The sequence below is a fragment of the Mycoplasma razini genome (assembly GCF_048076865.1).
In the GTDB taxonomy this organism is placed as follows: Bacteria; Bacillota_I; Bacilli_A; order Mycoplasmatales; family Metamycoplasmataceae; genus Mycoplasmopsis.
The window spans coordinates 692,060-749,730 of sequence record NZ_CP182212.1 but is presented as its reverse complement, the minus strand read 5'-3'; the positions used below and the strand labels follow the sequence as shown (position 1 = coordinate 749,730).

Here is a 57,671-nt window from a genome sequence, read left to right as displayed (position 1 = left end):
TGGTCCAGTCCAAGTTGTTTGAGAAAAATTCTGTCGTTATTGAGATATTGAAATTAGACAAGTCCCAATGGAAGAAGATCGCTTCTACATGGATGCAGACAGCATGCTTAAATATATAGATGAAAATACTATTGGTGTTGTTTCAACTTTTGGTTTAACATTCACAGGAGCTTATGAACCTATTTTTAAACTTTCAAAAGCTCTAGATAAACTTGAAAAAGATACAGGATTAAATGTAGATATGCATATTGATGCAGCTAGTGGTGGATTTTTAGCCCCATTTGTTGCTCCTGAAATAGAATGAGACTTTAGAGTTCCACGTGTTAAATCAATTTCATCTTCAGGACATAAATTTGGACTAGCACCTTTAGGAGCTGGATGAGTTGTTTGAAGAGACAAGAAATTCTTACCTGAAAAATTAGTTTTCCATGTTAACTATTTAGGTGGAGATATGCCAGTATTCCAAATTAACTTCTCAAGACCTGCAGGACAAATAATTTCTCAATACTACTTATTCCTTAGATTAGGAAAAGAAGGATATAGAAAAATTCACCAAAATTGCTACGACACAGCACAATATATCGCAAGTGAAATTGAAAAAATGGGATATTTTGATTTAATTAATGACGGGGATCCAAAACACGGAATACCTGCAACTACATGAAGATTTAAAAAAGACGTTGACCTTGGATTTAATCTTTATGATTTAGCAGAAAAACTTAGAGTTAGAGGATGACAAGTTCCTGCATATTCTATGCCAGCTAATGCACAAAATGTAGTAGTGCAAAGAGCACTAGTTCGTCAAGGATTTGGAAGAGATATGGCTTCAATTTTAATTGAAGATATCAAAAAAGCTATTGAAGAACTTAAAACTCATAAACCTTCAGTTTCATTAGATGAAAAATCTGGTGGATTTAAACATACTTAGAATTAAGATAAATCTCAGCCTTCGGGCTGGGTTTTTTATTCGAAAAAATAAAAAAATAAATACTGCAACTTTTTTAAAAAGTGTGTAAAATATATTTAGCGTGGTCGCGTAGCTCAGCTGGATAGAGCACGAGCCTTCTAAGCTTGTGGTCGGAGGTTCGAATCCTCTCGTGATCGCCATTTTTTTATACCCTTTTTTGGGTAAATTTTCAAAAATTATTACTTTCGCTTTGCTTTTTAGGGCTTACTCTCAATAACATTTTTTATAAAAATGTTATAATATCAAAACAAAATATAGATTATGTAAAAGGGGGTAGAGATGTGAAAAATGTTTAAGATTTTGCCTAGCAAAATAAAAGCACAATTTGGTATTGGGATTTTAATCGTTATTATCAATGTTGCGTTAACAATGATGTTACCTATTTTGCTTTCTCAATTCTTGCCATTAGTGATTCAACCACATAATGATCCAACTAAAGACATTCAGTTAGAGATTTTTAATTATGTTGTGTATTCATCAAAAGACTGACAACAAGTATTTAATACCTTGTTAATAACATTTATTATTGTTTTAGTCTTGGCAGCAAGTACATCATTTGGATATGTACTGATCATAATTTGAGCCGGTGAAAAAGCTTCTAACTTTTATAGAAACACACTATTTAAAAAATATCAAAAATTAAGTCTAAAAGACATAGCACAATTAACTAATGAAAGTTTAATCACTAGAATTAATGATGATGTTGCTGTCTTTTGAGATTTCTTAATTGGTGCTTCAATTTCATTAATTAAGGCACCACTATATATTATTGTCGGGCTAGTATTTGCTTTTATGACAGATGTTAACTTGACATGATCAATTATTGCTGTTATTCCTCTTTTAATCTTTGTGATTGCTTTTATGTTTATTAAAACCAATCCATTGATTAAAAAGAGTAGAAAGAATTTAGATTGAATTACTAAAGAAGTTGACGAATCAATCAATGGTGCAAGATTTATTAAGGCAAACAACTTACAAATGAATCAATATAATAAATTTAGTAAGGCTAATTCAGCTTGATTAAAAACTGAAAGAGCAAGCTTTAAATATTTTGCAATAGGAATGCCTGCATTCTTTGTTATTATCAATACTATTGTTGTTATTATTTATGCTATTGGGAAAGTACAATTAGATGCATTAGCAGCTAGTGATAGTTTAAGAAGTGAAAACGGAGCACAATTAATTGCTAAACTTAATGTGTTTATTGAGTACGAAGTCTTAATTGCACAAGGTATTATTCTCTTCTCACAATTTTTAGGTTCATTTTTCAAAGCTAAAATTTCAGCCGGTAGAATTGTGCAAGTTTTAGATAAAGAATATGATGATTTACATGTTTCTAATGGTCTTATTATTAGTGAACAAAATAATGTAGCAGATTATTCAATTGAATTTAAAAATGTTAACTTTAAATATTTTGAAACTTCTGAAGATTATGCTTTATCAGACATTAACTTTAAGGTAGCAGGTGGACAAACGCTTGGAATTATTGGACCTACAGGTTCAGGAAAAAGTACCATAGCTAACTTAATTGTTAATAATATGAAATACAATGAAGGTAATATCTTAATTAATGGTAAAGAAGTTAGAGATATTAATACAACTAATTTACACCAAAATGTAGGAATAGTATACCAAGAAGCTTTATTATATTCAGGAACTATTCTTTCTAACTTAACTTTCGGAAAAGAAAACGCCACACAAGCAGAAATTGAAAAAGCCTTAAAAGCTTCATGTGCTAATAACTTTATCATGACATTTGAAGACAGACTACAACATCCAGTTGTGCAACGTGGGAAAAACCTTTCAGGTGGACAAAAACAACGTTTATCAATTGCGCGTAGTTTAATTATCGATCCTAAAATCTTAATTTTAGATGACTCAACATCTGCCCTTGATAACATTACAACTAAAGCTTTAATCAAAAACATTAAAGAAGATTACGATTGTACAACTGTTATTATTTCTCAAAAAATTAATTCAATTAAACATGCTGATAAAATTTTGGTCATGGACAGAGGTAAAATTATTGCTCAAGGAACTCATAAAGAGTTATTAGCAAGCTGTCAATGATACAAAGATATCAATACTAACCAATTAGAACAATAGAAAGGAGAGTAACTTATGGATAATATGTATGACGGACGTCAAATAAGCAAAGAACTTAGCAAAAATAAAAAGCTAAAATCTGATGTTAGAGCATTTCAAACCTTTAAAACTCTGCTTTCTTATATAACTAAAGATAAAAAGCGCCTAGCAATTGCTTTAATATTCAGTTTTATTAATTCTGTATGTTACATTGTAGGTAGCTTTATGATAGGGATAATTATTCAATTATTCTTTGCTCCATATCTTGGAGAAAAAGCTATTGGAAATATTCAAGACTTTAATACCTTATATTTTGGTCTAGCATTAGCAGGTCTGGGACTATCATTTATCTTATATGGTACCTTCCGTTACCTTGAACAAAGAGTCTATATTAAATTATGTTTTGAAGCAGGAGCTAGATTACGTGGTGAATTAATGACTAAATTATTCCGTTCACCAATTAGCTTTTATGATAAAAATAAGACTGGTAACTTAATTTCAACTTTAGTAGTTGATATTAATAACGTGGCTAACTCATTATTCCAAATGATGGTGCAAGCTGCCACAAGTACATTTAACATCTTAATTTCAATAGTTGTTATGTCACTAGCTTCTGAACTATTAACATTAATTGTTATCCCAGTTTCATTAATCTTATTTGCTTTTGTTTTCTTATTAATTAAAAAATCTCAACCTTACTTTATTAGTGTGCAAAATGCTTTCGGACGCTTAAATGCCTTTGTTGAAGAAATGCTTGTAAATACTAAAGTAACTAACTCTTTTGATCATCAAGCTTACATTTATAGTGAACTTGAAATCATTACAAAAAACATCCGTAATTCAGCTTACAAGGGTGATATTATTGCTAAATCATTTGATACTTGATATGGATTAATTTCAAACTTAATTATCTTAGCTATTTCTGCTATTGCAGCTGTCTTTTACTTAAAAGGTGTCAATGTTTGAAGTGCATTTGGATTTATGGTTAATGCTGATGGATCACCTACTGCTGGTTTAATTGTGCTATATGTATCATTAAACTGAAACTTTATGGGTCCTTTCCAAAGTATTTTATCAAGTACCTTTAATGCACAAGTCGGAGTAGCATCTACATCACGTATTTTTAACTTGTTACAAGTAAAAGTTCCAAGCAGAGAACACGAAACTATTAAAGTAGACAAAATTATAGGACAAATTGATTTTGAAGATGTTTACTTTAAATACAATCCAGATGCTTTAGAATACCAATTAAAAGCTGCTAGCTTTTCAATCAAACCAGGCCAAACAGTTGCGATTGTTGGTCCAACCGGAGCTGGTAAAACTACTATTATTAGTTTACTATCAAAATATTACGACTATGCACGAGGATCAATTAAAATTGATGGTAATGAATTACGTAATATTGATACAGTTAGTCTAAGAGAAAACATGACTATTGTTTTACAAGACTCATTCTTATTTAATGAATCAATTCTAGATAACTTAAAAATGACTAATCCAAATGCAACAATGGAAGAAATAGAACAAGCTGCAAAATTAACTCATGCACACCACTTTATTATGAACATGGCAAATGGATATGATACATTAATTGAAAATAATGGAGCTAACCTTTCTCAAGGTCAAAAACAACTTATTTCTCTTACAAGAGCTATTTTAAGCAATAAAAGTTTATTAATTCTTGATGAAGCTACTTCTAATATTGATTCAAGTACTGAGCAAATAGTACAACAAGCAATGTTAAAATTAATGGAAGATAAAACAACTTTTGTTATTGCACATAGACTTAGCACAATTAAAAATGCCGACGTCATTATTGTTGTGGATAATGGATTGATCATTGAAAAAGGAACTCACGAAAGTTTACTTGAAAAACAAGGATTCTATTACAATTTATATACTTCACAATTTGATAAATAATATAAGCAAGTTAACTCTTGCTTTTTTTATTTTATTTTTTAACTATTATTAAATAATTAACAGCCTGGATTTTAAATATAAAAAAATCAAAAAAAATTTTCCCAAAAATACAATTTGTAATATAATAATAAAGCACAAGGCACCATAGCCAAATGGCCAAGGCATGAGTCTGCAAAACTTTGATTACGGGTTCGAATCCCGTTGGTGCCTCCATTAATGCGCCCGTAGCTCAACTGGACAGAGTGTTAGGTTACGGCCCTAAAGGTTGCGGGTTCGACTCCTGCCGGGCGCGCCAATGACTTGCTTTGTGTAAAAAAATAAAAAATTTATTTCCAAAGATTGTTATTCGTGCTATAATATTAACGCAAATAACAAATTGCGAGTGTAGTTTAATGGCAGAACTTCAGCCTTCCAAGCTGACTATGAGGGTTCGATTCCCTTCACTCGCTCCATATCACTTTTGTGACCATAAACTCCACTTTGGAGTTTTTTCTTTATTTAAAAAGATAAAAGTAAAACTTTGATAAACTTTAATTATTAATAATTAAAAATAAAGGAAGGAACATGGAAAAACATAATACAACAGTTTTAGCATTCTTTATTGTGTTTGTTGTGATCGCAGTATTATTAATACTGATCCTTTCAATTATTCTAATTAGAAATATTTATTTCAAGAAGAGTTCCTCATATATCGCAGATTTGCGGATTAATTTACAACGTAATAACACTGAAAATAAAAACACTATCCAAAAATGTGCTATCTTATCTGCTAATGATAAGAAGTTTGAGCCAATATGTGATAATTTAAAAGTTATTAATCAAGATATTTGCCAACATAAAGATACTATCTTACAACATCTTGCAAATTTAAGTGGTCTAATTGATGATAAGAAATTTTTCAAAGTAGCAAAAGAACGGAAAGTTCTCAGACGTTTAATAGCTAAATATAAAGAAAAATGCGATCAATTTCATAAAATTTCTAGCGAATTTTATATTGATTGAAAATTAATTGATGATGTCTTTACAAATTACTTAGAAATAGTTGAACACTACAAAGATGTTTTGAATAAAAATAAAGTAATTACTCAAAATTTAAACCCTATTTTAACTGAAAAAGTTCAAAAAATGGCTAAGCGTTTAAATGAATTAGATAACTCAAAATACAAAGGTCAATTCTCTCAAGCTGATACTAAAATTGATGATTTAAAAGAACGCTTAAATGATCTTAACAACTTAATTATTGGAGCTAGAAAAATTGAATATTATTTATTTAATGCATTGCCTAATGAGCTAACAAATGCAATCAAAAAAGAAACTAATACTAAAATTATTGAAGAATATAAAAGCTTGTATAAACATTTAGAGAAGCTTAAGAACAGTTGATTTGAATTTGATTCAATTAAGTTAGCTAATAATATTGAAAAAATTTATGATGCATATTGAAAAGTTTATAATGGAACACTTTTAAATCTTAATATCAAAGCATTTTTAAATTTAGTTCAAAAAGATTTGTCAGAATTATTCAATACCCGTAAATTAATTTTTCAAAAAGTGAGCAAGGAAACAAATAAATTAAATAAAGCCTATTCACATTTGGATTCAAAAGTTATTGCAATTAAAAATGCAACTAGCCTAACTGATATCTTAAAAGCAATCAAAAGTTTTTTAGAAACAGTTAAAACTTTTGATGATGCTTATTTAAATTATAATTTAGAAAATTATCATGTTTCAGCCATGAAATTACAAAGAAATCAAGACCTTGCCAAAGCTGTTGAAACCTATTTTCAAGTCATTGAAAATGATCATTTAATTAATGATTCTGAAACGCTTGAGATTAAAAAAATCTTGAAAGAACAATTTGAAAGTAATATTAAAAAATATAAAAGTTGAACAAAACATGAATTAATTTGAAATGATTTTATTCATCAACTAGCAAGTTTAGTTCGCAAAATAGCAATTAATGAAAAGTATCATGAAATGTATGATGCAATCTGCCGTGAAGTTGCAAGCAACCATCGTTTTTTAATTGATGGAGAAAAAATTAATGCTTATAAAGAATTAATTAATCAAACTCGAATTCAAATCGAGCAAAATAATAACTATCAAGAATCTTATCAAACAATTAAAAGATTCTTAATTAAGGAGAAATATGTACGCTAAAATTTTGATTAGATATGGGGAATTAGTCCTAAAGAAGAAAAATCGTAAAACATTTATTAACACACTTGCTAATAATATTAAACATATTGTTGGTGAAGCACCTCAAGTCGAATTTGATAGAATGTATCTATCATATTCTGAACACAATATGGAAAAATTAAACTATGTCTTTGGTATTAGTTCATTTTCTCCTGTAGCAGTGGTGGATAATGATATTGAAGTATTTAAGACTACTGCTTTAAAATTAGTTAAACCAGATACTAAAACTTTTAAAATTGCAGCAAGAAGAAACTATAAACAATTCCAATATTCTTCAGACCAAATTAACCACATTTTAGGTGGAGAAATCTTAAAAAACACTAATTTAAAAGTTGATGTGCACAATCCTGACCAAACTTTTTATGTTGAAGTTAGAAATGGTAGAACTTATATGTTTTCAGAATATTATGATGGATTAGGTGGCTTACCTGTTGGTGTATCTGGAAAAGTATTGCACTTGATTTCTGGAGGATTTGATTCACCAATTGCAGCTTTTAAAATGATGAAACGTGGGATTAAAGTAGACTTTTTAACTTTTATAACACCACCACAAACTGATGAAAGAACAATTGAAAAAATTGCTAATTTAGTTAAAGTCTTAAACCAATATCAAGTAACTTCTAATTTATTAATAGCAAATTATGCTAACTTAATGAATTACATTTCATTTGTTTCACGTGAATCATACAAAATCACTTTAATGCGTAGAAGTTTTTATAGAATTGCTGATCAAATTTGTGATAAATATGGGCAAATGGCAATTTCTAATGGTGACAATTTAGGACAAGTAGCATCACAAACTTTAGAATCATTAAGTACCATTGGTGCAGCTTGTCAAAGACAAATTTTACGTCCATTATTAACATATGACAAAAATGAAATTATTGATATAGCAAAGAAAATTGGTACATATAATATTTCAATTATTCAAGCTAATGAAACATGTGAATTATTTGCGCCAAAAGAACCAGTTACAAAACCAAGTGTTGAAGAAGCAAGCAAATTAGAAACTGAGCTAAGTAGAATCTTTGAATTTGAAGATGATTTAGTTCGAAATAAAATTGAAATTATGAAAATCAAACTAGACAATTAATTTTCTAAAATCTAATTTATATCACACCTTAAGTATGTGTGATATATTTTTATGCCTATGAATAAGGAATGAAAAAAATTGAGTTTTGCACTGATATAGTTGTGCAAAATGTGATATTGTTATAAAATTTATTTATAAATTTAATAACAATACATTAAGGAGGAATATTTATGACAAAAAGAGTAGTTATTGGAATGTCAGGAGGAGTTGATTCATCAGTTGCTGCCTACATTTTAAAACAACAAGGTTATGATGTAGTTGGACTATTTATGCGTAACTGAGACAGTATTGTTAATAATGATATTTTAGGTAATGCTGATATTTCGCAAGATGTCTGCCCACAAGAAAAAGATTATCAAGATGCCCAAGAAGTAGCTAAAGCATTAGATATTCCTCTGTTCCGTGCAGACTTTGTTAAAGAATACTGAGATAATGTATTTGAAAACTTTATTGAAGAATACAAAAAAGGTCGTACACCTAATCCGGACATTTTATGTAACAAGTACATTAAATTTAATGCCTTTGCTAAATATGCATTTAATGAATTAAAAGCTGATTATATTGCAATGGGTCATTATGCTAATGTACAAAATGGACATTTATATCGTGCTGCTGACCAAGATAAAGATCAAACATATTTCTTAGCACAACTAACACATGAACAACTTGAAAAAGTAATTATGCCACTTGCTAAATTGACTAAACCTGAAATTAGGGAAATTGCTAAACGTCTTAATTTAGTTACTGCAACTAAAAAGGATTCCACAGGAATTTGCTTTATTGGTGAAAGAAATTTTGGACAGTTTTTACAAAACTATATTCCTGCACAAGAAGGTGATATTATTGATATCACTACTGGCAAAAAACTTGGAAGACATATGGGATGCTTCTATTACACAATTGGTCAAAGAAAAGGACTTAATCTAGGCGGAATGAGTGAGCCTTATTATGTTTGTGGGCATGATGTAAGACAAAATATTTTATATGTTGCTCCTAACTCTAGACCTGAATATTTAATTTCAAACAGCTTACTAGCAACTAACTTGACATTAAATAACACAGATTTTAATCCTGAAAACTTATCTGCTAAATTTAGATATAGACAAAAAGACATCAAAGTTTCAGTAGAGTTTTTAAGTGATCACAAAATAAAAGTGTTCTATCCTGAAACTGCTTCAGCAGTAACTCCTGGGCAACAAGTTGTATTATATGATGGTGACAAATGTATTGGTGGAGCCATTATTGATGAAATATATATGGATAATATAAAGAAAGATTACATTTAAAAAAGAGGTTTTTATGAATTCAAAAGAAATTAGAGAAAAGTGATTATCATTTTTTGAATCAAAAGGTCACTTTATTGTACCTTCAAAAAGTTTGGTGCCACATAATGACCCTTCACTTTTATGAATTAACAGTGGGGTTGCTACTTTAAAAGATTATTTTGCTGGTAAAAAAGTAGCTCCTGCAAAGAGACTAACAAACTCTCAAAAAGCTATTAGAACAAACGATATTGAAAATGTAGGAATTACAGCACGTCACCATACATTCTTTGAAATGCTTGGTAACTTTTCAATTGGGGATTATTTTAAGAAAGAAGCAATTGCCTTTGCAAGTGAATTTTTACTTGATGTGCTTAAGTTAGATAAAGAAAAACTTTACTTCACATATTACTATGAAGATTTAGAAACTAAAAACGAATGAATGTCACATGGATTTGCTGAAGATCACATGATACCTGGAAGCAAAGACACTAACTTTTGAGAAGTTGGATCAGGACCTTGTGGACCTAACACAGAAATTTTCTATGATCGTGGAGAAAAATACGATGCTCGGGGAATTGAATTATTAAAAGAAGATTTAGAAAATGATCGTTACATTGAAATTTGAAACATTGTATTTTCAACATATAACTCTAATGGTGAAGGCGAATATACAGAATTAAAACAAAAAAATATTGATACCGGAGCAGGATTAGAAAGAATTGTTTCAATTATGCAAGACGCTCCAACTAACTTTGATACAGACTTATTCCTACCTATTATTCATGAAATTGAAAAGTTTACTGAATTTAGTTATGACATTAACAATTACTTTACAAAAGAACCTGAACAAATGTTTATCAATTCATGTTTTAAAGTTATTGCTGATCATATGCGTACAGTAACAAATGCTATTGCTGATGGAGCAAAACCATCTAATGTTGGTAGAGGGTATATTTTAAGAAGACTAATTCGTAGAAGTGTTTATAAAGCAATGCAATTAAAAATTTATGAACCATTTTTATATAAATTAGTTGATGTTGTTAAAGCTAGTTTACCTTTTGAATATGAAGTAGAACCTATTAAACAAATTATTAAAGATGAGGAATTAACATTCTCACGTACCATTGAAAATGGTAAAAACTTATTAAATAATTACCTAAATGACGATATTGTTATTTTCCCTGGTGATGTTGCTTTCAAATTATTTGAAACTTATGGATTCCCAGTTGAATTAACAGCTGAAATTCTTGAACAAAAAAATATTAAGATTGATTATGATGGCTATGAAAAAGCTAAAAAAGAACATGCTGATGCTTCAAGAAATGCCAAATTATCTGGTATGGATAAAGTTATTAACTCTTTAACTATATTAAAATCTAAAGTAGATAACTTTGTTGGTTACAGTACAACACATAATGTAAGTGAAATTTTATACTTATTAGACACAGAAAAAGAAGTAACAAGTGCAAACGGAATTGCTTATGTTGTACTTAAAGAAACACCATTTTATGCAACAAGTGGTGGTCAAAAACATGATCGTGGATACATGCAACAAGGAAATGAAAAAATCTTAATTCTAGATGTATTCAAAGATAAATTTGGTAACCATATTCATAAAGTTGAGGGAAAAATTTCTAAAGGCTTACCTGTTGAATGCTTTGTTGATGAAACTATTCGTTTAGGTCTTGAAAGAAACCACTCAGGAACTCACTTAATGTTCTGTGCTTTAAGAAATGTTCTTGGAAATCAAATTAAACAACTTGGTTCAGACAATAACGAAGAACGTTTAACATTTGATTTACCAGCTGACAGTAGACCAACTGATGAGCAAATTAAAGCTGTTGAACGCCTTGTACGTAGTTATATTGCTCAAGATGCAAAACGTGATTACTTGCAAATGACAACTGAACAAGCCAAAGAATTAGGTGCAATTATGACCCTTGAGGAATCTGAATACATGAATCCACAAAATGTACGTATTGTAAAATTTGATGGTATTACAGCAGACCTTTGTGGTGGAACACACCTTTCAAATACAGCTAAACTTGAAAACTTTAAGATCACTAATGTTGATAAAAAAGCAGCAGGAGTATACAGAATTAGAGCTATTTCTTCTAATGCTTTAGTTAATGAATACTTAGAAGAAGAAGTTAATAAAGGTATTGCTGAAGTTGAAAAGATGCTTGAAAAGAATGTTAAGTTAAACAAAGATTACACATATGAATTAAACATTCCAGAAGATAAAGAAGCTGCAATTGATTATTTACAAGCTACATTAGAAACTTTAAAAGAAGATAATAAGAAAATTCAAAAAGAACTTGCAAACAGTTTTGAATTTGATTATGACAATATTGAACTTTTAGATATTAATGGACATAAAGTATACTTAAATCAAGATGTGGATAAAGCAAATATTAAAACAGTTGCTTCCACCTTAAGAGAAAAATATCAAGATATTTTAATCATTCTTACATCAAGTGAAAATAATCCAATGCTAGTAGTTGCTTCAAAGAAATACAACTCAAATTCAATTGCTCAACAATTATTCAAAAAACTTAATGGTCGTGGTGGAGGTAATGCAATTTTATCAATGGGTAAAGTTGCTAACACTGATGATTTATTAAGCTACATGCAAGAAGAATTAGTATGAGAAAATTAGGACTAGATTTAGGAACTAAAAGTTGTGGCTTTGCAATAACAGATGAAAGTGAAATTATTGCAAGTGGCCTTGAAAACTTCATGTTTGCTGAAAATGACTTTGAGGCAGCATTAAACAGGGTTGAATTTTATCTAAACCAATATAAAAACAAAATTGATGGCATTGTATTAGGCTATCCATTAAAAATCAGTGGTGATAAAAGCGAACGCACCTACATGGTTGAAGAATTTAAAGAAAAACTAATACAACGTTTTAAGTTACCTGTTTTATTTGTTAATGAACAATATTCAACAAAGCGTGCAAATGAAGCGATGATGGCTGCTGGATTAACACAACAAAAGCGTAAAGCGAAAAAAGATCAATTAGCTGCATTAATTATTTTGCAAGACTATTTAGATTATTATCAAAATAAGTGAGGTAAATAATGACATCAGAAGCAAGAATGGCTTTAGCTATCTCGGCAGTTATACTTGCAGTACTTGGATTAGCTGTCTATATTACAATGCAAGTATTAGCTCGTAAAATGAGAAATAAAATGTTAAAGAAAACTCAAGAAGAAGCTATGATTCAAATTCAAGCTTTGAGAAATAATATTGGTGAATTACCATATGAATTAAAAGACTACTTAAAATCAAGCTCAAATGATTTAGATATTGAAGGAATTATTAATACCATTTATCGTAATGAATATAAGAATATTGTTATCATAAATCAAAAAGATTTATTTCCAGTTGCTGCAATTGCTGGAAAAGTAAAAGCAAACACCTATGTTTATGATAAAGAAGTTCAATATGACAATTTAGAAGACCTTAGATTAAAATTCCCAGATCATTTTCCTAATCCAATTAATTTATATAATGGTGAAGAAATTGATTGCTTAGTAATTATGAATGCTAAAGGTGACATTAATGATATTTTTGATAAATTTAATAAAAAACTACATAAAGGAATGATATTAGTTTCATTCGCTAATCCTAAAAGTGAAGTTAAACGTATGATAAGCTATCTTAAAATGACTGATATGCCTTATGAAGTCTCATACATAAGTTCAAAATATCTATTTATTGTTAAAAAATAATAAGGTAAAATATAGTAAATTAGAAAGAGGATTGTTATGCAAAACACAGAACAACAAGGTAAAGTATATTTATCACAAGAAACATTAGATAAATATAAAAAAGAATATGAACATTTAATTAATGTTGAAAGACCAGCTGTCCAAGCAGCCTTAAAAGAAGCTAGAGCGCAAGGTGACTTATCAGAAAACGCTGAATATGATGCAGCTAGAGATAAACAAGGTGCTATTGAAGGACGTATTTCAGAATTAGAACAAATTCTTGATAATGCCATTTTAATTGAAGGTAATGAAAAATCTCAAAGTCAAGAAGTTGTAACAATTGGTTCAACAGTAGAATTCACAGTTGTAGCAACAGGAGAAAGAAAAAAAGTTACAATCATGGGTGTGCACGATGCAGATCCATTTGATGGAAAAATTTCAAACAAAAGTCCTCTTGCAGTAGCAATGCTAGGTCAAGAAGTTGGTGCTATTGTTGAAGTTGATACAGCAACAAAATATAATGTTAAAATTGAAAATGTAGAATTTAGCGTATAGCTAAATTTTTTTATTTTGCTCCTTTCAAAATAGTGTATTTAGCTTAAAAAATAAAAAATCTAATAAAGAATTTAAAAGTAGGAAAAATTTAACTTTTTTATAAAATTTCATAACTTTTATAACTTCTGTATAGGAGTAAAAATATATTTTTAAATATTACACTTTTATCATATAATACTTCCTATGAAACATAACAAAAGCAATATATGAGATATCAAAACAATTGTTTACTTAGCTCTTTATTTAGCTATAACTATTGTTTTTACATTCGTCCCATACACAGGATACATTACAATTGGAATAGTTTCAATTACCACTATTCCAATTATTATTTTGATTGCATCCATTCATTTAGGATATCTAGGAATTTTGTGAACATCATTTAATTTTGGCTTGTGATCTTTTATTGGATCAATTATTTTACAATTTCCAATCTTTAATTTGGTTTACATATCCTTTTTTCCTAGGTTACTTTTGGGAATAATACTATGTGGACTATATTACTTATTATTCAAGTTGTGAAACTTTAATATTGTTTCATTAGCTATTTATGCATTTTGTATATTTATGCTTAATACAATGCTAGTTTCAATTGCACTTTTAATCACAATTCAGTTTAAAGATTTAAATATTGGGGATGCTAGAGTTTGATTTGGACTAATTTGAATTAATATGCTTGTAGAATGAGGAGTTTTAGAAGTAGTTTCAATTGCTTTATATCCATTTTTAAAGTGAATTAAAAATAAAACTTGTCAAGAATTATGAAAGGAGTCAAAATACTAAATAAGTATTTTGATTTTTTTAAATCACAGCTTAGAATTTACTTTATAATAAAACAAATATTAATAACTGTGACTGCAAGGAGAAGCGTATGATTATTGGAATTTCTGGAATGATTAGTAGTGGAAAAAGCACATTAACTTCTAAACTATTAGAACACTATAAAAACTCTATCTTATTAGAAGAATACTCAGAAAATGATGAAGTTTTTACTACTATGCTAAACTGATTTTACGAAAAAAGACCTAATTTAGATTTATCATTTCAAGCCTATGTAGTAGAAAATCATTTAGCTAATGTTGATAAAGCTATTGCTAAATTTAATCAACTAAATATGGATCCAAAAAAAGACTTATTATTTTTGGATCGTTTTAGTGCTGAACACTATGTTTTTGCTTTAGTTAACCTTAAAAATTTATCACCTAAAGCAATGAAGGCTTATGATGCTTTATTTAAGGTTTTAGTCAGCCAAAATGAGTTACCAGAATTTGCTATTTTTCTAGATGTTTCATATGAAAATTTTGAAAAAAGACTTTTTGCTCGTGGTAGAAAAGTTGAAATTGATAACTATGAAGCAAATAAGGCTTATTTTAAGGAACTTTATCAAGTGTATAAAGAAGCTTTTATTAAAATTGCTGAGACATATAATATAAAATACGCCATTATTAATACTAATGTTTTAAGTGAAGAAGAGGTCTTTGCTCAAGCAGTTAAATTAATTGAGGAGTATAAAGAAAAATATGATGCCATTATTTAATAAAAACAAACAACCTAAAATACATCCAATGGTTAAAAAAGTACTTTTTACCCAAGCTTTTATTGAAAAGCATATTTTGGAATGTGCAAATTGAGTTAATGAGACTTATAAAGATTCTAATGATTTAATTATTGTTGGGTTACTTAAAGGTTCAATTCCTTTTTTAGCTCAATTAATCAAAAATGTAGAAGTTGATCATAAACTAGATTTTATGATTGTAAGTACATATGCGGGCTCACATGCAAGCAGCGGAAGTGTAAAAATCATTATGGATTTAGCTAATGATATTGAAGGAAAAGATGTCTTGATTGTTGAAGACATTATTGATAGTGGAATTACACTACAAAAAGTCTGTTCAATGTTAAAAGAAAGACACCCAAATAGCTTAAAAGTGCTAACTTTAATGGACAAACCTTATAATCGCAAGGTAGATTTTCAAGCTGACCATTATGGATTTTTAGCACCAGATGAATTCTTAGTTGGTTTTGGACTTGATTACGATGAAAAATTGCGTAACTTACCTTACATTGGTGTATTTGATGAAAGTTTTATTAAATAAAATATAGCTAATATAAATTCGAATCATTATTAAAATAATTATGTTAAAGCATCAATCTGCTTAAATAGATTGATGCTTTTTCTTCATTAGTTTATGCTAAAAGTTAAAAAATAATATTAAGAAACGTTTTTATCTTCTTAATAGTTAATAATTCCGTTTATTTAAATAAAAAGTCAGTATAATTTAAACATTATGAGTAATTTAAATAAATTTTTCGATCTTAAGACTACAGAAATGCGAATTGCAGAAAAATCACTTAAAAAGATCAATCAATTAGAAACTATTGTTGAGAAATTTACTGACCAAGAATTGAAGGAAAAAACTCAATTCTTCAAGGATTTATTGGCTCAAGGATACACCTTAGATGACATCAGAAATGATGCGTTTGCAGTTGCTCGTGAAGCAACTAAAAGAGTTTTAGGTAAACGTCCATATGATGTGCAAATTCTTGGTGGATTGCTTTTAGATTTAGGATCAGTTGCTGAAATGAAAACAGGAGAAGGGAAAACTATTACTTCTATTGCACCAGTCTATTTAAATGCCTTACTTGGAAAAGGTGCAATTGTTTCAACAGTTAACGAATACTTATCTGAACGGGACGCCATTGAAATGGGAGAAGTTTTTAACTTTTTAGGCTTAACGGTTGGAATTAATAAAGCACAAATGAATCCAGTTGATAAACGTCAAGCTTATGCAGCTGATATTACTTATTCAGTCCACTCTGAATTAGGGTTTGACTATTTAAGAGACAACATGGTTAAAGATGGAAGCGAAAAAGTGCAACGTGGATTACAATTCTGCTTAATTGACGAGGTTGATTCTATCTTAATTGATGAGGCAAAAACTCCTTTAATTATTTCAGGTGGGGAAGCTGAAGATACTTCGTCATATTTTGCAGCAGATCAATTTGTACGGACATTAAATAAAAACGACTATTTAATTGATGAAGAATCTAAAGCTGTAACTTTAACACATGCAGGTATCGAAAAAGCTAATAAGTTTTATCATACCCCTAATTTTTACAATATTGAAAATTCAGAAACTGTACACCTTGTGCAAAATGCTTTAAGAGCACATAAAATCATGAGAATTGATGTTGAATACATTGTCCGTGAAGGAAAAATTGAGTTAGTTGATGCTTTCACTGGACGTATTATGGATGGACGTAGTTATTCAGAAGGACTTCAACAAGCTATTCAAGCTAAAGAAATGGTTGAGATCGAACCTGAAACAAAAACACTCGCAACCATTACTTATCAAAACTTTTTCAGAATGTTTAAAAAACTTTGTGGAATGACTGGTACAGGTAAAACAGAGGAACAAGAATTTATTGACATTTATAATATGCGGGTAAATGTAGTTCCAACTAATAAACCAATTGCCAGAATTGATGAGCCAGATGCTATCTTTGCAACAGCTCAAGATAAATGAAATGCTGTTGTTGAAAAAATTATTGAACTATACAAAAAGGGTCAACCTGTTTTAGTTGGTACCGCACAAATTGAAGATTCAGAAATTGTGCACAAAATGCTTATCAATCGTGGTATTCCTCATACTGTGCTTAATGCAAAGCAAAATGCTTCAGAAGCTGAAATTATTTCTCATGCTGGTGAGGTTGCTTCGGTTACAATTGCAACTAATATGGCTGGTCGGGGAACAGATATTAAACCTTCAGCAGAGGCCTTAGCACGTGGTGGTTTATATGTACTTGGAACTGATAAAGCTGAGTCAAGAAGAATTGATAACCAATTAAGAGGGCGTTCTGGACGTCAAGGTGATGTTGGTACAAGTAAGTTTTATGTTTCAATAGATGATCAATTAATGCAAAGATTTGCTAATTACGAAAGTTTTAAAGAAGCTTATGCAGATTCAAAAGGAAAAGAAGTAACTAATAAACAATTACGTTTTGCTTTTAATCATGCTCAAAAGAAAATTGAAGGATTTAACTATGACTCTCGTAAATCAGTTCTTAACTATGATGATGTTATCAGACAACAACGTGATTTAATTTATGCTCAAAGAGATTTAATTCTATATAGTAGAGATATTGTCTTCATTGTACAAAGAATGATTGCTTCTGCAGCTCGCAGCATTGTACGTAGAGGTGAATATAGATTACATAATAATACATATAACTATGCTGCCTTAGTAAGTTTCTTGAATGAAAACATTGGAAGTTTAATTAAATTCCATTTTGACTTAGGCGAAATTTCTAAAGTGCATGAAAGTGATTTACCTGAATACATAGCAAATATTGTTTTAACAGTTTATAAACAATGAGAAGAAAATGCTTTTGAAAATGCAAGTCAAGACGAAATTTTAACATTACTCAAAGAAACTATTTTACAAACTTTAGACGAAAAATGACAATCACACATTAATAAGATGGACAAATTACGTTCAAATGTTAATTTAGTTCAATATTCACAAAAGAATCCATACCAAATTTATACTGAAGAAGGAACTAAAGCTTTTGATGCTATGATTGACGACATTGCTTATGGTGTTTTATTAAGAATCTTTTCAAATAGAATTGGAATGAAATCATTGATCACTAAAGAAATGAGATCTGATAGTGTCTTCCAACAAATCTTGGCAACTATGCCAATGGATCCATATCGTTCAATTGAAGAACAAGAACGTACATTGATTGATATTTATAACTCAATTAAGCGTAGACTTGAAGAAATTGAACATGAAAAAGAAGAGCAACTTGCAAAAATGGATCAAGCATTACAAGATGCAAATCAACCATTTGGACAAGATGATAATCAACCAAGTTTTTTAGAGGAAGCTTATCAAAATAACCATGTTGAAAATGACTTCAACAATTTAAATACTGAGTTAAATGACTCAAATTCAAAAAAGAATAATTTTGTAGTAAAAAACAAGGAAAAAACATATAATTTATATATGGAAAACTCAATAACGAGGGACAACCAACACAGAGTACTTCGTGCTCATGCGTTATATCCTGTGAGAAGATTCCCAAGTAGACCAAGAAAATTTATCATTCAATATGTTTCATTACCCACATATGAAGAAGTAGATTTAGAAGAAACGGAGAATAATATGAAAAGATGCCTTAGATGTTCTAGAAATTTTAGAAACTGTAAACACGTAAGACAATGACAATTAACAGCTGAAGAATTTGAAGAATTCAACAAAGTTCCAGTTGTGGAAGAAGTTGCAGAAGAAGTAATTATTGAAAAAATTAAACACAAAGAACCTGTAGTTATTGAAGAATTAGTCGTTGTTGCTAAAAAATGTCACTGTGATGAAAAATGTCAATGTCCTTCAGAAGCTGAATGCCAATGTTCAACAGAAGCTCAATGTCCAGCAGAAGAAAATTGTGAATGCCCTGCTGAAGTAGAAGAAAAATGCTCAACAGAAGCTGAATGTAAATGTGATGAAGAAAAAGAAGAAGTTGCACAAGATATGCAAGCAACAGAAGAAATGGTTCAAGTAGTTGAAGAAGTTGCTAAAGAAGATGATTGCAATTGTGAAACTATGGAAACAAGAGAAGAAAATGTTATGGAACCAATTGGTGGAGCATGCTGTGGTGGAAACTGTAAAGCTAATGCAAATGCAAACACAGTAAAACGTCATGTTGATGAAAAGAGATCAACATCAGCTATCTTAGCTTACCAAGAACAACTTAAAGAATTAGATTCAGAAAACATTGCAAAAAGAGTTAATGAAATTGAAGCTGCTAGAGCAGCTGCTCATGATGAAATTGCAGCACAATGTGCATGTGAAACTGCTGAAGAAGTAAAAGAAGAATGTGCATGTGATAATGTAGCTGGACAAAATGAAGAATGTAACTGCTACACATTACACGATGTTGCTTTAGAATATGTTGATTACTTTGTAGAATTAAAAAATAGATTATAAAAAAATTCAATTCACCTAACCATATGTTGGGTGAATTTTAATTATTTTATTTATTATTATGGTGTATAATTTATCTGAGCCGACATCGAGTGCTTAACTTTGATGCCAATCGCCTTCTTTAGAAGGTTTTTTTAATATTTTTATAAATTAAAAATTAAATTATAATATAGCAACTAATAATATAAGGAGACTAAATGATTGAAGTTCAAAATTTAAGTAAAATTTTTAGTGATAAAAAATTATTCGAAAATGTTAACTTGAAGTTTACTGAAGGTAATACTTATGGAATAATTGGGGCTAATGGAGCTGGTAAATCAACCTTTCTAAAGATCATTGCTGGACAAGTTGAGCCTTCTGGTGGAAATATAGTAATTGAAAAAAATAAACGTATTTCAGTTCTTTCTCAAGATCACAATGCATATGATGATATGAATGTAACTGAAGTAGTTATCATGGGAAATACTGATTTATATCAAATTAAAGAAGAAAAAGATGCCATTTATATGAATCCAGATGCAACTGATAAAGATTATGAAAGAGCAGCTGATCTAGAAGAAAAATTTGGTATGTTAGGTGGTTGAACAGCTGAAAATGATGCGCAAGAATTACTTGCTAATTTACATATTCCAAAAGATAAATGAGAAGTACCAATGCGTGAATTAACAGCTAACCAAAAAATTAAAGTTTTATTAGCTAAAGCATTATTTGGAAATCCTGATATCTTAATCATGGACGAACCAACTAACCACCTTGACTTAAGAAGTATTAGATGACTTGAAAACTTTTTAATTGACTATCCAAATGTTGTTATTGTCGTATCCCACGATAGTGATTTCTTAGATGCTATCTGTACTCACATTGTTGATATTGACTATAATGAAGCTAAAATCTATACAGGAAATTACAGTTTCTGAAAAGAATCTTCAGAATTAGCACGTGAAATGATGAAACAATCTAACTTGAAGAAAGAAGCACAAATTGAAAAGTTAAAGGAATTTATTGCTCGTTTTAGTGCTAATGCTTCTAAATCGCGTCAAGCTACTTCACGTAAAAAAGCTTTAGAAAAAATATCATTAGACGAAATTAAACCTTCTAATCGTAAATATCCATATGTTCGTTGAGAAATGAATCGTGATCATGGTAAACAAATTTTAAATGTAGAAGATTTAACTTATGTTAATGATAAAGGAGAAACAGTCTTTGAAAAAGTATCCTTCTCTTTAAAACCAGGAGAAAAAATGGTTATTGTTGGAGAAGATGACATTGCTAAAACAAAATTCTTAGAATGTTTACTTGGAATTACTAAACCAACTAGTGGAACAGTTGAATGAGGACAAACAATTACTCCTTCATACTTCCCAAATGAAAACTCTAAATATTTTGACACTGATGAAAATATTTTAGAATGAATCTCAAAATGACCTTTAGAAAATAAGGAAAAAGAAAATCGTGAAAACGATGATGCACGTATGCGTGGATTTTTAGGACGTATGTTATTTAATAATGACTCAGTCTTTAAAAAAGTTAGAGTAACTAGTGGGGGTGAAAAAGCTAGATTAATGTTTTCACGTATGATGTTACTTGAATCTAACTTTATTATATTAGATCAACCATTAGACCACTTAGATGCTGAATCAATTGACTCAGTTATCGAAGGTGTTAAAAACTTTAAAGGTGGAGCAATTTTCACCACATATAACAGAGCCTTTGTTAACCAATGTGCTGATGTTATTTTAGAACTTCAATCACCTAAGAAAAGCTTTATTTTCAGAGGTACTCTTGAAGAATATGAAGCTATTATGAATGAGGAATAAGTATGAATCGATTCTTTGTAACTAAACAAAGTGGTGATAAATTTGACTTAGATCCTGAAATTATTAAACATATAAAAGTAATTAGAGCTCAAGACAAACCCTTTATATGTGTTTATCAAAATGAATTCTATCAATGCATACTTGAAAATAATCAAGCTAAAATTGAATTTAAATTAGAACAAAATCATGAATTAAAACATGAAGTAATCTTAGCTTTAAGTGTCATAAAATTAGATCGCTTTGAGTGAGCTTTGCAAAAAGCAACTGAATTAGGAGTAAGTAAAATCATTCCGATTTTAACTCAATATACTCAACATGATTTAGTTAAGTTTAATAAATTTGAAAGTAAATATGATCGTTTCAAAACAATCTTACAAAATGCAGCAGAGCAAAGTTTTCGAAACAAAATTCCTGAATTAGCACCTTTAACTAAATTTGAAGATGTTATTAAATTACCAGGAATTACTAAATATATTGCACATGAAAAAATAGCTACTTCAGTTTCACTGCCTCAACCCATTGATCAAGATGTATTGTTTTTAGTTGGACCTGAAGGTGGATTTAGTGAAGAAGAAATCACTTTAGCACAAGAAAACCAAGTTGCCCCGGTTTCACTAGGAAGTCGGATTTTACGAGCAGAAACTGCTGCAATTTATTTATTAAGTCAAATAAAGATACAATAAATAATTTAAAAATATATAAAATGCCTTATTTTTAAGCAAAAATAGATAATTAAAAATATTAGTTTATTAAGTTTTGTGTGTTATAATTAATAAGCAATTTAAAAAAATTAACCGAAACCTAAATAAATTTATATAGTTAACGTAGGAGGATTAGCATGAGACAAACTACAATAGTAAATACTCAACAAGCTAACAAAAAATGATATGTTGTTGACGCTGAAGGACAAGTACTTGGTCGTTTAGCTGCACAAGTAGCATCAGTATTAAGAGGAAAAAACAAACCAACATTTACACCTAATGCAGATATGGGTGATAACGTAATTATTATCAACGCTGAAAAAGTTGTTTTATCAGGTAATAAAGAAGAAGACAAGATTTACTACTCACACTCAGGATACCCTGGTGGACTTAAATCTATCACAGCTGCTAAATTAAGAGTTAAAAGACCTACAGCTATTATTGAAAAAGCTGTTAGCGGTATGCTTCCACACACAAAATTAGGAAACAAACAACGTAGAAACTTATTTGTTTACGCTGGACCAGATCACAAACACGCAGCTCAAAATCCAGAAAGATTAGAGGTTAAATAATTATGGCTAATAACAATGTAATGTACCGTGGTTTAGGAAGAAGAAAATCATCAGTTGCTCGTGTAAGACTTACACCAGGAACAGGAAAATTCACAATCAATAACCGTGATGCTAGAGATTACTTAACATCTGATATCTACTTAAAAGATGCAAACCAACCATTTGTTTTAACAGAAACATTTGGAACATTTGATGTTAGTGTAAACGTAACTGGTGGGGGACTTAGCGGACAAGCTGGAGCAATTAGATTAGGAATCGCTCGTGCTTTATTAGAAGCTAACGTAGATTACCGTGCTGCTCTTAAAGCTGCAGGAATGCTTACAAGAGATGCTCGTGCTAAAGAACGTAAAAAACCAGGTTTACGTGCTGCACGTCGTGCAAGACAATTCTCAAAACGTTAATAAACTTAATAATTTTTGTATGCATAGAAATATTTTATGATATAATATGCATACATATTTGCGAGCGTAGCTCAGCTGGTTAGAGCACACGACTGATAATCGTGAGGTCGATGGTTCGAGTCCATTCGTTCGCACCATTTCAAGAAATTGACCAAACTTCTCACTCTTGTAGTGAGGAGTTTTTTATTCTTTAAAACTTTAAAAAGACAAATACTTATTAATCGAAAATTATTTTTTATTTTAAGATCATAAAAATAAAAGCCTTTTTACTGAATATACACAAAAGATCACTAGTATATTGCTATTGCTTGTATTAACAAAAGAATTTGCTAAATGTTTAACAAATTACAAAATAATTTCCATTTAGTAATTTTTTATAATTTTTACCCTAAAAAATAGAATTCTAATAAAAGCTATTAAATTGCTTTTTCTTTGTTTTAAAGTAAAAATGTGGTACGTTCCACATCATGTGCCTATCTTTGAATTAGTCGAAAATAAAAATATATAATATAAGTAGAATAAAACTAACAAAGGAGACTGAAATGAATAAAAAGAAACTATTATTATCCTCAGGTATTGGGGTTGTTTTAGCATGCAGTGCACCAGCTGCCTTATTATCAGCAAGCACCACAGCAGAACAACAAAAAACTGAATTAAACCAATTACTTGATAAATATAAGTTTGACAAAGAAACTGGAGGTTTAAGAGAAGATCAAATAAAAGCATTTAAAACTAAAATTGACCTACCATCCGCTAACTTTGAAGAACTAAAAAAAGAAATTACTGATCAGTATAACTTAATGAGTACATATTTTAAAGTATTTATTAACTTAACTGTAGGTAACCCTTACCTTATAGATGATTCCACATTTAGTGATTACAACTTTTATGGTAAGAAAAATGGAAAATGAAATGATATGAAAAAAGCAGCTACTGAAGCTGTTAAAATTTTTGAGTCAAAATCAACAGATGAAGTTAATGAAACAATTTTAAAAACTAAATACAATGAATTTCAATCAAAAATAGTAAAAATCCTTCAAGAAAAATCTGATACTAAAAATGGAAAAGAAGCCTTCAAGGGTTGATACTATGAATTCTTTAAGGAATTTTATAAAACAGATTATAACTTTAAAGATATGGAACTTGATGCAACTTTTAATCCTTTAGAACCAATTAGTGAAAAAAATAAACCCAAAGACACATTAGGTTCTTTTGGTAGATTATTATTAATGATGATTGGTACTTTAGATGGATATGAAAAAATAGATGGACCAGAAAACTTCGGAAGAGTAGCTAACTATGATAGTGAAACTACTTTAGATAAAGCGTATGGTGCATGACCAGGGTTATCAAAAGATGCTCAAGATCAAAATAAAGATACTGTTTACTTATCTTGAATTAGATACAGAATGAGTAAATTTAGAGAATTTCGAAAAGAATTTAATGAATATTTTGATTCACCAGCAACTTATAAAAACTCTGATAATTATTCAACTTTAAATTCTAATCAAAAAACAATAATTGATGAGGCAGGAAAATATTTTGCAAGCCGTGAAAAACTTGAAAAAATTAAAGAATATATCACTACAATTCCAAAGACTGATCATGCACTTTTAAACCCTGAATTCATTTTTTCTAAAAATGGAGATAGTACAGATTTAGGAAAAACAGGACTATATAACAAAGGGCATTTAATGAATTTAAGCGTCAACCGTGGATATTGAAAAGAATTTGATAAAGTAAAAGATGTTTTAAAATCAACATTAGGTGGCGAAATAACAAGAGCACATTCAGATATACAAACATTAAAAAATATATCATTAATTATAAAAAACGATGCAGAAGCTAAGCTTTATGAAGCAAAATCATCTAAAAAAATAAAAGAAATTGTTGAAAAATGCAAAGAAGCAGATGCTGTATATGAAAAAGCGCTTAAACAAATAAAAGAATTTTACAGTTTTAAAAATGACCCATCATATTCAACACTATCAGATAAAGCAAAAGAAAAATATATTGCGGAAGTTATGAAATATAAAAATGAATATTCAATAACTCCAAATGAGAAAAATGATTGATCTAAAGAAAAAATATACGGAAAAAATGTAGATATAAAAACAATTGCCACTGATACAAAACTAGAAGAAAATAAAAAAGCTATGGAGCAATTCCAAAAAGATCTATTCAAAAATGATATTGAAGAGAAAATTAAATTTGCTTTTGAAGCAGGTAAAATTAATGAAGAACAAAGAGATAAATTAAAGAAACTTGTAACTGATTCTCAAAATGATTTAGATAAATTAAAGAAAATATCTAGTTCTATTGATTCTATAACGGATATGGCTCAAACTATAAAATATGCAAGAGACACAATTAAATCAATGGATTTTATACCTGAAACAGGAGGTGTAACTGATTTTAATAAAGCAGATTATATTTCCAAACTTACTGAAGGGGAAAATTTAATTAACAATATTTCTCCAGAAAACTTTGAGGATTCTGTAAATCAAATAAAAGATAAGAATCAAAAGTTGAAAGAATTAGGTATTGAATATAACAAAGCTGCTAGAAAAGAATTTGATAGTCTTACACGTAACTTAATTAGTAAAGAAACTTCCCCATTATATAACAAACAAAACTTAAATGATGTTGAGTCAACTTTACATTTTACTAAAAATAGAAAAGATTTAGAATCTGCTGTTGATGCATATAAAAAATTAGCTGAAAAAACCCAACAACTTGTAGAAACTAAAGAAAACATCGATCAATTAAAAGATCTTCTACCAATTGAAAAATTCAATGAAATTAAAGATATTGCTAATAAAAATGATCCTATGAATTTTAATACTAAGGATATTTATTCTGATGTTAAAAAAGTTAATGATGCTATAAAAGGGCTAGAAGCCTTAGGCCTTGAAGAAAAAATAGTAGAAGCTGCTAAAGCAAAAATTGAAGAATACAAAAAAGCTGGATTGCTAAGTCCTGAAACTTTTGTAAACGATCTTAATAATAAAGAAAATCAGAATATAGAAAACATTGTTAAAATACTTGAAGATGCTAAATCACAATTAGATGCAAAACTAGCTGAAGATAAAGAAAAGGCAAAAAAAGCTTTAGAAGAAGCTAAAGATAAAGCTGATAAAGCAATTCAATCAGAAATTAAGAAATATGATGATAATACAGTTAAATTATCAGAAACTAAAAAAGCTGAAATTCTAAAACTACTCAAAGAAGAACAAGCTAAGATTAAAAATGCAACTACACCAGAAGCTGCTGCTAAGATAGCTGATGATGCTATCAAGTTAGCAAAAGCAAAAGCAGACGATTATGCAAATAAATTAGCAGAAGCTAAAAAGACTGCTAAAGAAAAATTAGATGCTAAAGAAAAAGAGCTTGAAACAAATAAAGGTAAATACACAGATACAGAATATAAAGAACTAGAAAAAATTCTAACTGATGCTAAACAAAAAGTGGAAGAACAAACAGATATTGATCAAATTCAACCTATTGTTGATAAAGCATTAACTGATTTGGATGCCAAAGCTAAAGAAATTACTGATAAGAAAACAGCTGATGCTAAAGATAAAGCTAACAAAGACCTAGAAGCTGAAATTCAGAAATATGAAGCTAATGCTGATAATTTACCAAGTGATAAAAAAGCTGAAATTATTAATTTCTTAAAAGAAAAGAAAACTGCAATTAATAATTTAACTGATGAAACCGAAATTAAAAAGGCCTCTGATGAAGCTAAAAAAGCAGCTAAAGATTTAGCTGATAAATATGCTCAAGATTTAGCAGAAGCTAAAAAGACTGCTAAAGAAAAATTAGATGCTAAAGAAAAAGAGCTTGAAACAAATAAAAGCAAATATACAGATGAAGAATATAAAGAACTTCAAAAGATTCTAACAAATGGAAAAAGTGATATTGACAAACAAACAGATATTGATCAAATTCAACCTATTGTTAATAAAGCATTAACTGATTTGGAAGCAAAAGCTAAAGAAATTACCGATAAGAAAACAGCTGATGCTAAAGATAAAGCTAACAAAGAACTTGATGAAGAAATTAAGAAATACCAAGACAACACTGATAATTTACCAAGTGATAAAAAAGATGAAATTATTAATTTCTTAAAAGAAAAGAAAACTGCAATTGATAAATTAACAGATGAATCTGCAATTAAAAATGCGTCAGATCAAGCTAAAACAGATGCTAAAGCAAAAGCAGATGAATACAAAAAAGAAATAGCAGAAGCTAAAAAAACAGCAGAAGCAAAACTTAATGAAAAAGAAAAAGAATTAGAAAAAGATAAATCTAAATATACTGAAGAACAAGTTACACAGCTTAAAAAGATTCTTTCTGATGCTAAAGATGCAATAAAAGGCAAAACAAAATCAGAAGAAATTAAATCAGCTGTTGAAAAAGCTATTAAAGAATTTGATCAAAAAGCTGGAGAATTAGCTTTAACTAAAGCTAAAGATGATGCTAAAAAAGAACTTGAAACAGAAATTAAGAAGTATCAAGAAAACACATCTAAATTACCAGAAGATAAAAAAGCTGAAATTCTAAAACTTCTAAATGATAAAAAAGAAGCAATTTCAAAAGCAACTAAGCCTGAAGATGCAACAAAATCAGCTCAAGATGCTAAAAAAGCAGCTAAAGATTTAGCTGATAAATATGCTCAAGATTTAGCAGAAGCTAAAAAGACAGCTAAAGCACAATTAGATGCTAAAGAAAAAGAACTTGATGCAAATAAAAATCAATATACTGAAGAAGGCTTGAAAGAACTTAAGAAAATTTTAGCTGATGCAAAAGCTGAAATTGATTCTAAAACAGATATTAAAGATATCAAACCAGTTGTTGATGGTGCTTTAAGCAAATTTGATAAGAAAGCTCAAGAAGACAAATTAGCAAAAGCTAAAAAAGATGCTATTAGCGAACTTGAAAATAAACTTAAGAATTCAGAAAAAACATTAACACCAGAAGAAAAAGAAGCATTCAATAAAAAACTTACTGAAGCTAAAGATAAAATTCAAAATGCAACAAGTATCCAAGATGTTAATAAGATTAAAGATGAATTAAATAAATTAGTTGATAAAGCTGTTGCAGATCATGAATTAAATGCTAAAAAAGCACAAGCTAAAACTGATCTAGATAAAAAGAAAGATACATATAAAGAAAAAAGTAAGAGAGTTAAAGATGACTCAAGAGATGATTTCTTAAAACAACTTGATGTAATTGAAAATAAAGCTAAAGATAAAATTGATGCTGCTCAAACAGTTGAAGAAATTGGACAAATTTCTAATGATGCAGCAGAACAAATGCAAAAAGCTTATGATTCAGCAAGTAAAACAAACCTTCTTACATGAATAGCTGTCCTAGTCTTTGGAACAGTTGTGGCTGGAATTGGAATGACATTACTATTATTCAAAAAGAAAAATAAAGCTGATAAATAAATAATTAATCACAAAAATATTTCTAATTAATAGTAAGATCCTTACTATATATAGAAAATACCCTATTATGACTTAATAGGGTATTTTTATTTATTTATTAAAAAATAAAAATAAAAAAGCTTCTAAATAGAAGCTTTTTGGTCAATTTCTTGAAATGGTACGCCCTAGAGGATTCGAACCTCTGACCCAATGGTTAAAAGCCATTTGCTCTACCTGCTGAGCTAAGGGCGCAGATATTGGTGCCCAGGACTGGACTTGAACCAGCACGGTATTGCTACCGAGGGATTTTAAGTCCCTTGTGTCTACCATTCCACCACCTGGGCAACATTGTTTATTGCTTGTTGCTTAAGTATTATAACACAAGAATTATTTTCCAAACATTTTTTTTAATTTTTTTTCTTCAATATGTTACTATATAGATATGCAAAAAGAAATCCAAGTAAAAATTGAAATTCAAAAGAATTCAAGAATCAAATACGAATACAACAGAAAAACTAAACAAATTGAAGTAGACAGAATACTAAGAGGAGATTTTGTTTACCCATGCAACTATGGTTTTGTTCCTAATGCATTAGACTGAGACGGAGATGAACTTGATGTCTTATTATATTCAGAAGAAACATTCATGCCAGGAGTATCTTTAAATGCACGTATTATTGGTGCTATGAAAATGATCGATGATGGTGAAACAGATACTAAATTAATTGCTGTTCATGCAGATGATTATAGACTTGATCACATTCAATCGTTAAAAGATCTTCCATTACCATTTTTAGACACAGTTAAAACATTCTTCTCAACATATAAAAACTGAAAACGTGAAGGGATTACTTCAGTAGATGGTTTTGAAGATGTCACATGAGCTATGGCTGAATATGATGAATGTGTTGAATTAATGAATAAATATGGTGAAATGGATAAAAAAGAATTCATTAAACTAATGCAAGAAAAACACCCAGAAAAATACCAATTTTAATAGTAAATAAGCCCTATTTTAGGGCTTTTTCTTTATTTTTTTAATAATTTATCCTAGAAAAAATAATTCAAAAGCAATTTTGTTACATTATAAAATGCACAAAAAATGCATTTAGCACCTAAAAATAGGCAAAAAAGTTATTTTTCTATAAAATTAGAAAAATATGGAACAAAAATAAACTTATTTCCATATTTTGGATTTTCATCCTTCTAATTCTATATAATAATAGTGAACAAATTAGTACTAATAGAAAAATACAAAAGCGATTTGTTCGAGAAATTAATTAATTAATTATATACCGGAGAATTATGAAAAAATTTAAATCATTATTAATGGCGTTTGCTGGAATCTCAGCAGCTACATTACCTATTGTTGCAGCTTCATGTGGTGGAAATGATGCCAAAACTGAAGATGGAAAACAAGCTAAATACATTACACCAGATGAACGTGTTACAAAAGGTGTTATCAATGTAAACGAAAACTTAGCAGAAAAGATTCAAGCTTTAAAAGAATTACCTTCAATCGCATTCGTTACAGAATCAGGGGGAATTCTAGACCAATCATTCAACCAATCAGGATGAGAAGGACTTTTAGACTTAACTGATCAATTTAAAGCTGCTGGTAAAAACTTAGTTGCTAAACCAATCGAACCTACAGTTGGTGCTTCATTAGTTGACCAATACAATGCATTATTAGATTCAAAAACACAAATCTGAATTTTATCAGGATATGCACACGGTGACTTCTTACCAAACTTTATTAACGAAAACTCTGACAGATTAATCGCAAACAAAGTTAAAATCATTGGATTAGACTATGCTATTACTCCAGACCAAATCAAAGTTCCATTTAAAGACTTATATACAGTTACATACCAAGTTCAAGGACCTTCATATGTTGTTGGACAAGCAATTGCTGACTACTTAAACACATACTCAAAAACAAATAAAACAACTACAACATTTGGTGGTGGTGACTATGATGGTGTTACAGCATTTATGAATGGATATGTAAAAGGTATCTACTCATTTGACAAAGCTCATGCAGATGCTAAAGTTAAAGTTTTAACATCAGGATCAGATAACAAATTAGAAATTAACTCAGGATTCGAATCAGATCCTAAGATGCAATCAGCTATTACACAAGCTGTTGCAACAAATGCTAGAGTTATCTTACCAGTTGCTGGTACAGCTACAGCTATCTTAAAAACACAATTAGAACAATCTAACACAAATAAAACAGTAATTATTGGGGTTGATGCTGACCAATCAAGAGCATTCCCATCAGCAAAAGGATTATTCATTACATCAATTACAAAGAACTTAGGACAATCAGTTTATGATGCTCTTCTATACACAATCTTTGGATTAAACAACTCAGCAAATACATTTAATTCAGCTGCTACAACAGTTCAAACATTAAATGGTACACTTGAAAATAACTGAGTTGGATATGCACAAAGTACATTAGCAGATGAAGCAGAAAGAAACTTCGTTAATACAAAACTACAAGAATACAAAACACAATTCTTAAGTGCAAACAAAGAAACAAAAGACTACGTATACACAAACAGCACAATGCCTGGACAAGCTGCTCAAGCAAATGTTAATGGTGTTAATGTAGCTGATGCAGTTGTTAAAGAAATTGACAAAATAGCTCAATAATTTTGCTAAAAGGAAAAGTCGAAAGGCTTTTCTTTTTTTATTTATATGCCTTATTCCTAGCACTTTTTAAAATGAAAAAAAATAATTTTTTAATGTATAATTTTACTAAATAAGGTAACTTATTTTTAATTTTAGAAAAGAGGAAAATGAAAACAACTGTTAACGCTATTGAATTCATTAATATTTCTAAATCTTTTGGCTCAATTAAGGCCAACAGAGATATTTCCTTTTCTGTCAAGAAAGGTACTATCCATGCATTAATTGGTGAAAATGGTGCTGGAAAAAGTACTTTAATGTCAATTTTATTTGGTTTATATGAACCTGATGAAGGAATTATCAAAGTTAATGACAAAGAAGTATTAATCTCTGGTCCTAACGATGCTAACAAACTTGGTATTGGTATGGTGCACCAACACTTTAAACTTGTTGATGTTTATACAAACCTTGAAAACATTGTTTTAGGTACAGAAGATAACAAGAAGTATTCAAGAGTAATCGACTATAAACCTGCTATCGAAAAAATTAAAACAATTCAAGAAATGTTTGACTTGCATTTTGATTTAAATCGTTTAACAGGAAAAGAAACAGTTGCGACTCAACAAAAAGTCGAAATCATGAAAATGTTATATCGTGATTCAGAGATTTTAATTTTTGATGAGCCTACAGCTGTTTTAACTGATCAAGAAATCCAAGGTCTTTTAAACACATTTAAGTTGTTCAGAGGGCAAGGGAAAACTATTCTATTTATTTCGCACAAACTTGCCGAAATTAAAGAAGTGGCTGATAACGCTACTGTTTTAAGACATGGTCAAGTAAAAGGTAACTTCAAAGTAGCTGATGTTTCAATCGAAGAAATGGCTAACCGTATGGTTGGTGGAGAAGTTGAAGTTACAAGAAACACATATTCTGACACTTCAAACAATGAAGTTATTTTAAGTTTAAGAAATGTTACAACTAATGGAGAAAAACCATTACGTAATTTATCTTTAGACATTAAAAAAGGTGAAATCGTTGCTATTGCCGGAGTTGAAGGTAATGGACAAAGAGATTTAGAGTATGTAATCAGTGGTATGATTAAACCTGTTTCTGGTGATATCTTATTAAGACAAACAGATTTAATTAAGCAAAAATCTAAAGAAGTTTACAAAAAGAAAAAGCTTAAAAACATATCACTATTTTTAGGTACACTATTGATGATTTATATATCATTAGTTATGTTCTTCTCACCAATAAATGAAATATCTCAAAAAACAATTTTTTACATTTTAGGTGGTACTTTTGCTTCATTTGGATTGATTTTAGCAATTGTATTAATTATTGAACTTGTTAAGGAAATAAAAGGAAACAAGAAATCAGATCAAACATTTATTGAATTAAATCAATTAAGTGTTAAAGAAATTTCCGAACTTGGATTAAGTTTCATCCCTAGTGATAGACATAAACATGGTTTAGCACTAGATTATACAATTAAAGAAAATACTGTTTTACGTAGATTGTGAGATAAAAAATACAATCGTTTTGGTATTTTCAAAGATAAACCAATTGCTGATGAAACAAAAGACATCATAGAAAAATTTGACGTGCGTGGAGCTAGAAAAGGATATTCACAAGCTCGTTCACTTTCAGGTGGTAACCAACAAAAATTCATCGTTGGTCGTGAAATGAACTCACCACACGATTTCATTTTAATTCTTCAACCAACACGTGGATTAGACGTTGGTGCTATTAAAAATATTCACGAAAGAATTTTAAAAGAAAAAGCAGCTGGAAAAGCTATTCTACTTATTTCATATGAATTAGATGAAGTTCTTGCTTTAGCTGACAAGATAGCTGTTTTAAATACTGGTGAAATCGTTGCATGTAAAGATGCAAAAGATTTAACACGTACAGAAATAGGATTATATATGGCTCACAAGGGAGGAGATGAAAATGACAAATAGTTTAAAACAACCAAACAGTTTTTCAAAAACACTTGTTTCTTCTCTTGAAAAGACTAGAAAATACTTTATGTTTGAAGATAAAAAATCAAACAGAAGAAAATTCTACTCTTCATTATGAGCAGTAGTTATTGGACTGTTTTTAGCAAATATTTTATACTATGCAGTAGGTTCAGGTACATCAGATGGTAGTTTAAACTTCTTTTCTTTCTTTATTGATGTATTTAATTTTGCAACAGGACCCTCAACATTTAGAAACACTATTATATTCTTTATAGTTTTCGCATTTTCTGGATTAGCTGTAGCTATTGGGTTTAAATCCGGGCTATTTAACATTGGTGTTCCCGGCCAAATGCTACTTCCAGGTGTTATCTTCTTCGCTGTTTTAATTAGCTCAAGACTACCAAAAGATGACATTTCAGCTTCATATCTTGTCGGAATGTTCTTCCTTTCAATTATTGTAGGGGGAATTGCTGGTGGATTATCAGGGGTTTTAAAAGCCTTCTTCAATGTTCACGAAGTTATTTCAACAATCTTCATTAACTGAATTATTACATTTATTTCAATTTGAATTTTCACTTCAACAAACAATGTTTTATTCAGTCCAGATGCACCAAGTAGTTATGTTAAACAATGACTAAACCCACCATTTGGAACAAGTGTTATCTTTATTTCAAACGAATTAGTTAATAACTTTATCTACTTTGGTATTGCATTTGTTGTTCTTTTAATGTTAGTTATTTGATTTATTTACTCAAAAACAACATTAGGATACAAAATTAAAATGGTTGGATTAAACAAATCTAATGCTAAATATGTTGGTATTAATGAAAAATTAATGATCATTTTAATTATGTTTGCTTCAGGTGCTTTATCAGGTATTGCTGGATTCTACTACATAGTTATCCAACAAAAGAAAGTATCATTAGCAGCAGCTCCATTAAATATCGGATTCGACTGTATCGCTATTGCTCTTATTGCATTAAATAACCCAATTGGAACTGTATTTACATCTATTCTATATGCATTCTTAAATGCTGCTCAACCAGGATTCCAAGCAGTAAGAAGTATTTCACGTGATTTCAGTCCTATTATTACTGGTCTTATTGTCTTCATGGCTGCCTTATCATTAATGTTCTACTCATTTAGACCATTAGAATGAATAAGAAAACAAGCAGTACTAACGTTCCACAAGGAATATTGAGAAAACTTCAAGATATATCACAGATTGGTTCGTAAAACTCACAAACAAAAAGCTTGAGACAAACAAGAAATCTTCTTATCAAACAAATGAATGGAAGAAAATTCTAAAAAAGCTGAATCATTAATCAATAATGAAACTCTTGCAGCTTATGATACAGATTCAGTCAATGTTGTTAAATACTTATACAAAAAACTTGTTAAAAATGCAAGAAAAGAAAATAATGAAACTTTAGTTAACAAGCTAAAAGCTGAATATGCAGATTACAATGCATTTATTAAGGAAATGTCTAAAGCATTCTTTAAAGAATATGATCAAACTGTTGCTGATGCAAAAAGTAAATTAAAAGCTTTAAATGCTCAATATGCAGCAGATGTTAAAAACTTAAAAACTAATAATCAAGCAGTTGTAAAAGAAGCAGCTAAGAACAAACAAGTAACTCCTGAATTAGCTGAAAAAATTACTACTTACTACTCAGCAATTAACAAAGTAACTTCAGATTATGAAACTGAGTATTTAGAATTATTAGGCAAAATTAAAAACATTACATATCATAAAAAAGTTAAAATTGCAGCTAAATCAATTAAAGTTCGTAAAAATGAATACAAATACTTATTAAGACAATACGAAAATAAAGTATCTAAATTACTTGTTTCATTAAAAGGTAAAACACCTGATGAAAAAATGGCAATTTATGATGAAATTTCAAAACTAAAATTTGAATTATACAAAAACAAAGATAGTTTAGGTCTTAACAGAGTTGTTGAACTTAAAAACATTCAAAAAGCTGAAAAAAGAAATGCAAAACAAATTTACAAAGCACTCAAAAACAGAATCTTCAATGATTTCCATGAAAAACACTTCAAAACACCATATCAAAACTTTGTTATGAAATATGTGCCTATGTTAAACGAAGAAGGGGAGGCAATTTAATATGGCTGATATAACTCCAATTATCACTTATTTCATTTTCTTCTTCTTACTATTAATGCTTGGTACAATTTCAGGTATTTTCTCAGAAAGAGCCGGAATTGTCAACATTGCAATCAATGGTTTCATGGTGTTTGGTGCTGTTATGTATTTAGCATTTTCAGTATTAGTAACAAACGTAATTTTCCCTGATTCAAAAGAAATTTACTCTTCACCTTATTGACAAATACCTCTTACAATAGTATCGGTACTTGCAACAATGGTGTTCTCATTACTATTTGGATTTGCTACAATTAAATTAAAGGCAGAACAAACAATTTCAGGTTTTGCTATTAACGTTTTTGCCACAGGTATTGCTTCAATCTTAATACTTGTGCTAACAAGATTACAATTATCAGGTAACTTCGTTCAATTAAAGAGAAATGAATTAGCTTTAAATGCTTCATTTGCCAACTATGGTAACATTCTTTCATTCAAAACAGTTGTCTCAGTAGTAACAATTGTTGCAGCATGATTTGCTTTAAGAAAGACAAAATGAGGACTTAGATTTAGAGCTATTGGTGAAAACCCTCAAGCAGCTGACGTTGCTGGAATTAATGTTAACAAAATTAAATGAGAAGCAGTATTATTAGCTGGTGCTATTGCTGGTCTTGCTGGATCATTTTATGGTGTTGTTAACCCTGACTCATTATCTGCTACAAAAGAAGTTAATGGTTATGGATATTTAGCACTTGCAATTATGATTACAGCTAGATGAAAGATTTCAATTTCATTAATTGTATCAACATTATTTGCTGCGTTAATGTCATTATCATACTATGGTGTAAACTTATTAAATGCAGGAAGATACGGTGACTTATTAAAGACAATACCTTACATAGTAACACTTGTAATTATGGTCTTTACATCAAAATCAAACGTTGGTCCTGCTGCAGCTGGTATACCATACGACAAATCAAAACGTTAAAATTCAAAAGTGTTCAGGTTTGATCCTGGACATTTTTTATTTTCGCTTTAAAAAAGTGAATTTTTTAGACAAAATAGCATTAAATAAACAGAAAAAAGAACAGTAGAAATATTAGATTTGAAGTTTAATTTCATTGTTTTTAGTATAAAAAAGATACTTTTATAGCTGTTTTAAATAGTAATAAAACACCGAATGTGGAAATTTCCACATACAAAGAGATGTAAATGTGGAAATTTTATTTTTTTCCATATTTTTTTTACTTTTTTATGATACCGAAATTGCCAAGTAATAGAATAAGGGTGGGTAAAGGCCCAGATGAAAGGTAAAAACAATGAACAAAATTAAATCAGTATTATTATCATTTGCTGGTATCTCAGCAGCTGTATTACCTATTGTTGCTTCTTCATGCAGCAATACTGAAGATACAGATAAAATTAAAAAATTAGAAGGTCAAGTTAAAGAATTACAAGCAGGTTTAGAATCTAAAACAACTGAATTAGCAACAGCTAAATCAGATGCAGAACAATCAAAGAAAAAAGCCGATGACTTATTAAGCAGACGTGGAAAGACACAAGAAATCACATCAGATTTATGAAACTCATTCTCATCTGAAAAATATGTAACAGGATTACAAACATATAGACTTGCAAAAATGGCATTCGATGCTATGATCAAACAAGACAATGTATCTTTAGATAAAGTTAATGCAACAGGTGACACAATTACTGTAGGTGCCACAGATGAAGGAAAATTTGTACCAGTTGTATGAATGGACCTTGATGATACAGTTTTAAACAACTTTTTATACCAAAACTGGTCAGTTGTAACTAACCAAACAGAATTTAGTTCTTCAGACTGAACAAAATATGTAAACACAGCAACAGCTAAAGAAGTTGCAGGAGCAATCGAATTTATTAAATATGTATGATCTAAGGGTGGGGTTGTAATGTTCAACTCTAACAGAAAACAAGTTACAGAAATGGCAGGAACTGTAAAGAACCTTGAAATCCTTGGATTAGACAAGAAATACATGCCAGACTGAATTTGATTCATGGCCGGAGAAAACAAAGTATCAGCTCAATCACCATATAGTTTTACAAACAGAAATGTCAAAGTTTCTAAAGAAGAAAGAATGACATATGTAAATAAAAACAAACTTCCAATTAACGGAAAAGAAGTTCAATTTAAATCTGTAGTAAGAATTGGGGATGACATTTCAGACTTCAATGATAACTTTACTAAAGGTAAAATTAATGGTAAGTTTATTACAACAGCTCAAGTTATTGATGGGCTTAAATCAGATAAAACAACATATGGAAAATTATTCGCAAATGTTGACATAACTGTAAAAGGTGTATACTATGATGCAACTAAATCTGCATGAGTACCAGAAACTCAATCAGAAAGTTATGTTTTAGTATCAGGAAACGAAAGTTATGGAACATGAGTAAGACACTTAATGGATGGTGGATACTCAATCGACTATGATAAAGCAATCAAATTATTATCTTCATGACAATTTGATCCAAATGCTAAACCAGCTGTAACTCCAGAAGTTAAACCAGCTCCAGCTACACCAGCTCAACCAGCTCCAGCAGCTAAACCAACTACAGGAGATAAACAACCAGCTCCAGCAGCAGGTGGACAAACAGCCCCAGCAGCTAAACCAGCTACAGGTAGTGAAACAGCTCCAGCTACAGGTACAGGCTCACAATCAGATCCTAAACCAACTACACCAGCAGGTGGAGAAAAATCTCCAGAAACATCTCAACCAGCACAAGGAGACAAAGTTACAGAACCAGGTGCTAAACCAGCAGGAGATGGAAGCAAAGAAACACCAGCTCCAGCAGCAGGTGGGGATAAAGCTACACAACCAGCTCCAACTGAAAACAAATAAAAATAATTAAACTGTGAACATATAAAAAATCTAAAATAAAATCAATTTCAATTTTAGATTAAACAATATTCCTCATTATTTATGGGGAATATTTTCTTTATGTATTCATTACTGAATGTAGTACAATTAAAATATGTTTAAACACTTTAAAAAATTATTATTTATAACACCAATTATTACTACAATTTCACTACCTATGGTTTCATTAGCATGTACACCACAACAGCAATATATTGATGCTGTGGAAGATTGAGAAAAACTTACCAAACAGTATGAAGAAAAAGTTGCAAATGGACAAAAGGAATTTACATATTTGGCCATTGTAATGAAGAATGCAGCTTCATTTTATGGTCAAGGAAATGAACTTGCAAATCAAGCTGGAGGTCATTTTTCAGCTAATCAATACTTTAATTTAGTTGCTCAAATAGAAGCTAAGAAGAAGTATGTAGAATATCTGGCTCAGGCTTTAGAAAAAGATCCTAAAATGTATAATTCAGAGACTTTAGATATTATCTCTTTATACCAACTAATTTATACTAATAATTCAAATGACTTATCATTAGGTTCAATTGATGCACTTGGTGAAAAGATTTTTAATATTTGAGGAATTAAATCAGAAGATTCACTTGCATTTGCTGAAGATATTGTTGAATCAAGCAAAAAATACAAATTAGATCTTAGTGTATTAAATGAAATATGAACTACTATTTCTAATTATTCATATGCACAAACACATAGAGAGATAGTTGAAAATGCTCAAACATTCAAAGAACTCAGTTTATTACCTTTACAAGCAGATGAAAATAAGTGAAATAAAATTGAATTAGCTTCAAGTTTAATTGAAGGCGCAAATAAAGCATACAAGTTATCTTTAGAAAACCTATCTAACTTATTTAAATCAGCAGAATTTATTAATTCATTAACAGAAGAACAAAAAGCAGTTATTAAACAATACCAAAGCAAAATTACAGAGATGAAAAATAATGCTATGCTAGCTAATTTACAAAGCACACTTGCAAATACAATAAGTCATGTATTCAAGGATATTTATTTAAAAATCTTATTTTCATTTTATCAAACTAATAAGTTTTCAGCGATTTTATCAGCTCCAACTTACAATAAATTAATTACTGCATTAGAAAAAGGATATAAAGAATATCTAGAGCTTTCTTTAGTGTTAAATAGCAATTCTATCCCAGTAGATACAGTTGAAAAAATTGCTAAATTTAATGTTATCTCACCAGAAGAATATAGTGAAATAAATGATAAAATTAAAGAGTATTTAACTAATAATATTTCAAAGAATTAACATAAAATAGAAAGGAAATAATATGATTATAGGAAATTCAAAAGTTGCGATTGACGCAATTGAAAAATATGACAATATTGTTATTTTTCACCACATTAGACCTGATGGTGACTGTTTAGGATCACAAGCAGGTTTAGCAGAATTAATCAGAACAAATTACCCTAATAAAAAGGTATTTACACCAGGTAATAACTTACACTTATTCGACTTCATGGGATATCATTTTGATAAAATTGAAGACATTGATTTTACAAACTCTTTAGCTATTGTAGTAGATGCATCTAGTGGAGATAGAATTGAATGTGCTGAGTTATTATATGAAAACAGAACTACAGCTAAATTAAGAATCGATCACCACCCTAATGGTGCAGATATTGATTACGATTACAATTGGATTGATGAACATTATGTAGCAGCAGCAGAAATGATCGCTCAAATTGCTTATGATGGAAACTATACAGTAACACAAAAAGCTGCATCACACATTTATTTAGGAATTAATACTGACTCAGGTAGATTTTTATATCCAGATACATCAGCAAGAACACATCGTTTAGTAGCTTTCTTAATGGATACAGGATTCCACCCTGCAGAAATTTTAAGAGAACTTTCAAAACGTACATTCAAATCAATTAAATTTGTTGGAAAAATTCTTTCTGAATTTAAAAAAGAAGGAAGAGTTCTTTACTATGAAATTGATGCTGAAACATTAAAAAAATATGACATGGATTCATTTGAAGCAGCTCAATACGTTAATGAACTTGCTAACATTGAAGACAATTCATGCTGAGCATTATTCATTCAACTTGAAGATGGTAAAGTACGTGGACGTTTAAGATCAAACGGACCACTTGTAAATAAAGTAGCCAACCAATTTGCTGGTGGTGGACACGATAATGCTGCAGGTATTACAATTGATTCATGAGATCAAGTGCCTGAAGTTTTAGCTGCATTAAACCAAGCTATCGTGGAATGAGAGGCTAAATAATGGTTGTTGGTAGTTTAGAACTAGTTACAAAAGAACTATACAAATATGACTCTATTGTTATTTTTCACCACATTAGACCTGATGGTGACTGTTTAGGTTCACAATTTGGACTTAAAGAATTAATAGAAACAAACTTTCCTAATAAAAAAGTTTATGCAATTGGTGATGCTAAAGGATCATTCCCATTCATGAACTTAGTAATGGACCCTATCCCAAGCGATGAAATTCTAGCTAACTCACTTGGAGTTGTTGTAGATGGTGGGGACAAAGAAAGACTTGAATGTAGAGAAGTTTTAGATAAAAATATCTTCAAACAAGTAATTAGAATTGATCACCACCCAAATAGTGATGATTTAGGGGATGATACAATTAGATGAGTAGATTCTTCTTATATAGCAGCTGATGAAATGATTACTGATATTGCTGTGACAAATGAATGAAAAATTACTCAAAGAGCAGCTAACTTATTATATTTAGGAATTAATACTGACTCAGGTAGATTCTTATTTGATAAAACTTCTGCTAGAACATTAAAATTAGCAGCTAAACTTTATGAAGCAGGTTTACAAGCTGACTTTATTCACAGAAACTTAGCTACAGTAACTTTAGACGATTTAAAATTCAATGCTTGATTAATGTCAAGCCTTAAAACTAGAGATGGTGTAGCTTACATTCAAAATGATTTAGCTTCAACAGCAGCTATGGGGAAAACACCTCAACAATCAGTTAGAGTTAACTCTATTGCTAATATTGATGGATACCCATTCTGAGTACAATTTACAGAAGAAGAAAATGGAAAAGTACGTGTTGAATTTAGATCAAATGGACCTATCGTTCGTAATGTAGCAGTTAAATGAGGTGGTGGAGGTCACGAAAGAGCTTCTGGTGCTATTATTGACTCATTAGATTTAGTAGAAGCTGTTATTGATGACTGTGTAGCTGAAGTAAAACGTTACCAAGAAGAAAATAAATAATACTAAAAGTCTTATAAAAGATTGACAAAATTAATGTCAGTCTTTTTTATTTTCAAATACATTTTTTAATTTTTAGAAATTGTTTTCTAAAAATATGGAAATAATTATCAGGATGTTCCACAATTACACAAATTTTACTTATTTGACTGTGTAGTAGATATATTTGTGAATTTAATTTCTATTTGCTTCTGTTTTTTTTTTTTTTTTTGTTAATCTAATAGTAAAGGAGTGTCTAATAAAAAAATAATGCAAAAGTTAATAATATGTTTAGACAATAGTAAATAAATGAATAATAGTAAGTTTGACGTTCATGCAGAATCGGTAAAAGAAATTTTTACTGATAAATCTTATATAGTGCCATCATATCAAAGAGCCTATGTATGAGGAAAAAAAGAAATTATTGAATTACTAGAGGATCTGGAAAATTTTTTTATCCAGTCATATGATGAAATTAGTGAAAATAAAATTAATGATGATTATTTTATAGGATCAATAATTTTATGTCCAGTTGCAGAAAAAAATAAAAAATATTACATTTTAGATGGGCAACAAAGATTAACAACACTTTTATTAATCTGAATTTGTCTGATAAACTTAATTGTAGAGTCGGGATTTGGAAATAACCCTGAATATAATTTTGAAAAGCTTCTAAGTGATGATATACCTTATATAGAGGATATCAGAGGGGCTAGAAAAACTGCTAATGATATAATTCCAAGAATTAAATTTGAAACTAGAGGTGAAGTTAATGCACTTTTAGTTAAATTAATAAATTATGCACAAAAAGGCAAAATCAACGAATTTTTATCAGACTCTGATATAAAATTCTTGATTAAATCTGAAACTACTGCAAATACAATTTATAATGCAGTGAAATATATACAAGTATATATTAAACAAAATAAAGAAAAATTTAATCATAATAGTATTTACAGCAATCCTGATAAGCTATTTACATATATGTGGGATCTATTTAAGGATCATATTTCATTTGCTCGGATTTACACAGGCACATTAAATGATGCCTATAAATTATTTACAATAATTAATAATCGTGGAGCAAAATTATCTAATTCAGATATTATTAAAACAATTAACTTACAAGCTATTTCTATCAATGGAGATGAAATCCAAGCTCAGTTATATGCAAAAAAATGGGAAGATATAGAAAATTATTTTGAAAGTGATGAATCTAAAACATCTAATCTAAATTTAGATTTATTCCTTGAATTAATTAAAAGTATTTATGTTAAAGATTCAGGTCAAAAATCACTATATGCTTGATATGAAGAAGACATTTTCAAAATTAAAAATAGAAAAGAGGGAAAACCTTTAATCAATGTTGGAAAAGAATTTATTGATAAAATGGTTAAATTCTTCAAAATCTACAAGACATATATTGAGTTGGAAAATAGCCAATTTCAAGCTAAAGATATTGAATATCAAAATACAATAAAGATAATGAATAAATATATTAATGATAGTATTTGAAAATCTGCTGTCTTAATGTATATGGATAAGTTTGAAGAAGAAATTAATGATTCAAAAGAAAACTTAAAAATAGAATTCATTAAACGCTTAGAAAACTACTACACCTTCTTCTGAATTACATTACAATCACGCACAAAAATATTCACACAACTAACTAAGATTTTAAGACTAATTGAAAACGCTACTTCAGCTAAAGAAGTTTTAGAAAGTGATATTTGATATCAAGAATATAATGCTAATGAGTTAAAAGAGGCTCTACAAGGTAATATCTATAAAATGAAGTATCGCACATATATTCTATTTAGATATGAAAAACTTCTTTGTGGCAATAAGTCAATAACTGAATCTAGTGATAAAGTTACAATTGAACACATTTTACCTCAAAAAATGCAAGGTGATTGAAATAAATATTTCACTCCTACTGAGCATGATGAATATTTACATAAAATTGGTAACTTAACCATTTTAGACCTAAAAGATAACTCTAAAAGTTCAAACAATAATATCGAAGATAAAATTAGTTTTATAGAAAAAGAAAATAAAGATTTCTTAATTACTAAACAATTTATTTCATATATCAAACAAAATAGTGAAACAATAACACAGCCAGATGGAAATGTTAAAGAAAAACTTATATGGACACCTGAGCTTATAACAAAACGTAGTGAAAAAATGATCGATGAATTGTTAAATGATTATGAAAAATTTAATAAAAAAGCAAATAATTAATAAAATTGGACTTGACAAATATTTGATATTTAACAGTAAAATTAGAGATGAATTTTCTTATTTAAGAAAGTGCTAACAAGACTTATATTTAAGATTTAATAAGTACCCTACAGGGTACTTATTGAATTATTTGTTTTTAAATACCACTATATCTTTATTTAAAGGCCTTGGCTATAGTGTTAAACATTTCAACTGTAATAGAAAAACCCTTTATTTACAATAAAAAAATCTATGCTTTATTATGGGCATAGATTTTATTTTAAAATTCAAAATGCTTATATTATTCAGAGATTGTTAATGTTAAATCAAAGTAGCTTGCAGGCTCATCGTTGTCTGGGGAGCAAATAAAGTATTTAAATTCATATTTATTTTCTTGTTTAATAAATTCAGAACAATAAGTACGCATATTTAATTCGTGTAATTGCTTTGATTTAGGATCTAAAAATGTTACATTAACTTCACCAAAGGCATTGTGTTTAATTTGAACTGTTGTTTGATTTGTATATACTCAAGCTTCAGAATCATAAATATCAATACGATTTGTTTCGTTATATTTAGGTTCTTTAAAAATTAATTCAACAGCTTGTTCTTCTTCATTTCAATTACGGTTAACTGGTGCATCAAATTCAATTACTTGAATTGCTTCTTCATTAATCTTTTCTTGACCATTTTCTATAAAAACAGGCTTAATAATTGATTTGAAATTAATTTTCATAGTGAGCTAATCTTTCTTTTATTACATCAGCACCAAATAATCAAATAGCTTTTGCTAATTCAGGCCCATGTGATACACATGTGGCTGCTAATCTAATAGGCATGAATAGATTTTTACCTTTAACTCCTAGTTCTTGTTGAGTTTGATTAATTGCTTCTTGAATACTTGCAATAGTAAAAATATTGTTATCTAAGTTTGCTTTTAAATATTTAGTAAATGTAGCAACTGTTTTTTGATCAGCTTCATTAAATTCTTGCTTTTCAAATAATGGTTCCATGTATAAATCTAAATGTGATTTAAGTTCGCTAGTAGTTACTGCACTAGCTTTAAATGTTTCAACAAATGTATCTAGTCAATCAGTATCAAAAGCACTAGCATCTAGGTTCATAAGTTTAATTAGTTTATCATTAGGTTCATTTTTAAGGTATTGTTTTGAGAATCAATCCATCTTAGTGATATCAAATTTAGAAGGGCTTTTTGAAAGTCTTGCAGGATCAAATTTTTCAATAATTTCTGCTTGTGACATAACTTCACTTGCATCTGCAGAAGTTCAACCAAGTAAAGCAAGGAAGTTAAAAATAGCTTCTGGAATATATCCTTCATTACGATAGTCTTCAATAAATTGTTTAGTTTCTAAATCACGTTTAGAAAGTTTTTTACCTTCCATATTTGTAATAATTGTCATGTGTCCAAAAGAAGGTGTATCTCATCCTAAAGCTTGATATAAAGCAAGTTGTTTAGGTGTATTTCCAATGTGTTCTTCTCCACGTAAAATGTGTGTAATTTCCATGTCATGGTCATCTACTACTACAGCAAAGTTGTAAGTAGGATATCCGTCAGATTTAAAGATAACTCAGTCAGCAATTTCATCTGAATTAAAGCTAATTCTATCTCTAACCATATCATCTCAAGCTAATTCAACATTTTTAGGCATAACTAAACGATATGAGAATTCACCAGCAGCATCTCTTTTGGCTTTTTCTGCATCAGAGATCTTTAGCCAGTTTTTATTGTATCTAAAGCTTGGGATTCCTTTTGCATCTGATTCAGCTTTTTGTGCTTCTAGTTCTTCGGTAGTGTCATAAGCTTTATAAGCTAAACCTTTAGCTAATAATTCTTCAAGTACTTCATTATATCTATCAAGTTTTTCACTTTGACGATATTTTCCGTATTTAGGATTTGGTTTAAGTGGGCTTTCATCAGGTACAATTCCTAATCAAGCAAGGTTTAGAAGTTGTGATTCTTCTCCACCTTCTACATTTCTTTTAATATCTGTATCTTCTAATCTGAAAACAAAGTCCCCATTGTAGTGCTTAGCAAATAAGTAACAGAAAAGGGCTGTTCTAGCTCCTCCAATGTGTAAATACCCAGTGGGACTAGGTGCATAACGTGTTCTAACTTTTTTAGTCATATGTTCTCCTTTAAAGTAGTTAAATTATAAATTAATTTAAATATGTGTTATTAAATTTCTTAAGGGTTTATTTCAAGCTTTTAGCAATAATCAAAGTACTTATAATGTAGATAAAATTCTGATGTTATATTAAATAAATTCAACAGAACAAGTGAAAATTTCGACTTTTGTGAAAATTTCCACAAATTAACTCTATTTGTTTTTCTGGTATGTTTAAACTAATATAATTAAAATAGGAGCGATGAAATGACTGACATTGATATAGCAAATAAAGAAATAATTAAAAATAAAAATATTGTTGTTCATGGAAGTTATGCACTAAAAATGCAAAATTTGTTAAACAGAGATTGTAATGATGTTGATTTGTTAATAATCAGTGACTAAGGCATTGTTAAAAATAATCAAATAGTGGATTTTATTGCCGATATTAAGGAATATGGAAAAACACTATTAGATAACTATGCTTATTTTATAGAAATGATTATCTTAGATAATTATCGAAATAATGGTTCATCTTCAAAAAAAGTGTATGAACATATGACCCAATTTAAGGAGATTGATATGACCCATATTAGAAAACAAGAAACTTATATTTTTAAATATTCTCTTATGCTTAGAAGTATGTTTTGAGCAGGTGTAGGAATTAGTGCAGCATTTCTTTGTTTTATTCTTGTATGAGTAATTATGGAAATTACAGGTGCATTTGATAGCAACTCTAAAGCCTTATATGTAATGTTTGGAGCTATTGGAGTGGCAGTAGCTGCATATTTTGCTTTAATCACTGCTTATTTTATTATTGGAGCAATTTCAAGAAGAAATATTGAAACCAAAAAATTAGTCAATATAATTTTTCAAACCAAAACCTCAAAAGCAACAATTATGTACAAAAATCTTCTCAGATGTATGTATCCAATTACATATCGTAGAAAAATTATTGAGTGCTTAGACATAAGTTTTAAAGAAGAGAAATAATATGGAAAATATTAAATATAAATTAAAAAAACCTAACGATCTAGAAATTTATCAAACTGTATATGCTGTATCTAAAGCAAGAAATGTTTCAATTATTTTATATACTTTTTTCTTTACATTATACATATTGCTTTTAATTTTAGGTGAAGTTGCCTTAAAACATAATTCATATGCATATACAGGTTTATATATATTTGAGTGCATAATTGAAACCATTTTTACTTTGCTATTATTAATGTTATATAGACAACCATTTAACAATAAGAAAATAACTTTTTTATCAGATACAGCCCCTTTTACAATGGATGCGATAATTTATTTGTATCTTACAGTTGATAGTTGAATATTTGAAAAATATATGAACTCATTTTTGAGTAGACATTTTGGACGCTCTAAATACTGAAATAGTATTAAATATTACATTTTGCAACATGCTAGTGATGGCGAAAACTAAATAATTTAACTATAAAATAAATTTATTATATTTCTATTTGCACATGCTTTTATATCAATTATTATTTTCTTATTCATCTGTATTCTGGTTTTTGATGGTTATCAAAAAATAACTTGATCTAAAAGAAACACGAATTTAGCTGCATAAGCAAGATATAAATTATAAATTTGTTAAATTTAAATAAAAATAAAACATAGTCACATTTTTTGAAATCTAAAAATGTGGCTTTTGTTTTAGCTCTAAAAAGCTAGGTTTAATCAAATAAAATATAATTAAGTCATATTTAGCTTATATAAAAAGCATTTTTACTTGATACTTTATTAGTTATTATGTTTTTAAAGCAACAAAATAGATTTTAAATATTATTTTGCATTTCAATTATTAAGGCTATAAATTAGTTAAAAAGGCATACTTGCTTGATAATATAAAAAAGAACATTTTTTATTATCACATATAAAAAAAGTTCTATAATAATACTGCATCGTTAGCTCAGTCGGTAGAGCAGCTGGCTCTTAACCAGCGGGTCGCAGGTTCGAACCCTGTACGATGTACCATTTCATCTTTTGATGGCTAAAGTTGAGTCTAGTTACTAAAACTAGACTTTTTAATTAAAATTTTAGTGATATAGGTGCTAAAAAGTAGTAGAATAAAAAGGATATTAGCTGTTGCTAATAATCTTTTTTATTTATTTTTTAAGGAAGGGAGGAAAAAATGAAAAATATCTTTTCTAAGAAAAAAGAAAAATCTCATGACCACGATCTTAATCAAGAGATGCTTAACTTAGTTGAAGGTTACGAACAAAGTGGTGCTGCACACATTCAAAAACGTAACACCCTATATAAAAGAACTAAAATGTCAAATTTTGGGCTTAAATTAAATCGTTTCTATTCACAAATGCCTATGTGAAAAATAGTTACAATCACAATAGTAACAGCTATTTTCTTTGGGGTTATTAGTGTTTTCTTCGTTAAAAACGTTGGTATATATAACTTTGGTTTAGCAGCATTTGGACAATCTGCTGCCAAAATTATTGTTGTTAATTTAACAAGTGAACAAGTTTCTGAACAAGTAAGAAACCTTATTGATCAATTCGTCTTCTGGGTTGCTTATATTATTTTAAGTATTCCAATATTCGTATTTGGATATAAAAAGGTTGGAAAATTATTTACAAACATTACAATTTTATTCCTAGCAGTTTCATCATTAGTATCATTCTCAATCGGATTAATTCCAGGTGCTAATGCTGTTTACATTATTGGGGACTATTCAAACATTAATGTTAAAAACTTCTTATCAGACTACAAAAAGTCATTAAGTAGTATTATTCCTATGCAATGAACAGGGGCAGATGCAGGTAATACTATTGCCTTAATGCTTTACTCAATAGTATATGGATATATGCTTGCTTATATTTTTGCTATTATCCAAATTATTGGTGGTACAGCAGGTGTTACTGGGGTTATTGGTGAATGATATGCAAATGCTAAACAAAAATCATTCGGTGCTATCTCAGGATACATGAACATTATCATTGTCTTTATCGCTGTTGCAATTGGATCATGATTACCAGGTTCATTATTATTACAAGACGCTAAAAACAACATGGATGCAGCTCAAAAAGCATGAAGTGCAAGCCTAGGATCAATTCAAGGTGATGTAACTATTACAAGCGCTGATGCTCTTAAAGAAGCTGTAACCGGTGCTGCAAAAAACATCAATGGAATTAACTTAACAAACTTTAATGAATTTAAAAATATTGACTGAAAAGCTGCATTTAACAATAAATCTGAACTTGTATCTTACTTATCATTAAGCAAAGACTTTGTTGCTGCAAATGAACTATTTAACAAAGCTTGATCATTTGAATTATACTTATCACCAAACTTTGTTGCTACTATTTTAGTTAACGTAGTTTACATTATGATGCTTGATAAGCTATACCCTAAATTTAAACTTGTTCGTGTTCAAATCTTTACAAAGAATGCTGACATGATCAGAAACATTATTAATAATGATAATAAAATTGTTACAGGTATGACTATATTCCCTGCAAAAGGTGGATACAAAGGTGAAGACCTTCAAGTTATTACATCTATCGCATTATTTAGACACGTGCTTCGTATAATTAAAGACGTACGTAAATGTGATGAAAATGCCTTTATTTCAGTATCAGAAATCAAGAGCATTGATGGAAATATCTACTTACCTGAAGATAAATTCTAAAATTATAATAAAAGCTACTTTGACAGTAGCTTTTTTATTTCGACTTATTTCTAGTAATTTATAGATTTCTTTTAAAGATGGCTTATTTATCTGCGTTAAGAAACATAAATTCTCAATTAGCCTCTTTTTAGACTTTAATAATAATTTCAAGTATAAAAAAATCATGCATAGCATGAATACAAATGGTGCCCTTTATGAGAATCGAACTCATGATGGTTGGTTACGAGTCAACTGTTTTACCACTAGAACTAAAAGGGCATGGTGGAGATAAGGGGAATCGAACCCCTGTCCACATTATAAAGGACTTACTACGTCTACAGTTTAGTTTGCTTTTAATAACATCATAAGCCTAAAGCAAACTAAAAGGTTTTATGATGTTTGACAAATTTTCATGCAAGCTTGTCAACCTTTGCACTATCCTCTAACCGACTTATAAAACCGAGGAGCTTTTCATAAGCCACTAGATCGCATTTCTTAAGCGAAAGCTAGATTTGAGTTGTTGTAAGCAAAAACCATTGGGTTGATGCTTGATTCTTTTTTAGCGTTTCCGTTTAAAAAGTCTAGAAGTATTATAGTCTACCAAACTACTGCAATAATAAGGCTCCATAACATGTCGAAACCATTATATCCCCATAAATAAAATTGTATTAAATTAATAAACTTTTAGCAATTTTTTTATTGACTTCTTCTTTAATAATTTTTGCACGTTTATCATATTTTTTAAGTCCACGAGCTAGAGCAATTTCTACTTTCAGGCGTGATTGTTCATTGAAATAAATTTTTAGAGGAATGATAGTTAAACGCAAAGTATCTTCCTTAAAACCAATTTTACGAATTTCACTTTTGTGTAAAAGCAATTTGCGTTCTCTAGTTTCATCGCATTTAACTTGCATATATTGCTTAAAATAAGCTTCCTTTAAATACATTTCACCTTTATAAATTGAACAATAAGCATTAGTGATATCAACACTAGAAGCACGTGCTGATTTAACTTCTCAGCCCATTAGTTCAATCCCAGCTTCAAATTTTTCAATAATTTCATAATCACGAAAAGCTTTTTTATTATTTGCTACTATTTTCATATACCTATTTTACCTTAATATTAATACTAAGTACAAATAAAAACAGCTATTTATTAGCTGTTTTTATCTTTGTTTTTATTAAATGATTGTGCGATTAAATCAAAAGCATAGGCTAAATCAACTTTTTTAGTGTAACTGAATTCTGTTTTTCCAGTATGATTGTGTCCAATATTTGTTACATCTCGACAAATATGCATTGAATCATTTACTTCAGCAATTTTCATATGTAGACCAATAGTAATGCTTGACTTCTTTAGATTGAGTGAAAGAAAAGCACGATCATTAATCTTATATGCTATATATTTCTTGGTTATATGACAACTTACATTTGGATCTAGTGTTTGAACATAATTATTTATTATTTCATACACCTCACGAGATCAAGGGCTTGTTATGAAGTGATCGATATTTGTATAAGAAACCTTTTTTCTTACTATAAAGTCTTCATCTACTTCAGGAAACGTTCAAATTTTAACTGCCTCAGCTGCTAGAAAACTGCTTCTTTTGTCAATCTCTTCTTTATTTCAGACTTGTATATCATTTACTATAAAATATTGATTTAATTTATATGGAGTTAATTTAATTCCACCCTTCATAGTTAATTTCTTTTGGAAAGATTTATTACTCATTTCTGGATTATAGTTAGTTAATGTTAAATTTCCTATTCTATGACAATATTCTTCTTGAATTATGTCATAATTTTCTCCTAGCATATTTTGTCACTCATCAATTAAATTCCCTTGTGGTAAAATATGCTCAATTGTTGCATTGTCAATATTAATAGTGTTTTTATTATCATTTTCTTCTAAAGATTTTAATAAATATCTTTTATTCATATTTTTATATACATTAAAATTTATAAAATCTCTAAGAAATTCTTCATCTCTTGGAAATCTCTCTTTATCCCTTAAACTAAAGAAATATTCGCTTATAGATTCTGAAAATTTATTTAAATTAATATGACTTCATAAAGATGCGAAAATTTTATTTAATCTATTGCTTGGCAAGCTACATACATTTCTTCTTATAATAAAACTAATAGATAATTTTAAAGCTAATATGACATTATCGCTAGTGATTGTTCCTTTTTGATATTCATCAAGCAATTGCATGAAAAATGGGTATGTTATATTGATTTGCAGATCTTTTATACTATTAAAGATATGAGATATTGATTCATTTCCGCTGTATTTTGAAAAATAAATTTGTACATAAATATTAGCTTTATTGTATAAATCCTTACAAATTTCAATATTTTTGTCAAATATATTTAGGCTATAAAAATAATTTTTAAATTCATCATATAAATTATTTTTATTTGGAATATTTTTTGTTTGCATAGTGAGGTAATCACGAATAAAATTATCTGCAGCAGTGTTATCTAGGATGCCATCAATAGTAAATAATTTTTCTAACTTTTCTCAATAGTTCTCGTAGATTTCATCTTGTTTATTATATGGTAGATTCATAATAAGGAAATTTCTTATTAAATCTAAAGCTGTAAGTACTTCTCCTGTCGAGTTCAATGATTCAAAAATATCTTGAGCATCACAATTATCTTTTTCTAAAATGATTGGAACTAATCATAGTTTGCTTAGAACTTCAAATAATTCGCTCATTGAAATATTAGAAATCATAATTTGATCTTTAAAATATCTATAAGCATCAATTATTAAAGATTTTTTATTTTTAAAAGGAGTTCCTTCAATTAAATATTTTAGTGTATCTTGATCATTTTTCTTTGATTCAATACGATTATAAGTCTTTCCTTCACTTGAGATAGTTAAATATTGCTTTTGAATTTGCTCAGCTTCTTCTTGTTGATTACTTTCTAAATAGCAATCTCTTAAAGCAATAAGGAAAATAATTAGTGTAGTTAATCTTTGTTGTCCGTCAATAATAACAAATTTATTGATTTCATTTGGTAATGGAGTTTCAGCAACTGCAACCATTGCACCAATAAAATAGTCCTTTTTATTAAATTTGTGTATTTTAAGAATATCATTTCACAGTCTTGTTAATTGCTTATTGCCTCAACTATAAGGTCTTTGATATATAGGAATAATATATTTATCATTTCCTGATAATATTTTTAATACATTTCTTTTATCTGTTTTCATAATTGTTACCAGTTATTATTATATCTTTATCTAATTTAATTTGAAACTAAAATTACCATATTAGAGTAAAACAAAATCTTATTGTAATTTCTAAAAAGATTATTTTAAAGCTTCTATATAGGAGTAAAAATTTTAAAGAAAAAATTTTGATTTTTTGTATTTAAAAATGTATAATAGTGCCCTTTTTTGCAAAATACTATATAATTATATTAAGTATATTTAACATATAAATTTTTAATAAAATTAGGAGCAAAATGGACAAATCATATAACCATAAACTAGTTGAAGCTGGCATCGATAATAAATGGCAAGCAAAAAAATATTTTCAAACTCATGATGAGGCAAAAAGACCTTTTACAATCTTATTACCACCTCCTAATGTTACAGGTAAATTACACTTAGGGCATGCACTTGATGTATATATTCCTGACACCATTATCCGTTATAAGAAGCTAAATGGTTTTGATGTATTATGATTACCTGGAATGGATCATGCAGGTATTGCAACTCAATCAAAAGTAGAAGATGAAATTTATAAAAAAGAAGGACTAAATCGTCATGATTTAGGACGCGATGAATTTATTAGACGTGTATGAGAATGAAAACACGAATATGCAAATTTATTTAGAAAGCAATGATCTACAATTGGACTTGCTTTAGATTATTCAAATGAACGCTTTACATTAGATGAAAAAGCAAATGAGGCAGTGTCAAAAGTGTTTGTTGATTTATATAACAAAGGATTTATTTACAAAGGTGTTAAAGCAATTAACTGAGATGTTAAGTTGCAAACAGCTTTATCTAATATTGAAGTAAATAATGAACCTACAGAACAAAAAATGTACTACATTAAATATCCAATTGAAAATTCAAATGAATATTTAGTAATTGCTACAGTTAGAACTGAAACATTGCTTAGTGATGTGGCTGTAGTTTATAACCCTGAAGATACTCGTTATCAACATCTTGCTGGTAAATATGTAATTCACCCAGTAACAGGTAAACGTTTACCAATTATTGCTGATAACTACGTTGAAATAGGATTTGGTTCAGGACTTATGAAACTAAGTGCTCATGCAGAAGCAGATATTGAAATTATGCAAAAACTTGGTTTTGAAATTCTTGAAACTATTGATAAAGCTGGTCACATTAATTATCCAGAAAATGAATTATTCCACGGAATGGAACGTTTTGCAGCTCGTGAAGCAATAGGAAACTATTTAGCCCAACATAATTTACTTGAAAAAATAGAAACCACAATTTCAAACGTAGGTATTTCTGATAGATCAAAAACTCCTGTTGAAATCTTAGTTCTACCTCAATGATTTGTCAAAATGGATCACTTTAGAGATTTAATCTTAAATGATTTAGACTCTGGTAAAGGTGTTGAATTCTTCCCTAAACGTTTTGAAAATACAATGAGACAATGAATGGAAAATGTTTATGATTGAACCATTTCAAGACAATTATGATGAGGTCACAGAATTCCTGCTTGATATGATCAATCTGGTAATATGAAGGTTCAAGTCACATCACCAGGTGAAGGTTGAATTCAAGATCCAGATGTTCTAGATACATGATTCTCTTCTGGTCTTGCTCCATTTGTCTTTTTAGGATGACCACAAAATGATAAGTTAGTTAAAAGATATTATCCAACTTCATTACTTGTAACTGGATACGATATTATCTTTTTCTGAGTTGCTAGAATGTACTTTTTTGGCCTTGAATTTATGGGACAAAAACCTTTTGAGGAACTATTGCTCCATGGATTAATTCGTGATGCTCAAGGTAGAAAAATGTCTAAATCATTAAACAATGGAGTTGATCCTATGGATATGGTAGATAAATATGGATCAGATGCTTTAAGATGATTCTTAATTACAAATACTACTCCAGGGCTAGATATTAAGTTTAGTGATGAAAAAGTTGAAGCAGCTTGAAGAGTTAATAATAAACTTTGAAACATAGCTAAATACATTTCAGACTTACCTGAAAATGACACTCAAGAAACTGATGCTGATAAATGGATTATGGAAAAATTAGCTTATTTAGAAACTAAGATTAATAATCACATTAAGAATTATGATTTTGCAGTGCTTGGCACTGAAATTTATCGTTACTTATTTAACGATCTTTCAGGATGATATGTTGAATTTTTAAAAACAGCATACTCAAAACAATCAGCAATGGAAGTCTTAAGAAAAAGTTTAATCATCTTACACCCATTTTTACCATTTATAACAGATAGACTATATAGTGAAATCTTTAATGCAGAATTGCTTGAACAAAGTTGGCCAACATTTGAACTTGCTTCACAAGCTTCATATATCAATGATGTTATTGATGTGGTTACTGAAATTAGAAAATATCGTGAAGAAAACAACATATCTAAAAAAGAAGTTATTTTATATAGCTTAGTTACTGAATTAAATGACAATGCAATTGCAATGATTAACAAAATGGCTTATGCTCAAGTTGAAAAAAATGTTGATTATATGATTGCATTAGAAAACAATACTTTATACATTAAACAATCTGATGAAACAAAAGCAAGAAATAAAGAAATGCTTATTGAGAAAATAGCCTTTGTTAAAAGCGAAATAGCTCGTGCTCAAGGCATTTTAAGCAATGAAAAATTTGTTGCGAAAGCACCTAGGGATAAAGTTGAAGCTGAAGAAAATAAATTAAAGAAATATACAGAAGAACTAGAAAAATACGAAGAGGAGCTAAGATGCAAATATTAAGTGGAAAAGAATTGGCAAAAAATGAATTAGCAAAATTAAGACAAGAGTTAATTGATTTAAATTTACCTAGAGCTCTAACAATGGCAATTATCCAAGTTGGAGATAATGAAGCTTCAAATAAATACATCAAACATAAGTTAAAGGTTGCAGAAGGTTTAGGAATTGAAGCAACTTTATATAAGTTTCCTGAAGATATTAGTCAAGATCGTTTACTTAAGAAAATGGATCGTATTAATGAAAAACATGATGGAATTATTGTGCAATTACCATTGCCAAAACATTTACCTACACAAGTAATTTTAGATGCTGTTCCATATGATAAAGATATTGATGGTTTAACTAGCAAAAATGAATTCAGATTATATAATGATCAACCAGAAAAACACTTTGTGCCAGCTACTGCACGTGGTGTATTAGATTTAATGGAACACTACAACATAGATGTAAAAGATAAAAAAGTTTGTGTTGTAGGACGTTCACATGTAGTGGGAAAACCATTAGCACACATTATTAAACGTATGGGTGCTACAGTAGCAACTTATAATGAAGAAACTGGTATTAAAGGTATTGAATCAGGTGATATTGTTATAGTTGCTATTGGGGTGGCTAAATACATTAAGGCTAAAAATCTTAAAGATGGTGCTATTGTTATTGATGTAGGAACAAATCTAGATGATAGATTAACTACAGAATTATGCGGTGATGTAGACTTTGAAGATGTTAAAGACAAAGTTGCAGCAATTACTCCAGTTCCGGGTGGAGTTGGACCTATGACAGTAGTTTCATTAATGAAAAATTTAGTTGATATTATTAGATAGAAAGTGCATTAGCACTTTTTTATTTAAACTATAAAGCAACTAATTATAAATGATAATAAAAAACCCAGAGCTATGAACTCTGAGCTTTTTTATTTCTTATTATAAGTCAATATTTTTAACATATTTAGCATTAGTTTGAATGAATTCACGTCTTGGTTCAACACGTTCACCCATTAATGTTTCAAAGACTTGATCTGCTTTATAGGCATCTTCAATTTGAACTTGAAGCATTTTTCTGTTTTCAGGATCCATAGTTGTTTCTCATAATTGTTCAGGGTCCATTTCTCCAAGCCCTTTGTAACGTTGAATAGTAATCTTTGTATTTGGATTTAAATCAGCTAAAATAGCATCTTTTTGTGCATCATTGAAGGCATATCCAACAAATTTATTTTGTTGAATTTTATAAAGTGGTGGTTGAGCAATATAAATAAATCCATGCTCGATTAATGGTTTGAAATATCTGTAGAAGAAAGTTAATAATAAAGTTCTAATGTGGGCACCATCAACGTCGGCATCTGTCATAATCACAATCTTATGATATCTTAGTTTATTGATATTAAAGTTATCTCCAAGCCCTGTTCCAAGTGCTGTAATTAATGAAAGAATTTCTTCATTTGCAAGCACTTTTTCTTGACGAGATTTTTCCACATTAATAATTTTCCCTCTTAAAGGTAAAATAGCTTGAGTTTTTCTATCTCTTCCCATTTTGGCACTACCACCAGCTGAGTTCCCTTCGACTATATAAAGCTCTGAGATTTCAGCATTTTTTGAAGTACAGTCAGATAATTTACCTGGAAGTCCACCACTTTCAAAAACATTTTTACGTCTAGCGTTTTCTCTTGCTGCATTTGAGGCTAAACGACCTTTTCTAGCTGTTGTAGCAATTTCAATAATTTTCTTAGCTAAGTCAGGGTTTTCATTTAAAAAACGCTCTAAAATAGGACTAAATACTTTATTAACTGCTTGTCTTGCATCTTTTGATCCAAGTTTCCCTTTAGTTTGACCTTCGAATTCAGGATCAGGGTGTTTAATTGAAATAACTGCAGTGACACCTTCAAGTAAATCATCACGAGTAAATTTTTCAGCATCAGTCTTAATAATTCCATGTTCAATTGCATAATTGTTAATAAGTCTCATTAATGAGTCATAGAATCCAGAAACGTGGCTTCCACCTTCGTGAGTTGAGATGTTGTTTGTATATGAAATCACATTACCACGGTATAAGTCAGCAAGATATTGCATTGCTACTTCAACTCCGATAACAACGTCTTCATCTTTATTATTTTTTGCTGTGTATTCACCTTCAGCATAAATTACTGGCGTTACAGGCTTATAACC

40 protein-coding genes, 9 tRNA genes and 1 other RNA gene (2 of these 50 running past the window's edge) are annotated in these 57,671 nt (G+C 29.3%); 41 read left to right on the top strand and 9 right to left on the bottom strand.

The features are described from left to right. The 24 genes from ACM0L0_RS02950 to ACM0L0_RS02835 form a co-directional block, all read left to right on the top strand. On the top strand, positions 1-928 hold the 3' portion of the coding sequence (locus ACM0L0_RS02950; protein ID WP_416738486.1) for a glutamate decarboxylase. Its footprint begins 461 nt before the window's first position; the window shows 928 of its 1,389 coding nt (coding positions 462-1,389); its start codon lies beyond the left edge, outside the window; the stop codon is at positions 926-928. Between the two features lie 102 nt (positions 929-1,030). Further along, positions 1,031-1,107 (top strand) — tRNA-Arg (locus ACM0L0_RS02945). A gap of 139 nt (positions 1,108-1,246) precedes the next feature. After that, positions 1,247-3,073 carry an ABC transporter ATP-binding protein gene (locus tag ACM0L0_RS02940; RefSeq protein WP_416738485.1) on the top strand — a complete coding sequence of 609 codons (1,827 nt, stop codon included), beginning with the start codon at positions 1,247-1,249 and terminating at the stop codon, positions 3,071-3,073. Between the two features lie 15 nt (positions 3,074-3,088). Further along, positions 3,089-4,972, top strand: a complete 1,884-nt coding sequence (locus ACM0L0_RS02935; protein ID WP_416738484.1) for an ABC transporter ATP-binding protein — start codon at positions 3,089-3,091, stop codon at positions 4,970-4,972. Positions 4,973-5,110: 138 nt separating this feature from the next. Next, a tRNA-Cys gene (locus tag ACM0L0_RS02930) sits at positions 5,111-5,185 on the top strand. A gap of 5 nt (positions 5,186-5,190) precedes the next feature. Further along, positions 5,191-5,267 (top strand) — tRNA-Arg (locus tag ACM0L0_RS02925). Positions 5,268-5,350: 83 nt separating this feature from the next. Then, positions 5,351-5,424 (top strand) — tRNA-Gly (locus tag ACM0L0_RS02920). A 112-nt stretch (positions 5,425-5,536) separates the two neighbouring features. Next, on the top strand, positions 5,537-7,132 hold the full coding sequence (locus tag ACM0L0_RS02915) for a hypothetical protein (protein ID WP_416738483.1): 1,596 nt from the start codon (positions 5,537-5,539) through the stop codon (positions 7,130-7,132). Then, complete coding sequence (gene thiI / locus ACM0L0_RS02910) at positions 7,122-8,264, top strand: tRNA uracil 4-sulfurtransferase ThiI (protein WP_416738482.1); 1,143 nt, start codon at positions 7,122-7,124, stop codon at positions 8,262-8,264. Before ACM0L0_RS02915 ends, thiI begins: the two co-directional genes overlap by 11 nt. A gap of 170 nt (positions 8,265-8,434) precedes the next feature. Then, on the top strand, positions 8,435-9,550 hold the full coding sequence (gene mnmA, locus ACM0L0_RS02905; protein WP_416738481.1) for a tRNA 2-thiouridine(34) synthase MnmA: 1,116 nt from the start codon (positions 8,435-8,437) through the stop codon (positions 9,548-9,550). A gap of 13 nt (positions 9,551-9,563) precedes the next feature. Beyond that, entirely contained in the window at positions 9,564-12,188 is a 2,625-nt protein-coding gene (alaS, locus tag ACM0L0_RS02900; RefSeq protein ID WP_416738480.1) for an alanine--tRNA ligase, read from the top strand. Then, positions 12,176-12,613 carry a Holliday junction resolvase RuvX gene (ruvX, locus tag ACM0L0_RS02895; RefSeq protein ID WP_416738479.1) on the top strand — a complete coding sequence of 146 codons (438 nt, stop codon included), beginning with the start codon at positions 12,176-12,178 and terminating at the stop codon, positions 12,611-12,613. The genes alaS and ruvX overlap by 13 nt, the downstream gene beginning before the upstream one ends. Further along, complete coding sequence (locus tag ACM0L0_RS02890) at positions 12,613-13,266, top strand: BC85_0335 family putative methyltransferase (protein ID WP_416738478.1); 654 nt, start codon at positions 12,613-12,615, stop codon at positions 13,264-13,266. The genes ruvX and ACM0L0_RS02890 overlap by 1 nt, the downstream gene beginning before the upstream one ends. A 36-nt stretch (positions 13,267-13,302) precedes the next feature. After that, complete coding sequence (greA, locus tag ACM0L0_RS02885) at positions 13,303-13,800, top strand: transcription elongation factor GreA (protein ID WP_416738477.1); 498 nt, start codon at positions 13,303-13,305, stop codon at positions 13,798-13,800. 183 nt (positions 13,801-13,983) lie between these two features. Continuing rightward, positions 13,984-14,583 carry a hypothetical protein gene (locus tag ACM0L0_RS02880; protein ID WP_416738476.1) on the top strand — a complete coding sequence of 200 codons (600 nt, stop codon included), beginning with the start codon at positions 13,984-13,986 and terminating at the stop codon, positions 14,581-14,583. Positions 14,584-14,671: 88 nt separating this feature from the next. Next, positions 14,672-15,337, top strand: coding sequence for a deoxynucleoside kinase (locus ACM0L0_RS02875; protein WP_416738475.1), 666 nt, complete (start codon positions 14,672-14,674; stop codon positions 15,335-15,337). Beyond that, a complete protein-coding gene (hpt, locus tag ACM0L0_RS02870) occupies positions 15,321-15,896 on the top strand; it encodes a hypoxanthine phosphoribosyltransferase (protein ID WP_416738474.1) in 576 nt (191 codons plus the stop codon). The genes ACM0L0_RS02875 and hpt overlap by 17 nt, the downstream gene beginning before the upstream one ends. A gap of 192 nt (positions 15,897-16,088) precedes the next feature. After that, complete coding sequence (secA, locus tag ACM0L0_RS02865; RefSeq protein WP_416738473.1) at positions 16,089-19,790, top strand: preprotein translocase subunit SecA; 3,702 nt, start codon at positions 16,089-16,091, stop codon at positions 19,788-19,790. Between the two features lie 194 nt (positions 19,791-19,984). Continuing rightward, on the top strand, positions 19,985-21,604 hold the full coding sequence (locus ACM0L0_RS02860) for an ABC-F family ATP-binding cassette domain-containing protein (protein WP_416738472.1): 1,620 nt from the start codon (positions 19,985-19,987) through the stop codon (positions 21,602-21,604). A 2-nt stretch (positions 21,605-21,606) separates the two neighbouring features. Further along, complete coding sequence (locus tag ACM0L0_RS02855; RefSeq protein ID WP_416738471.1) at positions 21,607-22,287, top strand: 16S rRNA (uracil(1498)-N(3))-methyltransferase; 681 nt, start codon at positions 21,607-21,609, stop codon at positions 22,285-22,287. A 155-nt stretch (positions 22,288-22,442) separates the two neighbouring features. After that, positions 22,443-22,877: a 50S ribosomal protein L13 gene (rplM, locus tag ACM0L0_RS02850; protein WP_416738470.1), complete on the top strand. Its 435-nt coding sequence runs from the start codon at positions 22,443-22,445 to the stop codon at positions 22,875-22,877. Between the two features lie 2 nt (positions 22,878-22,879). Then, complete coding sequence (rpsI, locus tag ACM0L0_RS02845; RefSeq protein ID WP_416738469.1) at positions 22,880-23,278, top strand: 30S ribosomal protein S9; 399 nt, start codon at positions 22,880-22,882, stop codon at positions 23,276-23,278. 60 nt (positions 23,279-23,338) lie between these two features. Then, positions 23,339-23,415: transfer RNA gene (locus ACM0L0_RS02840), tRNA-Ile, on the top strand. 405 nt (positions 23,416-23,820) lie between these two features. Beyond that, on the top strand, positions 23,821-28,731 hold the full coding sequence (locus ACM0L0_RS02835) for a hypothetical protein (protein ID WP_416738468.1): 4,911 nt from the start codon (positions 23,821-23,823) through the stop codon (positions 28,729-28,731). Between the two features lie 155 nt (positions 28,732-28,886). Here the strand turns inward: ACM0L0_RS02835 and ACM0L0_RS02830 are convergent. Continuing rightward, positions 28,887-28,962, bottom strand: a tRNA-Lys gene (locus tag ACM0L0_RS02830). 6 nt (positions 28,963-28,968) lie between these two features. Next, positions 28,969-29,054 (bottom strand) — tRNA-Leu (locus tag ACM0L0_RS02825). Positions 29,055-29,152: 98 nt separating this feature from the next. Here ACM0L0_RS02825 and ACM0L0_RS02820 point away from each other — a divergent pair. The 10 genes from ACM0L0_RS02820 (at position 29,153) to ACM0L0_RS02775 (ending at position 43,794) form a co-directional block, all read left to right on the top strand. Continuing rightward, positions 29,153-29,707, top strand: coding sequence for an inorganic diphosphatase (locus ACM0L0_RS02820; protein ID WP_416738467.1), 555 nt, complete (start codon positions 29,153-29,155; stop codon positions 29,705-29,707). Positions 29,708-30,015: 308 nt separating this feature from the next. Next, positions 30,016-31,371 (top strand): BMP family ABC transporter substrate-binding protein, encoded by a 1,356-nt coding sequence (locus tag ACM0L0_RS02815; RefSeq protein ID WP_416738466.1) that lies wholly within the window; start codon positions 30,016-30,018, stop codon positions 31,369-31,371. Positions 31,372-31,517: 146 nt separating this feature from the next. After that, complete coding sequence (locus ACM0L0_RS02810; protein WP_416738465.1) at positions 31,518-33,311, top strand: ABC transporter ATP-binding protein; 1,794 nt, start codon at positions 31,518-31,520, stop codon at positions 33,309-33,311. After that, the gene (locus ACM0L0_RS02805) at positions 33,301-35,442 is read left to right on the top strand and encodes an ABC transporter permease subunit (RefSeq protein WP_416738464.1); all 2,142 of its coding nucleotides are present in this window, start codon (positions 33,301-33,303) and stop codon (positions 35,440-35,442) included. Before ACM0L0_RS02810 ends, ACM0L0_RS02805 begins: the two co-directional genes overlap by 11 nt. 1 nt (position 35,443) lies before the next feature. Beyond that, on the top strand, positions 35,444-36,406 hold the full coding sequence (locus ACM0L0_RS02800) for an ABC transporter permease (RefSeq protein WP_416738463.1): 963 nt from the start codon (positions 35,444-35,446) through the stop codon (positions 36,404-36,406). Between the two features lie 331 nt (positions 36,407-36,737). After that, complete coding sequence (locus ACM0L0_RS02795; RefSeq protein WP_416738462.1) at positions 36,738-38,303, top strand: HAD family acid phosphatase; 1,566 nt, start codon at positions 36,738-36,740, stop codon at positions 38,301-38,303. Between the two features lie 133 nt (positions 38,304-38,436). Continuing rightward, a complete protein-coding gene (locus ACM0L0_RS02790; RefSeq protein ID WP_416738461.1) occupies positions 38,437-39,612 on the top strand; it encodes a hypothetical protein in 1,176 nt (391 codons plus the stop codon). 22 nt (positions 39,613-39,634) lie between these two features. Further along, the gene (locus tag ACM0L0_RS02785) at positions 39,635-40,600 is read left to right on the top strand and encodes a DHH family phosphoesterase (protein ID WP_416738460.1); all 966 of its coding nucleotides are present in this window, start codon (positions 39,635-39,637) and stop codon (positions 40,598-40,600) included. Then, positions 40,600-41,574: a DHH family phosphoesterase gene (locus tag ACM0L0_RS02780; protein WP_416738459.1), complete on the top strand. Its 975-nt coding sequence runs from the start codon at positions 40,600-40,602 to the stop codon at positions 41,572-41,574. Before ACM0L0_RS02785 ends, ACM0L0_RS02780 begins: the two co-directional genes overlap by 1 nt. A gap of 285 nt (positions 41,575-41,859) precedes the next feature. Beyond that, entirely contained in the window at positions 41,860-43,794 is a 1,935-nt protein-coding gene (locus ACM0L0_RS02775) for a DUF262 domain-containing protein (protein ID WP_416738458.1), read from the top strand. A gap of 280 nt (positions 43,795-44,074) precedes the next feature. Here ACM0L0_RS02775 and ACM0L0_RS02770 read toward each other — a convergent pair whose 3' ends face one another. Both ACM0L0_RS02770 and gltX read right to left on the bottom strand, forming a co-directional pair. Then, a complete protein-coding gene (locus ACM0L0_RS02770; protein WP_416738457.1) occupies positions 44,075-44,509 on the bottom strand; it encodes a hypothetical protein in 435 nt (144 codons plus the stop codon). After that, positions 44,499-45,920 carry a glutamate--tRNA ligase gene (gltX, locus tag ACM0L0_RS02765; RefSeq protein WP_416738456.1) on the bottom strand — a complete coding sequence of 474 codons (1,422 nt, stop codon included), beginning with the start codon at positions 45,918-45,920 and terminating at the stop codon, positions 44,499-44,501. Before gltX ends, ACM0L0_RS02770 begins: the two co-directional genes overlap by 11 nt. Before the next feature lie 246 nt (positions 45,921-46,166). Between gltX and ACM0L0_RS02760 the strand changes: the two genes are divergently transcribed. From ACM0L0_RS02760 to ACM0L0_RS02740, 5 genes are all read left to right on the top strand, one after another. Beyond that, the gene (locus tag ACM0L0_RS02760; protein ID WP_416738455.1) at positions 46,167-46,304 is read left to right on the top strand and encodes a hypothetical protein; all 138 of its coding nucleotides are present in this window, start codon (positions 46,167-46,169) and stop codon (positions 46,302-46,304) included. A gap of 24 nt (positions 46,305-46,328) precedes the next feature. After that, the gene (locus ACM0L0_RS02755; RefSeq protein ID WP_416738454.1) at positions 46,329-46,892 is read left to right on the top strand and encodes a hypothetical protein; all 564 of its coding nucleotides are present in this window, start codon (positions 46,329-46,331) and stop codon (positions 46,890-46,892) included. 1 nt (position 46,893) lies between these two features. Then, on the top strand, positions 46,894-47,346 hold the full coding sequence (locus tag ACM0L0_RS02750; RefSeq protein ID WP_416738453.1) for a hypothetical protein: 453 nt from the start codon (positions 46,894-46,896) through the stop codon (positions 47,344-47,346). A gap of 478 nt (positions 47,347-47,824) precedes the next feature. After that, positions 47,825-47,900, top strand: a tRNA-Lys gene (locus tag ACM0L0_RS02745). A 157-nt stretch (positions 47,901-48,057) separates the two neighbouring features. Continuing rightward, positions 48,058-49,569, top strand: a complete 1,512-nt coding sequence (locus tag ACM0L0_RS02740; RefSeq protein WP_416738452.1) for a YitT family protein — start codon at positions 48,058-48,060, stop codon at positions 49,567-49,569. Between the two features lie 183 nt (positions 49,570-49,752). On the opposite strand, the gene ACM0L0_RS02735 is transcribed toward ACM0L0_RS02740, so the two are convergent. From ACM0L0_RS02735 to ACM0L0_RS02720, 4 genes are all read right to left on the bottom strand, one after another. Next, positions 49,753-49,827, bottom strand: a tRNA-Thr gene (locus ACM0L0_RS02735). A 1-nt stretch (position 49,828) separates the two neighbouring features. Continuing rightward, positions 49,829-50,201, bottom strand: a transfer-messenger RNA (tmRNA) gene (ssrA, locus tag ACM0L0_RS02730). A 15-nt stretch (positions 50,202-50,216) separates the two neighbouring features. Continuing rightward, on the bottom strand, positions 50,217-50,651 hold the full coding sequence (smpB, locus tag ACM0L0_RS02725; protein WP_416738451.1) for an SsrA-binding protein: 435 nt from the start codon (positions 50,649-50,651) through the stop codon (positions 50,217-50,219). Between the two features lie 53 nt (positions 50,652-50,704). Continuing rightward, entirely contained in the window at positions 50,705-52,771 is a 2,067-nt protein-coding gene (locus ACM0L0_RS02720; protein ID WP_416738450.1) for a GmrSD restriction endonuclease domain-containing protein, read from the bottom strand. A gap of 254 nt (positions 52,772-53,025) precedes the next feature. On the opposite strand from ACM0L0_RS02720, the gene ACM0L0_RS02715 reads away from it, so the two are divergent. Further along, positions 53,026-55,515 (top strand): valine--tRNA ligase, encoded by a 2,490-nt coding sequence (locus ACM0L0_RS02715; RefSeq protein WP_416738449.1) that lies wholly within the window; start codon positions 53,026-53,028, stop codon positions 55,513-55,515. Continuing rightward, positions 55,503-56,333, top strand: a complete 831-nt coding sequence (locus tag ACM0L0_RS02710) for a bifunctional 5,10-methylenetetrahydrofolate dehydrogenase/5,10-methenyltetrahydrofolate cyclohydrolase (protein ID WP_416738448.1) — start codon at positions 55,503-55,505, stop codon at positions 56,331-56,333. Before ACM0L0_RS02715 ends, ACM0L0_RS02710 begins: the two co-directional genes overlap by 13 nt. Before the next feature lie 99 nt (positions 56,334-56,432). On the opposite strand, the gene gyrB is transcribed toward ACM0L0_RS02710, so the two are convergent. Next, positions 56,433-57,671 carry the 3' portion of a DNA topoisomerase (ATP-hydrolyzing) subunit B gene (gene gyrB, locus ACM0L0_RS02705; RefSeq protein WP_416738447.1) on the bottom strand. The gene runs 714 nt beyond the window's last position, so 1,239 of the gene's 1,953 nt are visible here — the last part of the coding sequence; its start codon lies off the right edge, out of view; the stop codon is at positions 56,433-56,435.